Genomic DNA, 57360 nt, shown 5'->3' with positions numbered 1-57360 from the left:
CGACCACCTCGCCGAGCAGGCCGCGGAACTCCTCGCGCCCGAGCCGGGCCGCGGCGTCGTCGCCGACCCAGAACAGCGTGCGCGGGGAGGAGCAGGCGGCCTGGTCGAACCAGTACGAGTCGTTGTAGAACCCGACCACGGCGTCGCGCCGCTGCTCGGGTGTCGCGGCCTGCCACCCGGCCACCGAGATCGCGGCGAACGACGCGCGGTCGGGGAAGGTGAGGTCGCGGGCGCTCGCCGCGAGCGGGTGCTTGCGCAGCTCGGTCACGGACCGGTCGCCGCCCCAGATCACCCGCAGCTCGCACGCGGCCGACAGGGCGGCGGTCACGGCGTCGTCCCGGCCGTAGGTGACCATGCGCTGGGTCTGCGCGATGATCGGGTCCGCGTCCGCGAGCGCCTCGTTGAGCGCCTCGACCACGGTCTCCGCGGCACCGGCCGAGCGCGACGAGATGCGCACCACGTTGGGGTTGCCCGCCAGCGCGGACAACGCCCACGAGTAGACGAAGATGGTGTCCACGTTGGCCGGTGGCACGTGGAACACGAGGCCGCGCGGGAACCTCAGCGCGTCGGCCCCGGTGTCCATCGTGGACAGTGCCTTGGCGATCTCGCCCCGGCGCAGGAAGAACCCGAGCGAGGCGAGCTCCGGGTAGCGCCGGGCGGTCGCGGGCGCGAGCAGCTTGCGCGCGAACTTCACCAGGAAGTCGACGACCCGCTCGTCACCGACCTTCAGCCTGCCGTTCGCCGGCTCGCCGGACAGCTCGGCCACGAGGCTGTCGACCTCGACGTCCGGCCCGGCCGGGAAACGCTGCTGGACCTTGCTCACGCCGCTCCTCCGCTGAACGTGTCCGAACAACCGCGGGCCTCGGCGCGCGGCAGCCTGCCGAGCACGGAGAAGCGCTTGCCCGGCCAGTCGCCGTCGTCGATCCCGTGCACCACGCCGAGGTCCTCGGTGAGCAGCACGTGGCCGGGGTACGAGCGCGGCACGGTGCTGACCACCTCGATCACGCCCGGCACGCCGACCGGCTGCTCGGCCCACGTCTCCGGGTCCCGGACCACCACGTCGGCGAAGTCGGGGCAGTACAGGGAGTTCCCCGACGGGCCCTCGACGAACACGGTGCCGAGCTGCTCGACCATGCCGTAGTAGTTGTGGATCCGGGTCAGCCCGGTGTCGTTCGCGAACGCGCGGCGGAACTCGGCGTTGTCGACCGAGCGGTCGATCAGCTTCTTCCAGCCGCCGGAGTGGACCAGGATCCCGTTGGACAGGTCGAGCCGGTGCTCGCGCGCGACCTCGTAGAGGTACTGCCACACCATGAAGGTGAAGCCGAAGATGAGGAACGGCTCGTCGCCGTGCGCCGCGAGGAAGCCCTTGACGGCCTCGACGTCCGGCTGGTCGTCCTCGTCCAGCGCGTAGACGTGCTTGCGGCCGAAGTTCGCCATGCCCAGCACGCCCGCGCCGCGCGCGGAGAACGAGCGGCGGTTCTTGATGATGCCGATGGTGTCCACCATGAGCATCGGCAGCCGCTTGTCGCCCAGCACGGCCTGGAGCGTGCGGCCGAGGTAGCGGGGCTGGTCGGCCGCGGCTTCCTTGTCCAGGTAGATCCGGGACACCTCGGCGCCGGTCGTGCCCGACGACGTCAGGACCTTGAAGACCTCGTCGTCCGGCACGCTCTTGAGCACGTGGTGCTTGAACATGCGCACGGGCAGCCACGGCACCTGCTCGACGGAGTCGAACCCGGCACCGCGGGCGTGGCCCAGCGAGCCGAGGATCCGGTCGTACGGCTCGCAGTGCGCCCGGTGGTGCTCGGTCAGCTCCGTCAGCGCGGGCAGCAGGGCCGCCTCGCGCTCGGCCTGGCCCAGCCCGAAAACACCCTCAACGATCGCTGTCACGCCCGTCCCTCCAGGGAGCGGTAGTCGACCTTGCCGCTGGCCAGCAGGGGCAGGGCGTCGACCTCCCGCACGTCGAATCCTGACACGTGCATGTGCAGCTTCTCCGCGAGTTCGCGGGCGACCGCCTTGCGCGTGTCGGCACCGCGGTCCTCCAGCCAGACGACCACCTTGTCGCCCGCGGGCACCGCGGCCACCGCACCCGTGTCCAACCCCGCCCCCCGCACGATCTGTTCCAGGTCGTCGAGGTTGACGCGGTTGCCGAACACCTTGCCGATGCGCTTGAGCCTGCCGGTGATGAAGAGGTAGCCGTCCTCGTCGAGCCTGCCGAGGTCCCCGGTCTCCAGCACGCCGCCGCGCGAGTCGCCGTCGGCCAGCTCGGCCTCCGACTCCGCGTAGCCCATCATCACGTTCGGCCCGCGGTAGAGCACCTCGCCCACGACGCCGGGTTCGGTCGTCTCCGCCCCGGCCCCGGTGCGGATCGTGAACGCGCCACCGGGGAGCGCGGGGCCCGCGGAGCCGAGCTTCTCGGCCAGCTTCTCGGCGGGCACGGTGGCCATCCTGGGCGCGGCCTCGGTCTGGCCGTACATGACGAACATCCGCCCACCCGCCGCGACCATCTTGTCGTTGAACTCGGTGACGAGGTCGTCGCGCAGCTTGCCGCCCGCCTGCGTGATCGTGCGCAGGCTGGGGTACTTGGCGGGGTCGAAGCGCAGGCGCTTGAGCATCTCGTAGTGGTACGGGACGCCGGCCAGCGACGTGATCTTGTGGTCGGCGACGGCCTGCCAGAACGGCCTGCCCATCACGCCGGTGGCCTCGACGACCACGGTCGCGCCGCGCAGCAGGTGGCTGTTCAGGACGGACAGGCCGTAGCTGTAGTGCAGCGGCAGGCTCGTCGGCGCGACCTCGTCGGCACCGATGCCGAGCACCTCGGCGATGGCCTCGGCGTTGCTCAGCACGGCCGTCCTGGACAGCCGGACGAACTTCGGGTTGCCGGTGGAGCCGCTCGTGGGCAGCAGCACGGCGAGGTCCGGGTGCGGCACGACGCCGTCCGCGGCCTCGCGCACCCAGGCCGGTCCGCCCACCTCGGCGGGCCGGTAGCCGTCGGGTGCGACCCCGTCGGCGCCGAGCACGGCGGCCGGGCGGAAGGCCGCGACCAGCGCCAGCAGCACGTCCCGGTCCTGGCCCGCGTCCAGCAGCGCGACGGGCCGGTCCGAGGTGAACGCGGCGAGGTAGCGCAGCACGCTCGGCACGTCGACGGCCGTGCGCGCGAACACCACGCCGACGGGCAGCGCCGCCAGCTCGGCGGCCAGCGCGTCGACCCGTGACCGCAGGTCAGCGCCCGCCAGCTCCGTGCCGTCCGCCGCGTCGACCAGCCGAGCGCCGTCGCCGAGCAGGCTCACAGCACGAGCCCCCCGTCGACGCCGAGCACCTGACCGGTCACGAACGACGCGTCGTCGCTGACCAGGAAGCGGATCACCCGCGCGACCTCGTCGGCCTCGCCGAGCCTGCTCAGCGCGGTGTCCCTGGTGATCCGTTCGAGCACGTCGTCGGACTGGCCCGCGGTGAGGTCGGTCTTGATCACGCCGGGAGCGACCGCGTTGACCCTGATGCCGTAGCGGCCCAGCTCCTTCGCCGACGACCGGGCGATGCTCGCGACAGCGGCCTTGGTGGCCGCGTAGACCAGCTGCCCGGCGTTGCCGCGCTCGCCCACGATCGACGCGAGCAGCACGATCGACCCGGTCTTCTTGCGCATCATGGCGCGCGCCGCGGCCTGCACGGTCGCGATGGTGCCGCTGACGTTCGTGCTGAGCATGCGGTCGACGTGGTCGTCGCCGATCATCCCGATCAGCGCGCCCTCCAGCACCCCCGCGCTGGCGACGAGCGCGTCGATCCGGCCGTGCTCCTTCGCGACGCCCCGGAACAGGTCCTTGACCGCTGCCGGGTCCGTGACGTCCAGCGCCAGGCCGCTGACCGCGGCCCCGTGCCGTTCGGCCAGCTCGCCCGCCCGCTGCTTCGCCGCGGTGTCGTCCCGACCGGTCAGCACGACGGTCGCGCCGGACGCGGCGAGCGCGTCCGCGGTGGCCAGCCCGATGCCCCTGGTGCCCCCGGTGACGACCGCCACCCGACCGGACAGGTCGATCCGCACGTCAGTCACCGGCACCCAGTACCCGCAGCATGTCGAGCGCGACCTTGAAGCTGCTCATGTCGATGACCTGGTCGGTGTCGAACTGGACGTCGAACTCGTCCTCGATCGCCGCGACGAGCGCCATGTGGCCGACCGAGTCCCACTCCTCGATCTCGCGGTACTTCAGGTTCTCGACGTCGACGTCCTCACCGAGCGCGAGCGCTTCGACGAAGGTGCTGCGCAGCCGTTGCTGCAAGTCCATCTGAGTTCTCCCGTGTCCTGGCCTGCGACGTCCAGCGCGGGTGCTGGCGCCCGCGAGTCGGCGGCCCAGAGTACGAGGGTAGCCGGTGGTCGGCAGCCTCCGAGCCACGGTGGGGAGGGGGCGGGCGGGATGAGACCGGTTACAGCTGCCCACCCCAGGGCATTTCCTGCGGGTGAACGCGGGTAGCCTGCCACGGTGCTCGCTGCGCTCATGTGCTAGCAGCTCCCTGACCTGCTGCTGAGCCAGACCGGACCGGTCTGTCTCGACGCGGCCCCGCCCGATGGGAAGACGGAGAATGATCCCAATCACCGTTGTCGACGTGCGCGACGCGGAGCCGTACGTGCTCGAAGTGCTCCGCTCGGGAGTCATCGCCCAGGGCCCGATGGTGAAGCGGTTCGAGGACACCTTCGCCGAGATCGCGGGCGTGAAGCACGCGGTCGCCGTGAACAACGGCACCACGGCGCTGGTGGCCGCGATCCAGGCCCTGGACCTGCGACCGGGTGATGAGGTCGTGACCTCGCCGTTCACCTTCATCGCGACCCTCAACGCGATCCTGGAGGCGGGTGCCACCGCGCGCTTCGCGGACATCCGCGAGGACGACTTCTGCGTGGACCCGGACGCGATGGCGGAGGCCGTCGGGCCCCGGACCAAGGTCCTCATGCCGGTCCACCTCTACGGGCAGACCGCCGACATGGGCAAGATCGCGCCGATCGCCGAGGAGCGCGGTCTCGCGCTGGTCGAGGACGCGGCGCAGGCGCACGGCGCGAAGTTCGACGGGCGTCCGGCGGGCAGCTTCGGGCTCGGCTGCTTCTCGTTCTACGCGACGAAGAACATCACCACCGGTGAGGGCGGCATCATCACGACCGATGACGACGCCGTCAACGAGAAGCTGCGGATCCTGCGCAACCAGGGCATGCGGCAGCGCTACGAGTACGTGATGGCGGGCCACAACTACCGCCTCACCGACCTCCAGGCGGCGGTCGCCATCCCGCAGCTCGCGAAGATCGACCAGATCACCGCGAAGCGCAAGGAGAACGCCGCGACCCTCTCCGAGGGCCTCGCGGGCGTGCCCGGCCTGGTCACGCCGACCGAGCTGCCCGGTCGTTCGCACGTGTGGCACCAGTACACCGTGCTGCTCACCGAGGACGCGGCGCTCACCCGCGACGAGTTCTCGGCCAAGCTGACCGAGCGCGGCATCGGCAACGGGATCTACTACCCGAAGCTCGTCACCGACTACGCCTGCTACCAGGACAACCCGAACGTCATCGCGTCCGAGACGCCGGTGGCCAAGCGCGTCACGGAGCAGTGCCTGTCGATCCCCGTGCACGCGGGTCTGACCGACGACGAGCTCGCCACCGTCGTCGGCACCGTCCGGGAGGTGTTGGGCGCGTGACCGCACGTCCTCGGATCCTGCTCGTCGGCACCGGCACGATGGGCTCGCTGCACGCCCGCGTGCTGTCCCAGTCCGACCGCTGCGACCTGGTCCGCGTGGCCGAGCCGCGCGAGGAGGTCGGGCGTTCGGTGGCCGACCGCTTCGACGCGACCTGGTCGCCGGAGATCGGCGACCTGTCCGACGTCGACGCGGTCGTGCTCGCCTCGGCCACCGAGTTCCACCACGGCCTGGCGCTCGAGGTGCTGGCGCAGGACAAGCCGCTGCTGGTCGAGAAGCCGGTGTGCGACGGCCTGGCCGCGAGCGAGGAGGTCGTGCGGATCTCCGCCGAGCGCGGCATCCCCCTGATGTGCGGCCTGCTGGAGCGCTACAACCCGGCCGTGCTGACCGCGTTGTCGCTGGTCGACAGCCCGGTGCACGTGGCGGCCACGCGGCACTCGCCGTACGCCCCCCGCATCCGCACCGGTGTCTCGTGGGACCTGCTGGTGCACGACGTCGACCTGGCGATCCGCACGTTCGGCGGGATCGACCCGGTCAGCGTGCAGGGCAGCTTCGGCTACTTCCACCCGACGTCGGTCGACGACGCCGAGGACATCGCCGAGACCGTGCTGCGGTTCGACGGCGGCGGCCTGGCGACGGTGTCCGCGAGCCGGATCGGCCAGCGCAAGGTCCGCTCGCTGGTGATCACCGAGCTGGACCGGCTGATCGAGGCCGACCTGCTGCGCCGCGACGTGACCATCTACCGGCACGTGTCGAACGACGCCGCGACGCCGGACGGCAGGGGCTACCGCCAGCAGTCGATCATCGAGATCCCCGAGCTGGTGTCGGCGCGCGAGCCGCTCGCCGCCCAGCTCGACCGGTTCCTCGACATCCTGGCCGGGACGGTCGACGCCGACGAGGAGCGCAACGCGATCCTGCCGTCCCACCGCGTGGTGGCACAGGTGTTCGAGAACCGGAAGGCCGTCCCCGCGGGGGTCTGACCTGCGAGTTCCACAGGGGGTGTGCTCCGGGGGCGGAGCACACCCCCTTCGTCCATCTCGGTGATCCATGTCACATGGAACCTCCTTGGCGCGATGAACCAAGCGCACAGGGGAGGTGCGAAGTGACCTATGACCAGAACCAACGCTTCATCCGGTTGGTGCCGGGGGGCAACGGCGTCGTCTACGCGATCCAGGCGGACGGAGTCCTGCTGTGGTACCGCCACGCGGGCTGGCAGACCGGCGCCGCGTCGTGGAGCAACGGCGCGGGACTCGCGATCGGGACCGGCTGGCAGCAGTTCAAGACCGTGCTCGCCGCCGACGACGGCCAGCTCTTCGCGATCGGCGAGGACGGCTCCATGCGCTGGTACAAGTACCAGCTGACCGACCCGAACACCGGTTCCGGGACCTGGCACCCGGCGAGCGGGTCGGTGATCCGCACCGGGCTCCAGGCGTACCCGCGGATCTTCGGCGGGTGGAACGGCGTCCTCTACGCCATCGACACCAGCGGGGACCTGCACTGGTTCCGCTACCTGGCGGGCAACGGCACCAACGGGGCGGGTGCCTGGCACGGCAACTGCGGCTCGGTGATCAGCACCGGGTGGAAGCTGTTCTACGCGGTGTTCGCCGACCCGAACGGCGTGATCTACGGCATCGCGCGGGGTGGGAACCTCCTGCACTGGTGGCGCTACCTGGCGGGTGACGGCACCAACGCCGCGGGCGCGTGGACCAACGGCGGCAAGCCGTGGGTGATCGGCAGCGGGTTCTCCGACGACGCCAACAAGTCCTGGTTCGCCAACACCACGGGCACGGTCTACCTGGTGTGGATGGACACGGCGACCACTCCGGGCTACGACGACAAGCTGAACTGGTTCCGGCTGCTCAACTCGGAGACCATCAGCGGCGACTGGACGGGAGCCTGGGTCAACGGGGGCGCCCCCCTCCAGGTCGGTGCCGGGTTCTCCGTCGAGCCGACGGCCGCGCTCCAGGGGTACGCGAACGACCTGAGCCCGCGCCCCGGCTACCCGCAGGGCTTCCCGGTCTCCAGCACGTTCACCACGGTCCAGGCGACCGTCGAGCGGCTGGCCGTGAGCGGGCAGCCGCCGGGCAGCGTCGTGTGGGGACCGGTCAGCCAACCCGGCCGCCTCCAACCGCTCCCCGGCGGCTACCGGGCGACCGGCTGCGGCTGGACCCCGGACTTCTCGCTCACCATCCCGGCGTCCTGGCCGTCCGGGGTGTACGTGTGCAGGCTGCGCGGGCTGCTGAACGGCGTGCCGCACCTCCGGTACGACATCCCGTTCGCGGTCAAGCCCACCGCGCCGTCGTCGCCGATCGCGGTCCTGCTGCCGACCAACACCTACAACGCCTACAACACCTGGGCGGGCCACAACACGTACACCACCGTGGGCCAGGTCGGGGTGCAGCGGACGTTCGCCTCGCTGCGGCCGAACGACAGCGTGTGGACCGACGACCGGGCGAGCCTCTGCCACACGTTCTACTCGGACCTGCTGCTGCTGCGCTGGCTGGTCGCCAACGGGTTCTCGTTCGACTGCTACCAGGACGGCGACCTGGACGCCGACGGCACCTGGCTCGGGCACTACGACGCGCTGGTGCTCGGCAGCCACGCGGAGTACTGGTCGCAGACGATGAAGGACCGGGTGAACGCCTACCTCGGCAGCGGCGGGCACGTGATCGCCACCGGCGGGAACACGATGTTCGAGAAGGTCTCCTGGTCCGCGGACGGCGACTCGGTGGTCTTCCGCTCGACGAACGGGCTGCGCGAGCCGATGTGGTTCGCCAACCTGGGGCAGCCGACCTCGGCCGTGCTCGGGCTCGACTGGGACGGATCGGAGTTCATGACCTTCGGCCCGTACCGGGTGGTGGACGCCGCGCACCCGTTCCTCGCGGGCTGCGGGCTGACCGTGGGCGGCACCTTCGGCGCGCAGTCGTACAACATCGCGGCCAGCGGGTGGGAGGTCGACCGCAGGCCGGTGCCACCCCGCCCCGGCACCCAGCTCATCGCGGTCGGGCAGAACAGCGGTGGGGACAACGGCGCCGAGATGGTCAAGCTGGACCGGCCGGGCGGTGGCTGGGTGTTCAACACCGGCTCCATCGCGTTCAACGGGTCGCTGGCGCTGGACGCCACGTGCTCGCTCGTCCTGAAGAACGCGCTCAACGCCGCGATCACGTAGCGCGGTGACCACGCGGGTGCCCTCCGGTGCGCGTCGCGCCGGAGGGCACCCGCGTGACGGGTCAGGGCTTGTCGAACTCGCCCGCGGGCGCTCCCCAGACGACGGTCTCGCCGCGCTCCTCGGCCAGCTCGCGGCGGCGCTTGTTCTCCGCGCGCACCCGCTCGGCCTCGCCGCGGATGTACTCGTCGTCGTAGCGCTGGAACACCCTGGCCGGGTTGCCCGCGACCAGGCTGCGCTCCGGCACGTCCTTCGCCACGACCGACAGCGGCTGCACGGTGGCGAAGTCGCCGATCGTCACGCCGGGCATGATCACGCTGTTGCCGCCGATGAAGCAGCCCTTGCCGATGCGGACCGGCTTGCGCTCGATCAGGTCGGTGCCCGAGTGGTTCTCCAGCATCATGTTCGCGAGCCAGCTGGAGTGCGTGAAGACCAGGCAGTTGAGCCCGATGCTGGTGTGCTCGCCGATCTCCATGCCGCCGCTGGCGTCGAGCACGGCGCCCTCGCCGATCCAGCAGTGGTCGCCGATCTTCAGCCGGTCGGGGCTGATCACCTTGGCCCGCTCGCGGATGCGGGTCGTCTCGGGCAGGCCGAACAGCTTCGCCCGCTCCTGGTCGTTCATGTACTGACCGACCAGCTCGGTCAGGATGTGCGGCCGGAGCCGGTTGCTGCGCTCGTCGTCGAAGAACATCAGTGCTTTCCTGCCGGGGTCGAAGCGGACATCAACTCGAACACGTCGAGGTGCTTGCGGGTCACCTTCTCCAGCGTGAACCCGTCGAGCACCACGGCGCGCTGCCTGGACGCGATCCGCCTCCGCTCCTCGGGATCGGCGAGCAACCGGTTCACCGCGCTGACGAGGTCGTCGGTGTGATCCGGCCGAACCAGCACCGCGTTGTCCCAGTTGCGCAGCTCGACACCGGGGAAGTTGGTCTCGCGCACGGCGCAGACGGTCGCCCTGCCCGCGGCCATCGCCTCCAGACTCGCTGTGCCACACCCTATGCCCTGGAGGTCGTGGGCGACGACGTCGGCGGCGGCCAGGTAGGAGGGCACGTCCGCCCTGGGCACGGCGCCCGTGCTGAGGAACGCGTGCGCGACCCCGAGCCGTTCCGCCCGGCGCAGGTACGCGTCGTAGTACTGGTGGCCGACGACCAGGACCTTGGTGTCGGGGTGTTCGGCGAGCACGCCCGGCATCGCGTCGACCAGGGCCGTCCGGTCGCGCAGCGGGATCACGTGCCCGAGCGAGACGACCAGCGGCCCGGTCCCGATGCCCAGCTCGGCCCGCACGTCCCTGGTCGGCGGCTGCGAGCACCAGTCGGGGTCGACCGCGACCGGGATGTGCTCGAAACGGTCCTCGTCGGCGCCGTACCGCGCCGCGCAGTAGGTGGCCGCGAGTTCGTCCATGATCACGAAGCGGGGGTTGGACAACCGGAGCACGGGTCGCACGAGGAACCGGTCGAGCGCGCGGAACAGCAGCGAGTAGAACCGGTTCCGGCTCTCCAGCCTCGTGTGGACCGACAGCAGCACCGGCACCCCGCGCCTGCGGGCGTACCAGCCGGTCAGCCAGCTCAGGTCGAGGAACTGGCCGTGCTGGTGGATGACGTCCGGCTCGAACTCGTCGAGGATGCGGAACACCCGGCGCAGGTTGCCCGGCCTCGCGGTGAAGGTGATGTCGAAGTCGATCGACAGGCCGAGCTGGGGCATCCCGAACGCGGGCAGCCGGTGCACCCGGTAGCCGCGCACGTCCTCTTCGGCGGGTGCGTCGTGGTACGCGGCGGTGAGCACCACCACCTCGTGCCCGAGCCGGACGAACCTCTCGGCGAGCGCTGAAGCCAGGTGCGCGCTGCCCCCGACCCTCGGCGGGAAGAAGTTGTTCACTACCGCGATGCGCACCCGACGACCCCCTCGGCCGTTCGCGGACGACGCGGCCCCGGATCGGGGCCGCGTCCGCAGGTCCGGTGGATCAGCTGGTGGCGCTGAGCTTGACGAGCTCGTTCATGCCGTCCTCGACCGAGATGGTGGGCTCCCAGCCGAGCACCTCCTTGGCACGGGTGATGTCCGCCGCGCGGCGGGACACGAGCACGTCGCGCGGGTTGAACGTCGGCTCGACGTCCACGCCGACGGCGTTGATCAGGATCTTGGCCAGGTCGGCGACCGTGGTGTCGATCCCGGTGCCGATGTTGACCGGCACGTTGGCCTTCTCCGACTCCAGCGCGGCGACGACCGAGCGGGCGATGTCCGTCACGTGGATGAAGTCCATCGACTGCTCGCCCTTGCCGTCGATGACCGGCGGCAGGCCCTGGCGGAGGCGGTTCACGAAGTGGTTGATCACCGAGGTGTAGTACGCGGTGGTCTTCTGGCCGGGGCCGTAGACGTTGAAGAAGCGCAGGCCGACCCAGGACAGGCCCTTCGTGCGCTCGTAGAAGCCCAGCAGGTCCTCACCGGAGCGCTTGGCGATGCAGTACGGCGTGAGCGGCGACAGCTCGTCGTCCTCGTGCATCGGCAGCTTCTTCGGGTCGCCGTAGACCGAGGCGGACGAGGCGTACACCAGCCTGCGCACGCCCTGGTCGGCGGCGGCGGCGAACACGTTGTGGTTGCCGACCATGTTGATGTCGACGCTCTCGTACGGGTCCGAGACGCTCTTGTTGATGGAGACCGCGGCGAGGTGGATGACGCTCTCGCAGCCCTTCATCGCGTTCTGCACCGCGCCGCCGTAGCGGACGTCCTGGTCGATCAGCTCGACGTTGCCGGTCGCGACCAGCTCGGCGACCTTGTCGCGGTCACCGCGGAACATGTTGTCGAAGATGCGGACCTTGTAGTCGCGTTCGAGCAGCATCGGCACGACGTGCATACCGATGAAGCCGGCTCCACCGGTGACGAAGACCGTGCGCTGGGACGAGGACATGCGGGGGGACTCCTGTGTTTCGAGGCTCTCGGGTACGTGCTGGGTGAGGTGGGTCAGCGGACTTCGCCGAGCACCTCGCGGAGCGTCTTGGCGACTCGCTCCACCTGGTCGTCGGTCAGGTTGGCGTGCATCGGGATCGCCAGGTGCCTGCGGAACAGGTCCGCCGACACCGGGCACGGCGTGGTCTGGCCGTAGACCGGCTGGACGTGCGAGGCGTAGGTGCCGAAGTTGCACTGCACCCCGCGCTCGCGCAGCCGGATGGCGACCTCTCCGCGGTCGACGTCCGGGTCGAGGGTCACCACGTAGGACTGCCACGGGTGGACCCGGTCGGGGAGCTCGACCGGCAGGGTCACGCCGTCGACGCCGTCGAGCAGCTCCTGGTAGCCCCTGGCCGCGCGGGCGCGGTTCGCGAGCAGCGTCGGGAGCCGGTCGAGCTGGGCGAGCATGATGCCCGCCATGACGTCCGACATGCGGTAGTTGTAGCCGGCGACGTCGAACGACGGCACGGGCAGCTCGCGCGCGCCCTCACGGCTCAGCGCGGGCTCGATGCCGTAGGTGTGCAGCTTGCGGGCCTTGGCGGCCCACTCCGCGTTGTTCGTGGTCAGGGCACCGCCCTCACCGGCGGTGATGCCCTTGCGGCCGTGGAAGCTGAAGGTGGCCACGTCGGCGAGCCCACCCGCGGGCCTGCCCTTGTAGCTCGCGCCGGACGAGCAGGCGCCGTCCTCGATGAGGAACAGGCCGTGCTTGTCGGCGATGGCGCGCAGCTCGTCGTAGTCGGCGGGCTGGCCGAACACGTCGACGGCGAGGATGCCGACGGTCCTGGGCGTGATGGCCGCTTCGACGGCGGCCGGGTCGACGCTCCAGATGTCCGGGCGGACGTCGGCGAAGACGGGCTTCGCGCCGGTCCACATCACCGAGTGACCGGTGGCCGGGAACGTGTAGTCGCCCACGATGACCTCGTCACCGGGCTTGACCCCGACGACGTCGAGGGCCAGGTGGAGCGCCGCGCCGCAGTTGTTCGTGGCGAGCACGTGCTCGGCCCCGGCAACCTCGGCGAACCGCTCCTCGAACTTGGCGCAGGTCGGTCCGGCGCCGGAGAGCCAGCCCGTCTCGAAGACCGCGGCGACGGCCGCGAGCTCTTCCGCGCCGACAGTGGGTTGACCCAGAGCAATGGTGTCGGACATGCCTCTCCCAGTATTCGACCGCAGGTGAGTCTATAGGTGCCTGACCTGCACCCCCGGTCGCCCCCGTAACCTCGGTGTCACACGAACGAGAGGGCGAGACGTGCAGCACATCGTGGTGATCGGTGGCGGGATCGTCGGACTGGCGACGGCCAACGAGCTCGCCAACCGCGGCAAGCAGGTCACCGTTCTGGAGAAGGAGCCGCACTGGGCGGCCCACCAGACCGGCCACAACAGCAACGTGGTGCACGCGGGGCTCTACTACAAGCCCGGCTCCCTCAAGGCGAGGATGTCGGTGGCGGGCAACGCGTCGATCATCGAGTTCGCCCGCGACAACGGTGTCCCGTACGAGGTGTGCGGCAAGCTCGTCGTGGCCACGAGCGAGGACGAGCTGCCGAGGCTGGCCGCGCTCGCCGAGCGGGCCGAGGCCAACGGCGTGCCCGCCAAGATGATCTCGGCGGAGGAGGCCCGCGAGCACGAGCCCGAGGTCGCCACCGTGGCCGCGCTGCGCGTCGAGAGCACCGGCATCATCGACTTCCCGGCGATCTGCGCCGCGCTGGTCCGGCGGCTCACCGAGCACGGCGCCGACCTGCGGCTCGACAGCCCGGCGCTGGCGATCCGCCGGGCGAGCACCGGCGGCGGCGTCGAGGTCGCGACCCCGCGGGGCGTCGTGCGGGCCGACGCGCTGGTGAACTGCGCGGGCCTGCACAGCGACCGGGTGGCGAAGCTCGCGGGCCTCTCGCCCTCCGCGACGATCGTGCCGTTCCGCGGCGAGTACTTCGAGCTGCGCCCCGAGCGCCGCCACCTGGTCCGCGGCCTGATCTACCCGGTGCCGGACCCCGCGCTGCCGTTCCTCGGCGTGCACCTCACCCGCATGCTCGACGGCAGCGTCCACGCCGGACCGAACGCCGTGCTCGCGCTGCGCCGCGAGGGGTACCGCTGGCGCGACGTCTCCCCGAGCGACCTGCTCGACGTGGCGAGGTTCCCCGGCACCTGGAAGCTGGCGCGCAAGTTCGCCAAGACCGGTCTGGAGGAGGTGCTCCGCTCCTTCTCGCGCAAGCGGTTCGCGGCGAGCCTGGCCAGGCTGGTGCCCGCCGTGGGCGAGGACGACCTGGTGAAGGCCGAGGCGGGCGTCCGCGCGCAGGCCATGCTCCGGGACGGTTCGCTGGTGGACGACTTCCTGGTCGAGACCTCCCCGCGCCAGGTGCACGTGCTCAACGCGCCGTCGCCCGCGGCGACGGGGTCGCTGGAGATCGCCAAGCACGTGAGCGGGCTCGTCGTCGAGCAGCTCGGGTGAGACGCGGAGGGGCCCCGGTCCGCACCGGGGCCCCTCCGTCGTCCGTCGTCGCTAGCGGGGGGTGGCGGGCACCAGGACCTCGCGGCCGCCGAGGTACGGGCGCAGCGCCTCGGGCACCCGCACCGAGCCGTCGGCCTGCTGGTGGTTCTCCAGGATCGCCGCGATCCAGCGGGTGGTGGCGAGGGTGCCGTTCAGCGTCGCGGCGATCTGCGACTTGCCGTTCTCGTCGCGGTACCGGACGTTGAGGCGCCGGGCCTGGAACGTGGTGCAGTTCGAGGTCGACGTCAGCTCGCGGTAGGCCTCCTGCGTGGGCAGCCAGGCCTCGCAGTCGAACTTGCGGGCCGCGCTCGTGCCGAGGTCGCCCGCCGCCGTGTCGATGACCCGGTAGGGGACCTCGATGCGGCCGAGCATCTGCTCCTCCCAGCCCAGCAGGCGCGCGTGCTCGGCCTCGGCGTCCTCGGGACGCACGTAGGAGAACATCTCGACCTTGTTGAACTGGTGCACGCGGATGATGCCGCGGGTGTCCTTGCCGTAGCTGCCCGCTTCGCGGCGGTAGCACGACGACCAGCCCGCGTAGCGGCGCTCGCCGTCGAGGATCTCGTCGGCGTGGTAGCCCGCGAGCGGCACCTCCGACGTGCCGACCAGGTACAGGTCGTCGTCGCGGAGCCGGTACACCTCGCTGGCGTGCTCACCGAGGAAGCCGGTGCCCGCCATGATCTCCGGCCGCACCAGGGTGGGCGTGATCATGAGCGTGAAGCCGTTCTCGGTGGCCAGCGTCGCGGCCATGTTCAGCAGCGCCAGTTCGAGCTGGGCGCCGACCCCGGTGAGGAAGTAGAAGCGCGAGCCGGAGACCTTGGCGCCGCGCTCGGTGTCGATCGCGCCGAGCCTCACGCCCAGGTCGAGGTGGTCGAGCGGGGTGAAGTCGAACGCACGGGGCTCGCCGACGTGCTTGAGCACGACGTAGTCGTCCTCGCCGCCCGCGGGGGCGTCGGGGTGCACGACGTTGGGGATGGCGCGGTGCAGCTCGGTCAGCTCGGCCTCGGCGGCGTGCTGCTCGGCTTCCGCGGCCTTGACCTCGGCGGCCATCTCCTTGCCCTTGGCCAGCAGCGCGTCGCGCTCCTCGCCGCGGGCCCTGCCGACCTGCTTGCCGAACAGCTTCTGCTCGGCCCGCAGCGCGTCGGCCCTGGAGATGGCGGCACGGCGGCGCTCGTCCGCGGACAGCAGCGCGTCGACCACGGACTCGTCCTCACCGCGCGCTCGTTGCGACGCACGGACGGCTTCGGGGTTCTCGCGCACTGCCTTCAGGTCGATCACGAGGGGTAAGGGTAGTCCGTCACCCCTCGCGATCGCGCCCGGATATCTCCTAGCTGATGGCGACGGCCACCACGAGACCCAGCGCGACGTGCGCGCTGGCCACGACGACGCTCGCCGGGGCGAACTTCTCGGACTCGATGAGCCTGCCGATGTCCAGGCGCGTGACCCACTCCAGCAGGCGCACGGCGAGGACCTGGACGATGATCCCGACGAAGCCGAAGATCAACGAGTAGAGCAGGCCCTCGGTGAGCTTGCCCTCGGAACTGTAGATCGCGACCACGATGATCAGCGCCATGCTGAACAGGCCCGCGGCGGTCACGATGACCGCGTTCGGCTTGCCCGTGCGGACCAGACCGCTGAGCTGGCCCGGCGTCGTGAAGTCGATGGCGTAGAAACCCACGACCATCAGGAGCAGACCGACGACGGCGTACAGCGCGATCGCGCCGATGCCCCGACCGATCGTCGAACCGAATCCGGGGTCCAACGCGAGTTGGATGATCACTGGCCCTCCATGTGCTGATGCTTCATTCGACAATCCGGTGGGGGACGAAGGCCGCGCCGTCGTCGGTCACGAGACCGACCGTTTCGCGGATGCCCAGACCCGCGGCCTGGTCCCCGACGACCCACGCGCCCAGTGCGGGCCGGTAGCCGTCGAACTCGGGCAGGGGGTCGAACAGCTGGTAGACGAAGCCCTCCTTGCCGTAGACCCCGCCGGTCTGGGTCTCGTAGCCGGGAGCGACGATCTGGATGTTCGACCCCTCGCGACCCAGCCGGGGCTTGCGCACGTACTCCGTGAGCAGCCCGGGGTCGTCGAGGTAGGCGGGCAGCAGGTTCGGGTGGCCGGGGTACATCTCCCACAGCACCGCGAGCAGCGCCTTGTTCGACAGCAGCATCTTCCACAGCGGTTCGACCCACAGCGTGCCGGGCAGGCTCTCCACCGCGAAGCGGCCGAACCGCTCGTCGACCACCCACTCCCACGGGTAGAGCTTCACCACGGTGTTCATCCGCTCCTCCTCGAGGTCGACGAACCTCTTGAGCAGCGTGTCCCAGCCGATGTCCTCGATGGAGAGGCCGACGGTGTTCATGCCCGCCTCGGCCGCGGTCTCCTGGAGGTAGGCCAGCGTGATGTGGTCCTCACCGGACGTGTCCGCCGACGACCAGGTGAAGTGCAGCTCGTTGGACGGCAGTCGCGCCCCGATCTCACCCCAGCGTTCGACGAGCTTCTCGTGGATCGAGTTCCACTGGTCGTCGTCCGGGAACACCTCGGTCTTCCAGTACCACTGGAGCACCGCCGCCTCCAGCAGGGACGTGGGGGTGTCCGCGTTGTACTCCAGCATCTTGGCCGGGCCGGACCCGTCGTAGCGCAGGTCGAACCGCCCGTAGACGTGCGGGTCGCGCCGCTTCCACGACTCCGCGATGGCGGGCCAGATCCACTCCTGGATGCCGAAGTCGCGGTAGCGCTCGGTGAGCACGACGTTGTCCACGGCCTCCAGGCACATGCTGTGCAGCAGTTCCACGTCGGCTTCGAGCGAGAGGATGTCGCTCATCTCGAAGACGTAGTGCGCCGACTCGTCCCAGTAGGGGCGCTCGACGCCGTTCACGCCCCTGGCGGGCGCGCCGAACACGAGGCCCTGTTCCGAGACCGTCCGCTGCCAGTTCGGCCGCGGCGGGGACGTCCCTCGGCGCAACTCAGCTACCCCCGCTCTTGCTGCTGCCGCTGGACACGCCGAACCCGCCGCGCTGCACCGTCGTCCCCGACCGGGTCGAGATGTTCGCCTTCGGGGGCTTGACCGTGGTCCCGCCGGAGATCTTCTGCCCCACCGTGCCCGTGCCGCCGTAGTTGTACCGGTACTGGCTGTAGCCACCGCCGACGATCGGCATGTAGATGAAGCCACCGGACGTGTACCCGCCGTGCGAGCGCGCGTAGTTCTCGTCGCAGTTGTTGTCGTCGGCGACCACGACGTCGTCGCTGGTCACACAGGTGGCGGTCACGTTGTCCGGGCTCAGCGCCGCGTACCCGACCGCGACCAGCGCGACCACGCCGACCGTCACGCCGCCGCCGATGAGCAGCCGCTTGCGGAGCTTCTTCTTGCGCGCGTGCTCCGCCTCGCGGGCCTCGTCCGCCGCGACCAGCTCCTGCTGCGCGCGTTCACGGGCGCGCTGCTCGGCCAGCGACGGCGGACGGGGTTTGGTCGACCCGTCCTGCTGCCTGATCCGGCCGCGCGCGTTGCCCGGTTGCTGCGGCGGTTGCTGGCTCGCGGGCACGTACGGCGGCGGTGCGGAACCGCCCGCGGGCGCGCCGGAAGCCGGCCCGCCGCTCGGCGGTGTCGGTGCGTCGTGTCCGGACTCGGGTGTCCCAGAGGTCCCGGACCTGTCGTTCTCAGTCATCAGCCACTCCCGGCGGGGACGGTACAGAGACCAGCCGCTGAACGGGTGACGAGTGTCCTAATAGCAACACTCGTCACCCGCCTCTACGACTGCTCGGACGGCACAGGCATCATGGAGTAGATGTCGGTGAACGCTCAGCGGTTTCGTCGTGGTGGCCACATTCGCGGTACGCGGGTGGTCATGATCGGCGCGTCCGTGGGGGGTTTCCTCCTCCTCGGGCTGAGCGCTTTCACATCCTGGCCGGTCAGCGGTAGTGGAGTCGTGGGGACGGAGTCCACGAAGCCGACCGTGAACCCAGCTTACGAGTCGGAAGCCGCGGACTGCCTGAACTGGGCGAAACCCGACCTGTCGGACGTCAAGAAGGTCGACTGCGGCAACCAGCACCTGTTCGAGGTCACCGGCAAGGTCGACATCTCCGCCGAGTACGCCAAGGACGCGAAGTACCCGGCGGCGGCCGACTGGCAGAAGATCAGCCTCGACCACTGCACGAAGCCGTCGCTGGACTACCTGTCCGGGAGGTTCGACCCGTTCGGGAAGTACACCGTCGGGCCGCTCAACCCCGGTGAGCAGGAGTGGAACGCCGGTTTCCGCACGCTGCGCTGCGGTCTCCAGGTCGTGGGACCGGCCGGTGGGCTGCTGCCGTCGTTCGGCACGGCGAAGAAGCAGGACCAGTCGGACGTGTACGACCCCGGCGTCTGCCTCGGCCTGAACGGCAAGTCCGTCGGCGACCCCGTCGACTGCGCCCAGCCCCACACGTTCGAGATCATCGGCGTGGTGGACCTCGCCGCGGCGATCGGCCAGGACTTCCCGGCGCCGGAGAAGCAGGACGAGGTGCTGCCCGCCACCTGCGACACGATGGCGGCCGAGTACTCCGGCGGCGCCGACCTCAAGGCCAAGGGCCTGGTCGTGACCTGGGACAACAGGCTGCCGGAGAGCTGGGCGGCCGGGTCGACGCGGGTCAACTGCAAGATCGGCGCCGTGCCCGCGGACGCCTCGGGGCTGACCGCGTTCGCCGGTTCCGTGCGCAACCCGAACGCACCGCCCCTCACCACCTCGAACCCGCCGCAGACCACGGCCGTCAGCCAGGCCGAGGCCACCGGCGCGCCGCTGCACTCGGAGACCGGGTCGGCGTCGAACTCGCCGTCGTCCGGCCAGAACCCGAGCGGGACGCCGAGCAGCTCGACCACGCAGACGACGACGTCCGAGACGTCGTGACGGTCGAGATGACCCGCGACCGGTTCGAGGAGCTGGTCGGGGACGCGCTGGACCTCATCCCGCCCGACTTCGCGGCGGCGATGGACAACGTCGTGGTGCTGATCGAGGACCGGAACCCGGAGGAGCCGACGCTGCTCGGGCTCTACCACGGCGTCGCGCTCACCGAGCGGACGTCGGACTACGGCGGGGTGCTGCCGGACCGGATCTTCATCTACCGCGACGCGCTCCTCGACTTCTGCGAGGACGAGGACGACGTGGTGAACGAGGTGGCCGTCACGGTGGTCCACGAGATCGCCCACCACTTCGGCATCGACGACGCCCGCCTGCACGAACTGGGCTGGGGCTAGGCCCCGACAGGCCTCCGACAGCTATTCCCAGCGGGCCGTTTGGCACGACAACGCCATTTGCTCGCGACTCGCGGGATCACTTGACGGTGATTTTCCACAATGAACGATAATACTGCCCCGTCAGATCACGTACCGATCACACCCGGAGACCGTGACCATGGAGCCGCAGTTTCGTCAGACGACGATCGACCCCTCCGGGCGATTCCTGCACGCGGAGAACGACAGACTCCGGACCAGGGGTCCGGCGACGCGGGTGGTGCTGCCCGGCGGGGTCTCCGCGTGGTCGGTGACGAGGCACGAGGTCGTGAAGCGGCTCTGCGAGGACCCCAGGGTGTCGCGCGACCCGCTGCGCCACTGGCCCGCCTACGCGGGCCTGCCCGCCGACTGGCCGCTGCGCTCGTTCATCTCGACGGTGAACGCGTTCACGACCTACGGCGGCGACCACAAGCGGCTCCGCACGATGATGAGCAGCGCGTTCACCCCGCGCCGCGTCGAGGCCGTGCGGGGGCGCGTGCACGCCACCGTGGGCAGGCTGGTGCGGGAGATGGGGCGCGCCAGGCCGGGTGAGGTGCTGGACCTGCGCCGCGCGTTCACCGACGTCGTGCCCGCCGAGGCCCTGTGCGACCTGATGGGCATGCCCGACTCGTTCCGGGGCCGGGCCGCGCACAGCATCCAGGCGATCAACCGCCCCACCACCGACGACCGGGACTTCATGGACCTCACCACGTGCCTCGGCGCCCTGGTCGCGACGAAGTACATGGTCAAGGGCGACGACCTGACCAGCGACCTCATCACCGCCCGCTACGGTGACGACCAGCTGACCGAGGACGAGGTCAACGCGGCGCTGATCCTGATGATCGGCGCGGGCAGCGGCACCACGGCGAACCTGCTGTGCAAGGCCGTCACCGCGCTGCTCACCCACCCCGACCAGCTCAAACTGGTCAAGGCGGGCGACGCGACCTGGATCGACGTGATCGAGGAGACGCTGCGCGCCGAGGGCCCGGTGCAGCACCTCCCGCTGCGCTTCGCCGTCGAGGACGTCGACCTCGGGTTCGACACCGTGATCAGAGCTGGCGAACCGATCATGCTGGCGTTCGGCGCGGCGGGCCGCGACCCCGTGGCGCACGGCCGCACCGCCGACGAGTTCGACCTGACCCGGACCGACAGGGACCACCTCGCATTCGGCCACGGGGTGCACCACTGCATCGGTGCACCACTAGCCCGAATGGAGGCATCAATCGCCCTGCCCGCACTCTTCGCGCATTTTCCGGACATGGAACTCGCCGTGCCCGCCGCGGAACTCCAACCATTGCCGACGTACATCTACAACGGCCTCGTCGAATTGCCGGTGCGGTTGCGGAAATAGTGAGCCGCGCTAACAGTTCTAGTCGACGACGATGTCCACGCCCGACCACGCGGTGCAGCGCCACCCGGCGCCGTCCCGTTCCAGGACGACTCGACCGGTGTTGGGCAGCAGACCTCCCGCGGCCAGGCTCGCCGTGACGTTCGGCGCGAGCGCCTGCCCCGCCAGCCGGATGGCGCCGCCGTGGCTGACCAGCACGACCGTCCCCCCGGTGACGCCCTCGGTGATCCGCTCGATGGCGGCCAGGCAGCGGTCGACCACCTGACGACCGTTCTCCCCGCCCGGCAGCGTCAGGTCGAGCCGCCCGTCCGCCCACTCCGAGGCGGTCTTGACGAAGACCCCGTAGGCCTCGCGGTCCGACCGGCCCTCGAGGTCGCCGCAGAAGATCTCCTGCACGCCCTCCACGACCCGCACGGCCATCCCGTGCCTCGCGGCGACGGGCGCCGCGGTCTGCTGCGCCCGCACCGCCGTGCTGGCGCAGACGGCCACCACGGGCTCGTCGGCCAGCGCGTCGGCGAGCACGTTCGCCTGCTCGTGACCGAGGTCGGTCAGCGGCGGTCCCGGCGGCAGCGAGTCGAGGACCATCCTCACGTTGGACGCGGTCTCACCGTGCCGCACCAGGACCAGCTTCACGCGCCCGCCCCTCGTCGCACCGCGGCGACCCAGTCGACGGCCGCGGTGAAGTCCTCGTTGGTGGCGGCGACCAGCTCGCCGCTCACCGTCGGCTCGGCCTGCGGGTACGACCCGAGGAACCGGACCTGCCTGCAGTGCCGGTGCAGCGCCGCCAGGGCGTCGCCCACCCTCGGCTCGGCGACGTGGCCGAGCAGGTCGACGTAGAACCGGTACTCACCGAGCCTGCCCTTGGTGGGGCGGGACTCGATCCTGGTCAGGTTGATCCCGCGCAGCGCCAGCTCCACGAGCAGCTCCGACAGCGCGCCCACCCGGTCGGCGGTCGTCACGACCAGGGACGTGCGGTCCGCGCCGGTCGGCTCCGGGACCGCGCCGGGGCGGCGCAGGTACAGGAACCGGGTCTTCGCGTCCGCCACGTCGGCCACACCGGTCGCGAGTTCGCGCAGCGGGTAGTGGTTGACGGCGACCGGGGCGCTCACGGCCGCGTCGAACTCGCCGTGCTGGACGGCGACGGCCGCCGCGGCCGTGGACGTCGTCGACACGACCTTGGCGTCGGGGAGGTTCGCCTCCAGCCAGTGCCGCACCTGCGCGAGCGCGTGCGGGTGGCTCGCGACGGTGCGCACGGCCGCGGGCTCGGTGTCGGGGCGGACCAGGACGCTGAAGCGCACCGGCAGCACCGTCTCGGCCACCGCGACCAGCGGTTCGCCCTCGGCGAGCGCGTCCATCGTCGCGGGCACGGCGCCCTCGACGGAGTTCTCCACCGGTACGCAGGCGGCGTCCACCTCGCCGCTCCGGACGGCGGCGAGCGCCTGCGGCACGGTCTCGAACGGCACGAGCTCGTCCCGTCCGGGTTGGACGAAGCCGATGGCGGCCTGCTCGGTGAACGTCCCTTGTGGCCCGAAATAAGCGATGCGCGGCACGGCTCAACAATACGAGGGTGACCTGCCGCGACCGTCGTTGAGTCGAGGATCACCAGAGCGACCGGTGCCCAACCCGGTTCCGAAGTGGGTGCCGCAACTGGAATGCTTGTCCGCGTGTCCCCCGATGCGGAGGGTGAGATCAACACTCCGGCAGCTCCCCAAATCGTGTTGTGCGCCGTCGACGAGCCCTTGGCCACGGCCTGGCTCGCGGTGGCGGAAGGTCGAGCGGGGATCCGGGTGCACCGGGGCTCCGTGCTCGACATCATCGCCGAGGCTGTGGTCAGCCCGGCCAACTCCTACGGCTGGATGCGCGGCGGCATCGACGCCGTCTACGCGCGGGCGTTCCCCGACGTGGAGGCGCAGGTGCGCAGCGCCGTGCTCGCGCTGCACGGCGGCGAACTGCCCGTCGGCGAGGCGATGCTGGTGTCCACCGGCGAACCCGAGCCGCACTGGCTGATCAGCGCCCCCACCGTCCGCCACCCCGGCGAGCGGCTGCCCGAGGACACGGTGCACCCGTACCTCGCGGCGAGGGCCGTCCTGCGCCTGTGGCAGGAGGGGAGGTTGGAGGACGGCAGGCCGGTGCGCGACGTCGTGCGCACCATCGCCATGCCGGGTCTCGGCACCGGCGTCGGCGGCGTGGCGCCGGAGACGTGCGCGCGGCAGGTCGCCGCAGCCTGGGACGAGGTCTTCAGCCCGTTACCGAGACGTTAGCCACAGGTTGTGCACAACCTGTGGACAACCTTGGGGAAAGGTTGTGCACAACTAGCGGATCGACACCCGTCTTTCCAGGTCGAGCTCGTCGGTGATGGGGATGCCGTAGTCCCCCACAACCGGTATCTCCGGTTTGAGGCGGCGCGATTCGCGCACCGCGTCCGGCCGCAGCGCCGCCAACTTGAACCCGCGCCGCTGGTAGAAGCGCATCGCGTCCAGGTTGTCGTTCGTCGTCGTCAGCCGGATGCGCGTGCACCCGAGTTCCCGCGCGCGCACGACCGCCGCGTCGACCAGGGAGCTGCCCACCCCCCGGCCCCTGCGGAGCGCGTCGATGGTGACGATCTCCATCACCGGGCCGCTGGTCGTGTAGGTCAGCAGGCCGAGCACGCGGTCCTGCTGCTCCACGAGAAAACCGGGAAGGCTGGCGGGGAAGAACACCTCCCCGTGCGCGACCGCCGTGTGGGCGCGTTGAAGTTCCAGCACCAGACGACCGACCACTATCCGGTCGGCTTCCTCGATGGGGCGAACGACCATCCTTGAACTGTGTCAACACGAGGGGCACTCGTGAACCGGCATTCGCCGTACGGTTGTTTCGTGCCGGTGCGCGTGTTGCTAGTGGACGACCACGAGGTGGTGCGCAGGGGACTGCGCGAAATGCTGGACGACGAGGACGACATCCAGGTCGTCGCGGAGGCGGGTGGGGTCGCCGAGGCGGTCGCCAGAGCTTCTTTCGCGATGCCCGACGTGGCCGTGGTCGACGTCCAGCTCCCCGACGGCAACGGCGTGGAGCTGTGCAAGCGCCTGCGCGCCCTCCCCGACGGGCCGCGCTGCCTGGTGCTCACCGCGTTCGACGACGAGGAGGCCCTGGTGGGGGCCATCATGGCGGGCGCGTCCGGCTACCTGCTGAAACAGGTCAGGGGCCAGGACCTGGTGACCGCCGTCCGCGAGGTGGCGGCGGGCCGCTCCCTGCTCGACCCGGTCACCACGGCCCGCGTCCTGGACCGCATGCGCCGCCCGGCCGAGCCCGACGTGCTCGCGTCGTTGACCGACCAGGAGCGGCGCGTGCTGGACCTCATCGGCGAGGGCATGACCAACCGGCAGATCGCCGAGCGGCTGTTCGTGGCGGAGAAGACCGTGAAGAACTACGTCACGTCCGTGCTCGCGAAACTGGGAATGGAACGCCGCACCCAGGCCGCCGCGTGGGTGGCGAGGCGGTCGCGCTAGGTCTGGTCGCCCCGCCGTCGACCTCACCGCTGGAGGCGGTCACCCCGCGGCCGTCGAAGGCGGAGCGCTGTTGACCACCGGTCACAGCGGCACCTGCCACGTGATCGTCGTCCCGGTCCGCGGTGACGACGTCACGTCGGACCGCCCGCCCGCCGCGACCGCCCGCTCCTCCAGGTGCCTCAGCCCGCGCCTGGCGACGCCGCGCGGGATGCCGCAGCCGTCGTCGACGACCCGCAGCAGCAGCCGGTCGGGTTCGCGGTGCAGGTCGACCCGCACCGAGTGCGCGCCGGAGTGCCGGACGACGTTGGACAGGGCTTCGCGCAGGGCCGCGCGGGCGTGGTCGGCGAGCGGGGCGGGCACGTCGCCGGGGTCGCCCCGCACGTCCAGCTCGGGCGCGAAGCCCAGCAGCTCGCCCGCTGTCCGCACCTCGGCGCGCACCGAGTCCACCAGGTCCCTGTCGGCGGCCTTGCCGGGCTCGGTGCTGCGCAGGGCGCGCACGGTGGCCCTGACCTCGGCGATCGTCTCGTCAAGCTGGTCGACGGCCTCGACGAGCCGGGCGGACTCCCGCGCGTCGAGCTGCTTGCCCAGCCGCCGTCCGAGCAGGTCGAGCTGCACACCGGTCGCGTACAGCCGCTGGATGATCACGTCGTGCAGGTCGCGGGCGATCCGCTCCCGCTCCTGGTAGACGGCGACCCGCTGCCGGGCGGTCGACCCCTCCGCGAGCACGACGGCGAGCCCGGCCTGCGCGGCGAACGCGGCCAGCAGGTCCACGGTGCCCGGTTCGAACGGCGGCGCCCCGCGCTTGCGGTACACCGCCAGCGCGCCGATCTCGCGTTCACGGGTGCCGAACGGCGCGACGGCGAACGGGCCGTACCCGCGCAGCGACTTGGGCACGAACGGGGCCGTGCGCGGGTCGGTGGTGACGTCGTCTGCGACCACCGGCACCCCGCCGCGGGCCGCGCGGGCGGCGGCGGACCGCGCGGACAGCACCGAGCCGACGGGGTCGCCGTCGAAGCCGAAGCCGTGGGACGCCTCCACGACCAGCCGCCCGTCCTCCGCGGTCAGCATCGCGAGCCCGAGGTCGGCCTCGGCGAGCGCGGCGGCGGAGCGCACGACGAGCGGCAGCACCGCGTCGGGGTCGTCGCCCTCCAGCGCGGCCGTCGTGATCTCGGTCGACGCGGCGAGCACCTGCCTGGGGTCCACGGGGCTCAACGGTAGGCCCGCTCCCGAACCCGCCCGTCGGCGACGTCCAGCACCAGGTCGGCCCGCGCGGCCTCCTCGGGCCGGTGGGTGATGTGGACGACGGTCCGACCGCGCAGCGCGACCTCCAGCCGGTCGAGCAGCGCTCGCGCGGTCGGCTCGTCCAGGTGCGCGGTGGGTTCGTCGAGCAGCACCAGGTCGGCGTCGTGCAGCAGCGTCCTGGCGAGCGCGACCCGCTGGGCCTCACCGCCGGACAGCGTGCCGTTGCCGATCAGCACGTCGAGCCGGTCCACCCACTCCGGCAGGCCCGCGAGCAGCAGGGCCTCGCGCAGCCGGTCGTCGTCGGCGTGCGGGTCGGCCATCCGCAGGTTCTCGCGCAGCGTCGTGGACACGAGCTGTGGTTCCTGCGGGCACCAGGCGATCCTCGGTGCCGCCGCGGGCGCGCCGAGGAAGCCCAGCAGGAACGCGAACAGCGTCGACTTGCCCGCGCCCGACGGTCCGACGACGGCCGTCCAGCCCACGGGCAGGTCGAGGTCGACGTCGGTGAGCACCGGTTCGGCGCCCGGCCAGCCGATGCCGTCCGGCCGTTCCGGCAGGACGTCGCCGTCGATCACCTCGGCCAGCCGCCGGTGGGCCTGGCGCAGCGCGGCCCGCTGCTGGGCGGCGGCGGGCAGCCCGGCGAGCGTCTCGGCCAGCGCGAGCGGCACGAGACCGAGCACCGGGACCAGCAGCGGGTCGACGGTGCCGAGCGCGAGGGCCGTGCACACCAGCGAGGCGAGACCGGTGGTCAGCTGGAGGACGGCGGTGGCCGCTCCGGCGCCCAGCGCCTGCCTGCGGGTCTGCCGGACGAGTTCGGCGTCGTGGCGCGCCACCTCGGCGCGCTTGCGCTCGTGCGCGCCGAACGCGATGAGGTCGGGTGCCGCGTCGAGCAGGGTGAACACGTCCGCGCCGAGCCGTCGGCGGCCGGTGGCGAGCGCGGTGGTGGCCCGTCGTTCGACCGCGATGGCCACGGCGGGCGCGGCCAGTCCGCCGACGAGCAGCGCGACCGCCAGCGCGAGGCCCGCCGCGGGGAGGATGAGGCTGAACAGCACCACCACGCCCGCGCTGACGCCCACCGCCACGATCGGGGGCAGCAGCACGCGCGGCACGAGGTCGCGGACCGTGTCGGTGTCGTCCACGAGGCGTTGGAGGGTGTCTCGCCGCATCCGCGCGGGGCCGAGCCGGACGAGCGCTTCCCACAGCCGCACCCGCAGGTCGCCCGCGAGCCGGAACGCGGCCTCGTGCGACACGAGCCGTTCGAGGTAGCGCAGCACACCCTTGGCCAGGGCGAACGTCCGCACGCCGACCACGAGGACCGACAGGGTGAGGATCGGCGGCTGTTCGGCGGCGCGGGCGATCAGGTACGCGGCGAACGCGCTCAGCGCCACGCCGCTGCCCAGTGCGGCGATGCCGAGCAGCGCTCCCGCGAACGCCCGCGCGGTCAGCAGCCGACCCGGTGCCCGGCCGCCGTCCGCCCGCTCCTCGTCGGCGGGGGCGGTCGTCCGGGCGCGCGGTTCGTCCGCCGCCTCCACCACCCGGTGCGTCGCGAGCAGCACCGCGACGCCGTCGGCGGCGACCCGCCGCACGGCCGCCATCACCAGGGCGGCCGTCGGCGGGTCCAGGTGGGCGGTCGGTTCGTCGAGCAGCAGCACCCGCGCCCCGGCGCGGACCTTCAGCAGGGCCCTGGCGACGGCCACCCGCTGCCGCTCACCTGTGGACAGGTCGGCAACACGCCGGTCACACAGGTGCTCGGCGGCGACGTCGGCCAGTTCGGCGGGTTCCGGTCGGCGGCCGGTGGCCAGTTCCAGCTCGTCGGCGACCGTGACCCCGGCGAACGCGGGCCGCTGCGGCACCCACGCGACGGCACGCCTCCACGCGGTCTTGTCCACAGTGGACAGCTCTTTTCCGCAGACCAGGACCTGTCCCGAGTCCGGTTCCACGAATCCGAGCAGCACGGCCAGCGTCGTCGACTTGCCCGCGCCGCTGGGCGCGTCGAGCCGGTGGACCTCGCCCGCGCGCACCGTGAAGCCGGCACCGTCGGGCGCGTCCCGGTCGCGTCGGCGAACGCGCAGGTCGCGGACGTCCAGGACGACGTCACCCGTTTGGCCGCAGGTTGTCCACAGGTTGACCGGTTGTCCACAGGCAAGATCCACATCCGCGTCTCGACCGGGTGAGGGCGGTAGGCTGGTGCTGGGACGCCCCCCTGGGACGGGTGGGGGTTGTTCTTGACGTGTGTGCGGGCTTTGAGCTGGGGTTTCGGTGATCTCGGCTACTCGGCGGACGGCTTCCAGGCCGTCTTCGCTGGCGTGGTGGGCCGCCCCCGCCGCCCGCAGCGGCAGGTAGCACTCCGGGGCGAGGATCAGCACCACCAGACCGGTGACCAGCGTCAGTTCGCCCGAGACGAGTCGCAGGCCGATGCCGACGGCGATCAGCGCGACCGAGAGCGACGCGGCGATCTCCAGCACCAGCGCGGACAGGAACGCCACCCGCAGCGTGCCCATCGTGGCCCCGCGGTGGCGGTCACCGACCTCGCGGACCGCCTTCGCCTGAGCCGCGGCCCGCTTGAACGCGGTCAGCACCGGGAGGGCCCGGACGAGTTCGAGCAGGTAGCCGGAGAGGCGTTCGGTGACGTCGGCCGCGTGCGCCACCCGCCGCTGGGTGAACAGCCCGATGAGGATCGCGAAGACCGGGATCAGCGGGATGGTGAGGGCGATCAGCAGCGCCGACGTGGGGTCGGTGATCAGGATCCACGCGCCGACCAGCGGTGGGACGACGACGGTCGTGACCAGCGCGGGCAGGTACTTGGTGAAGTAGGCGTCGAGCGCGTCGAGGCCCTTGGTGGCGAGCACCGCGAGTTCGGCGGGTCCGCGGGCCGCGATCCACGACGGTCCGAGCGCGAGCGAGCGGTCGAGCAGCGCGGCCCGCAGTTCCTCCTTCGCGCCCGCGGCGGCGCGGGCCGCGACCGATTCCGTCACCCACGCCAGGACGGCGCGGGCGACGACCGCGGTCGCCAGCGGGAACCACGTCGAGCCGCCGGTCAGGACGGTCGCGAGCGCCACGGCCTGCACGACCGTGGCGACGGCGGTGGCCACGGCGAGCGCGGCGCACCAGACCAGCGCCCACCTGGCCGAGCGGGACAGCGCGGGCAGCGCGCCGAGCGGCCCCTTCACGACGACGGGACGTGCACGGGCGGGATGTGGCGGGTGCCGATGCGCTTGCGGAACACCCAGTAGGTCCACCCCTGGTAGATCAGCACGGCCGGGGTGCCGAACGCGGCGACCCAGGTGATGACCGTGAGCGTGTAGGGGCTGGAGGCGGCGCCCGCGACGGTCAGGGAGTAGGCCGGGTCCAGCGTGGAGGGCAGGACGTTCGGGTAGAGGGCGCCGAACAGGGCGGTCACGGCGGCGACGATGGTCAGCCCCATCAGCGCGAACGACTGGCCCTCGCGGCCGAGGGCGAGCCTGGCCATCGCCGCGAACGCCGCGAGCGCGACCAGGATCGCGGCGGCCCAGGTCCACACCGAGCCGGAGCGCACCTGCACGACGAGGAGCAGCACCAGCAGCGGCAGGAGGGCGAGCGGCGCGAGCCGCAGGGCGAGGGCGCGGGCTCGCAGCCGGATGTCGCCCTCGGTCTTCAGCGCGGTGAAGACCGCGCCGTGCACCAGGGCGTACCCGGTGATCGCGGCGGCGCCGAGGAGGGTGTCCCAGCGCAGCGACGCGAACGGCGAGCCCACCCGGTTGCCCTCGGCGTCGATCGGCAGGCCGAGCACGGTGGACGCGATCAGCAGGCCGACGGTCAGCGGCGCGAGCCAGGAGCAGACGACGATCACCCCGTCCCACCGGGCGCGCCAGCGGACCGAGTCGACCTTGCCGCGGTACTCGAAGGCGACTCCCCGGCCGATCAGCGCCAGCAGGAACACCAGCACGGGCAGGTACACCGTGCTGATGAGCGACGCGTACCAGCCGGGGAACGCCGCGAACGTGGCACCGATCGCGACGATCAACCACACCTCGTTGCCGTCCCAGACCGGCCCGATGGTGTTGATCATGACGCGGCGTTCCCGCTCGTCGCGTCCCAGGACGGGGAGGAGCATGCCGACGCCGAAGTCGAAGCCCTCCAGGAAGAAGTAGCCCAGCCAGAGCAGGGCGATCACGCAGAACCAGAGCGTTTCCACGGTGGTCCCCTCTCTCAGTAGGCGAAGGCGAGCGCGTCGGTCTTCTCGGCGGCCGGTGGTGGTTCGGGCGGCAGCACGCCCGCCACGCCCGCTCGCACGTAGCGCCTGATCAGGAAGACCTCGACGCACGCCAGGACGCCGTAGACCAGCGTGAGCGTGATCAGCGAGGTGAGGACCTCGCCCACCGTGGACGACGAGACCGCTCGGGCGGTGAACATCCAGACCCCGTCCACACCGGACGGGTTGGGCACGACCACGAACGGCTGGCGGCCCATCTCCGTGAAGATCCAGCCCGCGCTGTTGGCGAGGAACGGGGTGGCGGTGCTCGCCAGCGCGGCGATCGGGAACCACCGGCCGCTCGGCACGCGGCCCCGGCGGGTGAGCCACAGCGCGAGCAGGCCCGCGCCGGTCGAGATCGCGCCGAAGCCGATCATCAGGCGGAAGCCCCAGTACGTCACGGGCAGCACCGGCACGTAGTCGATCGGCTTGCCGGACAGCTCGCCGAGCTGCGGGTCGACCGGGTAGTTCGTGCCGTACTTCTCCTGGTACATCGGGACGAGCTCGTCGAGTCCCTTGACCTCGCTGGTGAAGTCGTTGTGCGCCAGGAAGGACAGCAGTGCGGGGACGGTGATGTTCTTGACGCTCTCGCAGTCCGCGCGGGTCACGTCGCCGATCGCGAACACCGAGAAGCTCGCGGGTCGTTCGGTGTGGCACAGGGCTTCGGCGGCGGCCATCTTCATCGGCTGCTGCTCGAACATCAGCTTGCCCTGGAGGTCGCCGCTGATGGCGACGCCCGCGAACGCGACGACGCCGACCCACGTGCCGAGCTTCAACGACGAGCGCCACACCGGTTCCTCGGCCGACTTCCGCCACAGGTGCCATGCGGAGATGCCGACCAGGAACGTGGCGGCGACCATGAAGGCGCCGAAGATCGTGTGCGGGAACGCGGCGAGCACGGTGTTGTTGGTCAGCACCGCCCAGATCGAGGTGAGCCGGGCGCGGCCGTCGACGAGTTCGACGCCGACGGGGTGCTGCATCCACGAGTTGGCGGCGAGGATGAAGTAGGCGGACGCGATGGTGGCCAGCGAGAACGCCCACACGCACGCGAGGTGGACCTTCTTGGGCAGCCGGTCCCAGCCGAAGATCCACAGGCCGAGGAAGGTCGACTCGACGAAGAACGCGACCAGGCCCTCCATCGCCAGCGGGGCGCCGAACACGTCGCCGACGAACCGCGAGTACGCGCTCCACGTGAGACCGAACTGGAACTCCTGCACGATGCCGGTCACCACGCCCATGGCGAAGTTGATCAGCAGCAGCTTCCCCCAGAACTTGGTCATCGCGTAGTAGCGCCGGTCGCCCGTGCGCACCCAGGCGGTCTGCACGCAGGCCACCAGCAGCGACAGGCCGATCGTCAGCGGCACCATCAAGAAGTGGTAGACGGTGGTGATGCCGAACTGCCACCGCGCGAGATCCAGTACTTCCACGCTTCGAACGTAGGTCCGCCGCACCACGTCTGAGCAGGTGCGACGGTCCCTCGTTCGGGTAGGACCTAGGTCCCGCCGGGGCCGGGACTGTGCCGCGGTCGACACTGCCGCAGACACGTGCGGGCTGTAGCATGGGTGGTGCCAGAGGGGAGTAGTTCCCGCTGCCACCAGCGCCAGTCAACGGCTGTGGCGCGGCGAGGTGATCGACATACTGATCCGCCAGTGCGGGGATCCGGTCCCTCACCCACCGCGTGTGGGCGAACGAGACCTCCGGCCGGGTAGTGCAACACACCCGGTCGGGGTCTGTCGCGCCTCCGTCCGGGTCCAATGCGGACTGGAGTCTCGTGGCCACCTCATTCATCGCCCTGGCGACCACCTTCGCCATCATCTTCCTGGCAGAACTGCCGGACAAGACGATGGTGGCGACCCTCGTGCTGACGACGCGCTACCGCGCCTGGCCGGTGTTCGTCGGCGTGGTCTCCGCGTTCGCCGTGCAGTGCGTCGTGGCGGTCGCGTTCGGCAGCGCCATCACCCTGCTGCCGGACCAGGTCGTCGCCGCCGTCGTCGCGGTCCTGTTCGGTGTCGGCGCGTTCATGCTGCTCCGCGAGGGCTTCTCCACGGCGGACGACGACGAGTCCGACGCCGCGCGCTCCGGCGCCACCGCCACCCCGTTCCTGCGGTCCGCGCTCACGTCGTTCGGCGTGCTGTTCGCGGCCGAGTGGGGTGACGCCTCGCAGTTGGCGACCGCGGGCCTGACCGCCCGCTACGGCACGCCGGTCGCCGTGGGCATCGGCGCGTGGCTGGCGCTGACGGCCGTGGCCGGGATCGCGGTGCTCGTGGGCCGGAAGATCGCGGGCCGCATCCCCACCCACCTGATCCAGCGAGTGGCGGGATTCGTGTTCGCCGCCTTCACCCTCGTCGCACTGTGGGCGGCGATCTTCGGGTAGGCCTACTTCAGCGCCGCCGCGACGTCCTGCGCGGCCTGGAGCACCCTGGGCCCGATCGACTCCCCGTCCAGCTTCTCCAGGGCCACCACGCCCACGCTGGCCCGCAGTCCGGGCACGCCCCGCACCGGTGACGCGACCCCGTACGCGCCGGGCTGGAGTTCGCCGGTCGACTGCACCCACTGCTTCACGTCCGGGGGCAGGCCGATGGCCTTGCCCGCGGCACCGCGGTGCACCGGGTGCCTGCTGCCGACCCGGTAGGCGACGTGGAACGCCGTCCACGACGGTTCGACCACGGCGACCGCCTGGGCCTCGCTGCCGTCGGCGACGGTGAGGTGTGCCGTCGCGCCGACCTGGTCGGCCAGTTCCCGCAGGGCGGGCTGCGCCGCCATCCGCAGCTGCGGCAGCACGTTCGCGGCCAGCCTCAGCACGCCGAGCCCCAACCGCACCTTCGACCCCTCGCGCCGGACCAGGCCCCTGGCCTGGAGCGGGACGAGCAGCCGGTAGACCGCCGCCCGGCTCGCGCCGATCGCGGCGGCCAGCTCGCTGATGCTCGGCGCGTCGGTCTCCGCGTCGGCGACCGCCTGGAGCAGGGCGAGACCCCGTTCCAGGGTCAGCGAGCTCTCCTTCGACGCCGCCACGGGCACGGGGAGCCGTCCGCGCGGGTCGGAGTGCGGTCGGACCAAGGTGCCCTACTTCCCGTCGGCGGGCTCGATCGTGCCGACCACTTCGGCCAGGCCGACGAGCGAGCCGTCCTCACCGGGGGCGGTGGCGGTGATGCGCACCGTGTCGCCGTCCTCCAGGAAGGTCCGCTCGACGCCGTCGGACAGCGCCACCGGGTGCTTGCCGCCCCAGCTGAGTTCGAGGAACGAGCCGCGCTCGTCGCGTTCGGGCCCGGAGACCGTGCCGGACGCGATGAGGTCGCCCGGTCGCACCGTAGCGCCGTTCACCGACAGGTGCGCGAGCTGCTGCGCGAACGTCCACGACTGCTCGCGGAACGGCGGCCTGGACACGACGGTGCCGTTCCACTCGACCTCGATGCTCAGGTCGAGCCCCCACGGCTGGTCCTCGACGAGGTAGTCGTGGATCGGGTTGGGCAGCGGCGGCGGGGTGATCCGGGCGACCGCGAACGCCTCCAGCGGGGTGATCCACGCGGAGACGGAGGTGGCGAACGACTTGCCGAGGAACGGTCCGAGCGGCTGGTACTCCCACGCCTGCACGTCGCGGGCGGACCAGTCGTTGAGCAGCACCACGCCGAACACGTGCTCGACCGCCCGCGACGTGGACAGCCGGGACGCGACCGGGCCGCCGCAGACGAAGCCGACCTCGGCCTCGACGTCGAGCCGCCCGCTGGGCCCGAACTCGGGGTGCGGCTTGCCGTGGCGCTGGCCGTGCGGGCGCACGACGTTCGTGCCGGACACGACGACCGTGCCCGCGCGGCCGTGGTAGCCGATCGGCAGGTGCGTCCAGTTCGGCGGCAGCGCGGCGTTGTCCGGTCGGAAGATCTTGCCGACGTTCTCCGCGTGGTGCCGCGACGAGTAGAAGTCGACGTAGTCGGCGACGGTGAAGGGCAGGACGGCGCCCTCGACCGGCACGAGCGACGCGCCGCGCGGGGCGGCGGTCAGGGCCACCGCCTCCACGAGCCGGGCGCGCAGTTCGCTCCACGCGGGCCGTCCGGCCCGCAGCAGCGGGTCGAGCGTGTCGGCGGAGACCAGGTCGGCCAGGCGGTCGCCGAGGTAGCCCGCGAGCGGGCGCAGCGGCAGGGCGTGGTCGCCCACGCGCACCGCGACGCCCGCGTCGACGACGCCGTAGGGCAGCGTCTGCGGGCCGAACGGCTCGTCGGCGGTGAACGCCGGGTCGTCGATCCAGGTCACAGCAGGTCCAGCGCGTCGAGGTCGGCGATCGGGTCGGCGAGGGAGCACGACCCGTAGGACGCGAAGACGCCGCGGACGGCGTGCGCCGCCGGGTCGGCCAGCTTGCTCGCCTCGGCCGCGAGCGCCGCACCGTCGGTGCTGGCCAGCGCGCCCCGGACGTCGCCGCCCGAGAGCGACCGCGCGGTCGCGACGAGCAGGTTGAGGAACCCGTGGTGGGTGACGCCGGTGACCTCGTCGGTCTGCCGCACGGCGTGGTGCAGACCGGCGGTGGCCTTGAAGGCGACCCCGCTGTGGGTGACCACGGCGAGGAAGTCGGCGACCTCGTCGACGCTGGGGAAGTTCTCCTTGCTGACGCCGCCGCAGCGCAGCTTGGGCCAGCTCCCGTGCTCGATGACGCGGCGCACGCCGTCGAGCCACTCGGCGCCCCCGCGCCTCGGCTCGACCACGCGGATCACGTCCTCGGGCACGAACTCCGACACGCGTTCGAGCCACACCTCGTCCACGTCGGACGGCGCGGGCATCTCGACCATGCGCAGGGCGAGCAGTTCGCTGCGGGATTCGACGATCGACACGGCCTTGGGGACACCGCCGAGGCCGGTGTCGATGACCAACGAGAGGGCGATCGGCTTGACCGGCTTGACCTTGATCAACTCAGTGATCAACTCGGCCAATCGTGACGCTGGACACAGGAACAGGCCGATCGCACCTGCCCACTCCCCGACGCGCGCGTCGAGGTGCCCGCGCACCGCGTCGGGCATCGACGCGTTGCCCGGGGGGAACAACGCGGCATCGTCGACAAGCCTTGCCAGCAGGGGCGGAGTACCGCGTGGACCTGGCGCACGGAGTTCGAAGGCGCTTGACACGGCTGACACGCTAGTGGCGTATCGGTCAATGAACAAAGATGTCCGACTATCGAACGCCCGGAGTGATCATGGCGTACTACCGCCAAGTCGGTGAGATCCCCCGAAAGCGCCACACCCAGTTCCGCGATCCGGAGGGTGGTCTCTACGCGGAGGAGCTCATGGGCGTGGAGGGTTTCTCGTCCGACTCCGCACTGCTCTACCACCGTTTCCTGCCGACCGCGATCGTGGACGCGCAGACCGTGGCGGAGACCCGAGGGGCGACCACGCCGAACCTGCCGCTGAAGCCGCGCCACTTCAGGACGCAGGACCTGTCCTGGCCGGAGGGCGCGGACGCCGTGACCGGCAGGCGCACGCTGTTCGGCAACCCCGACGTGGTGATCTCGTTCGTGGTCGCGTCCGCGCCGAGCCCGCTCTACCGCAACGCCGCGGGTGACGAGCTGCTCTACGTGCGCAGCGGCAGCGGCACGGTCGAGACCGTCTACGGCGCGATCACCGTCGGTGACGGCGACTACGTCGTGATCCCCACGTCGTGCACCTACCGGGTGGTCCCGGACGAGCCGATGGACGTCCTGGTCCTGGAGGCCACCGGGCACGTCGGCCCCCCGAAGCGGTACCTGTCGGGCAAGGGCCAGTTCCTGGAGCACTCGCCGTACTGCGAGCGCGACCTGCGCGGCCCGGTGGAGCCGCTGCTGGTCGACGGCGAGGACGTGGACGTGCTGGTGCGGCACCGCGCGGGCCTGACCCGGTTCACCTACGCCAACCACCCGTTCGACGTCGTCGGCTGGGACGGCTGCCTGTACCCGTGGGCGTTCAACGTCCGCGACTTCGAGCCGATCACCGGCCGCGTGCACCAGCCGCCGCCCGTGCACCAGACGTTCGAGGGGCCGAACTTCGTGGTCTGCTCGTTCGTGCCGCGCAAGGTCGACTACCACCCGCTGTCCGTGCCGGTGCCCTACAACCACGCCAACGTGGACTCCGACGAGCTGATGTTCTACGTCGGCGGGAACTACGAGGCCCGCAAGGGTTCCGGCATCGGGATCGGGTCGCTGTCGCTGCACCCGTCGGGCTGCTCGCACGGCCCGCAGCCGGGCGCGGTGGAGGCGTCGCTGGGCGTCGACCACTTCGACGAGACCGCGGTCATGGTCGACACGTTCCGCCCGCTGGAACTGGGCGAGGCGGCGCTGGGGACCGAGGACCCGAAGTACGCGTGGTCGTGGGCTCGCAGGGGTCCTGACCTGGACTGACCAGTTTTTGTCGGTGGTCGCCGATAGCTTCTTGACCATGGACGCACAGGCAGTGCTGGAGCTGGCACCGGACGGCCAGGTGGCGAGCGGCGCCACCCGGCTGGCCGGGGTCGCGGGGTGGACGGGCCTCGGCCGCACCCCCGCGGTGCTGTGGGGGTTGTGCCCCGGCAGCGGCAAGAACCCGTACCGCGTGTGCGTCGACCTCGGCGACCGGGCGAGCAGGTGCTCGTGCCCGTCGCGGAAGTTCCCCTGCAAGCACGCGGTGGCCGTGCAGCTGCTGCACGCCCGCGGCGAGGTGGCGGTCGCGGCCGAGGAGGCCGTGCCGGACTGGGTGTCCGACTGGGTGTCGAAGCGGCACGCGGTCGCGGCGCCCGTCGACGCGTCGCCGGAGGCGGAGGAGCGCCGGGCCCGCGCCAAGGAGAAGACGGCGCTCAAGCGCGAGGAGGCGGTGCGCGGCGGTGTCGCGGCGCTGCGCGACTGGCTGAGCGACCTCGCGGGTTCCGGCATCGCCGGTCTGCCGGGCCGGGACGCGGCCTGGTGGCACTCGATCACCGCCCGGATGGTCGACGCGAAGGCCCCCGGTCTGGCGGCGGCGGTCGGCGAGCTGCGCGAGGTCGTGGCCGCGGGAGGCCCGCAGTGGGCCGTGGACGCCGCGGATCGCCTCGGGGGTCTGCACCTGCTGGCGCGGCTCTCCGAGACCGCTGAGGGGCCGCTGGGCGACGTCGTGCGGGCCCGGCTGGGCTTCACCGTCCCCGAGGAGCAGGTGCGCGCCGCGCCGGGCTGGTCGGACCGCTGGGTCGCGCTGCTGCGGCTGGAGACGGACGACGGGCCGTTCCGCACGGTCCGCCAGTGGGTCTGGGGGCGCGACCGGGCCGAGTGGGTCGTCGGCGTCAAGCACCTCGGCGGCGGTGGGAAGCCGGTGCCGCCGCTGCCCCACGGCGCCGAGGTGACGGGCACGCTGCACCCGTACCCCGGTGTCCCCCCGCACCGCGTGGTCGTCGGCGAGCTGGTCGGCGAGCGGCGGGCTCAGGCGATCCCGGTGGCGTCGACGTGGCGGGAGGCCGTGGCGGGCCTGGAACCCGCGCTCCGCGCCGACCCGTGGCAGCGCCTGCACCCGCTCGGCTGCGGTGCCGTGCGCGCGAGCGGCGACCTCCGCTTCCTGGTCGACGCGGGCCGCCGCGGGTTGCCCGTGCGAGGCGACGCGGCGCTCGACCGCGCGCTGGCCGTCACCGGCGGCGAACCCTTCGACGCCTGGGGCCTCTGGGACGGCCACGGCCTGCGGCTCGGCGCGGTCGCCGAGCCGGGCGGGGCTCCCGAGGTCGTCGCGTGACCACCCCTTCCACTCCCGCCGGAGGCACCCCCGTGAACGACCTGCCCTTGCTGGCCGCGGCCCTGCGCGAGCTGCTCGCCGCCCAGTCCCGTCCGCGCTGCGTGCCCGTTCGCGCCACGGGCCGCACGCTGGTCGGCCGCAGGCGCCGGGTGGTGCCGGTGACCGCGCTGGGGCGTGCGGTGTGAGCGTGCGGGTCGAGTGGGAGGACGCGGTGCGGCGGCTGCTGGTCGGTGCGCACCGCGGCGGTGGCGGTCCGGAGGCGCTGCTGGACGACTGCGCGGCGGGTGGGCCCGCCGCGTTCGGAGCGGCGCTGCCGGTGGCCGTGGAGGTGGCCGAGCTGGAGGCCGCGCCGAGCACGGCCGAGCGGATCGTCGGTGAGGCGGCGCGGGAGGTGTTCACCCACATCGCGGCGGTGGACGACCAGGTGCTGCTGACCGAGTGGTGCGGCAAGGCCCGTGCGGCGGGTGAGGTGGCCGAGCACCGGTCGCTGCCGGAGCTGCTGGTGCTGGGCACGACGCATCCGGGCTTGCGGGCGGCGGTGGCCGCGGTGCTGGGGTCGCGCGGCCGGTGGCTGGCGGGGACGCGGCCTGGGTGGGCGTGGGCGACCGGTTCCGGGGTGTCGGCCGAGCTGGTCCCCCTGGGCGAGGTGCTCGACCTGCCGAGCGCGCGGCGGCTGGCCGCGCTGCGTCGGGCGCGGCGGGTCGACCCGGTGGGCACGCGGGCGTTCCTGGTCGAGCAGTTCGCGGCGCAGCGGCGGGCGGTGGACCGGCAGGCGCTGGTGACCGCGGTGGAGACGGGGCTCGGCCCCGAGGACGAGGAGCTGCTGGAAGCGGCGCTGGACGACCGGGCGATCGGCGTGCACGACGAGGCGGTGCGGCTGCTGCGGATGCTGCCGGGGTCGGCGTTGGCGGCGCGGGCAGCCGAACGGCTGGACCGCGGCCTGCACCTGGTGGAGGACGGCTTCGACGTGCGGGCCGACGAGCTGTGGGCCGAGGCGCTGCCGGGCCGGGACGAGGCGCGCGACCTCCAGCGCGACGGGTCCGAGGTCGGCGTCGCGGGCAGGTTGCGGGCCGCGGCGGCGAGCGTGCCCGCGGCGTACTGGACGGCTCGGCTCGCGACGGACGACGAGGGTGCGGCGGAGGTGCTGAGCGGTGGCCCGTGGGCCGCGGCGCTGCTGCGCGGGGTGGCGCAGCGGCTGGCGGTGGCGGTCGACGCGAGCCCGTGGGCGGTGGCGGCGACGCGGACGCTGACGGGCATGGAGCAGTTGGAGATGCTGGCGTCGCTGCCCGCGGAGCTGTCCGCCCGCACGGTGATCGCGGTGTCGCACCAGTGGAACTACGACCTGCTGGACCACGCGTGCTCGCAGCTGCCCGCGCCGTGGTCGGCGGAGTCGACGGCGGCGCTGCTCGGCCGGTACGCCGCGATGCGCGACCCGAGGTGGCGGGCCGGGCGCCCGCCCGCCGTGCTGCTGGCCCGCGGCGACGCGGAGGTGCTCGGCGCGAACTGGGCGCTCATCACCCAGCGGTGGCCGGAGCACTCGGTCGAACTCGAGGTGCTGCGGCTCCGCATGAAACTCAGCCAGGCTTTCGACCGGAAGGAACCCGTCCAGTGACGACCGAAACCGTGCTGCGGCCCGCCGCGGAACAGCAGTACGCCGCCGAGCTGGCGGCGTTGGCCGCGGCGGACGACCGGCCCCGCCCGCCGCGCTGGCTCATGTCGCCGCAGGCCGTGGTGACGTACGTGCTGGGCGGCACGCTGCCCGACGGCACGGTGATCACGCCGAAGTACGTGGGCAGCAGGCGGCTGGTGGAGGTGGCCGTCGGCACGCTCGTGACGGACCGGGCGCTGCTGCTGGTCGGTGTGCCCGGCACGGCGAAGTCGTGGCTGTCCGAGCACCTGGCGGCCGCGGTGAGCGGCGACTCGACGCTCGTCGTGCAGGGCACGGCGGGCACCAGCGAGGAGTCCGTCCGGTACGGCTGGAACTACGCGCGGCTGATCTCCGAGGGGCCGAGCGAGGTCGCGCTGGTGCCGAGTCCGGTGCTGCGGGCGATGCGGACCGGCGCGGTGGCGCGGGTCGAGGAGCTGAGCCGGATGCCCGCCGAGGTGCAGGACTCGTTCATCACGATCCTGTCCGAGAAGGCGCTGCCGGTGCCGGAGCTGAACCTGCACGTGCAGGCCGTGCCGGGCTTCACCGTGATCGCGACGGCCAACGACCGCGACCGCGGCGTGAACCAGATGTCGTCGGCGCTGGCCCGCCGGTTCAACACCGTCGTGCTGCCGCCGCCCGCGACCGAGGACGACGAGGTGCGGATCGTGACGGCTCGGGCTGCCCAGCTCGGCCGGTCGCTGCAACTGCCCGCCGAGCCGCCCGCGCTGGACGAGGTGCGCCGCGTGGTGCGGATCTTCCGCGAGCTGCGCAACGGGTCCACCGTGGATGGTCGGACGCAGTTGAAGAAGCCGAGCGGCAGCCTGTCGACGGCCGAGGCGATCTCGGTGATCGCGGGTGGGATGGCCCAGGCCGGGCACTTCGGCGACGGCTCGCTGGGCGCGGACGAGCTGGCGTCGGGCCTGCTCGGCGCGGTGGTCAAGGACAGGGTGTCCGACAGCGCGGTGTGGCAGGAGTACCTGGAGGCCGTGATCAAGGAGCGCGTCGAGTGGCGCGACCTGTACCGGGCCTGCCAGGACCTGGACACGTCCGGCTACACGGTGAGCGGCGCCTGATGGCTCCGCGCGACCAGGTGCTGCCGGATCGGGTGGTGCTGCTCGGCATCCGGCACCACGGCCCCGGTTCGGCCCGCATGGTCGAGGCCGCGCTGGCGGCCGTGCGGCCCGCGGTCGTGCTGATCGAGGGGCCGCCGGAGGGCGACGCGCTGCTGGAGCACCTGCCGTCGCTGGTCCCGCCGGTGGCGCTGCTGCTGCACGACGAGGCGGAGCCGTCGTCGGCCGCGTTCTGGCCGTTCGCGGAGTTCTCGCCGGAGTGGCGGGCGCTGACGTGGGCGCACGGCAACGGCGTGCCCGCGCGGTTCTTCGACCTGCCCGCCGCCGCGTCGCTGGGTGAGGAGCCGTCCGAGCCGAGGGCCGTGGTCGACCCGCTGGGCGTGCTGGCGGAGGCGGCCGGGTTCGACGATCCGGAGCGCTGGTGGGAGGACGTGGTCGAGCACTCGGCCACCGCCGATCCGCGCGACCTGGCGGGCGCCGTCGCGGAGGCGATGACGGCGCTGCGCGAGGAGTTCGCCGACGAGGTGGACGACCGGACGCTGCGCCGCGAGGCGTCGATGCGGCAGTCGCTGCGCAGGGCGTTGAAGGAGACCGAGGGGCCGATCGCGGTGGTGTGCGGGGCGTGGCACGTGCCCGCCCTGCGGGTGCTGCCGCCCGCGACGGCCGACGCGGCGCTGCTGAAGGGCCTGCCGAAGCGCAGGGTGTCGGGCACGTGGGTGCCGTGGAGCCACGGGCGGCTCGCGGCGTCGTCGGGCTACGGCGCGGGCATCGACTCCCCCGGCTGGTACGCGCACCTGTGGGAGTGCGCCGACCGGGGCGACGCGGTGCCGCGCTGGTTCGCGCGGGCGGCGTCGGTGCTGCGGGCGGACGACCTGCCCGCGTCGACGGCGAGCGCGGTCGAGGCGGTGCGGCTGGCCGACACGCTCGCCGCGCTGCGCGGCAGGCCGTCGCCGGGGCTGTCGGAGGTGAGCGAGGCCGCGTTGGCCGTGCTGTGCGGCGGCGACGAGGTCCCGCTGAGGCTGGTGCACGAGAAGCTGGTGATCGGCGAGCGGCTGGGTGAGGTCGGCGCGGGCGTGCCGACCTCACCGCTGGCCGCGGACGTGGCCCGGTTGCAGCGGAAGCTGAGGTTCCCGCCGAGCCTGGAGGGCAGGGAGGTCCGGCTCGACCTGCGCAAGGACACCGACCGGGAGCGGTCGAAGCTGTTGCGCAGGCTGGAGGTCCTCGGTGTGCCGTGGGGCCGTCCGGACGCGGCGCGCGGGCTGGGCACGTTCACCGAGGTGTGGCGGGTCCGCTGGGACCCCGGCTTCGCCGTGGCGCTCGGCAGCGCCGCGCGGCACGGCACGACGGTGGAGGCCGCGGCGGAACGCGTGCTGTGCGGGCGGGCGCGTGCCGCGGACCGGGTGGCGCCCGCCGCCGAGGTGCTGTCGGTCGCGGTGGGGTGCGAACTGCCGATCGCGGTCCTCGCGGCGAGGTCGGCGCTGGACCGCTGCGCGGCGGCGGCGACGGACGCCGTGGAACTGCTGGGCGCGCTGCCGGACCTGGCGACGACCGTCCGGTACGGCTCGGTCCGCGGCACGGACCCCGAACTGCTGCGGGTCGCGCTGCACGGCCTGCTGGCCCGCGGCGCGGTCGGTCTTCCGCTGGCGTGCAAGGGCGTGGACGACGAGACCGCCGAGCGCGCGCTGGTCGCGGTGAACGGCGCGGACGACGCGACCCGGCTGGCGGCGGACGAGGAGCACCGGGCGACGTGGCGGCGAGCGCTGCGGTCGCTGGTGGGGATGCCGGACGCGCACGGCCTGCCGACCGGGCGGGCGACGCGCCTGCTGTGGGAGGCGGGCGAGCTGGACACCGCGGCCGTGGCGACCAGGCTGCACCGCGCGACGTCGTGGAACGGCGGCACAGCGAGCGGCGCGACCGCGTTCGTCTCGGGCTTCCTGCGCGGTTCGGCATCGCTGCTGGCTGCGGACGCACGACTGTTCGACCTGGTGGACGAGTGGCTGTCCGGCCTGGCACCCGCGGACTTCGACGACGCGCTCCCGTTGCTGCGCAAGGCGATCACCGACTTCAGCCCGGCCGAACGCAGGCTGCTGGGCGAACGCGTACTGGGCTCGTCGACGTCGTCGGGCCCGACCCGGGACGAGTGGGACGAGGCCGCGGCACAACGACTCTCGGACCACGTCCGAGCGCTGCTGGCGGGAGCGCGCACATGACGGCGCACCGACCGGCGCACGGTGGGCGAGCGGGACCGGACGACCGGGACGACGAGCGCGCGACGACGGCGACAGGGCCCACCGGCCGCCTCCTCCGCCGCCGTGCCGGACGAACGGGCCGACGCCGTGCCGGAACGACCGCGGGATCACCTGCCGGTGGCCGTGGCGGTGGTGCTGGTCGCGGCACGTCGGAGGGGTGGAGCCCGATGACCGGAGCGACGACGGCTGTCGGGCTCACCGACATCCTCCGGCGCCGCGCCGAACGGATGGGACCAAGCCGTAGCGGAACGGTTGTCGGGTCACGTGCGGGCGGGAACGCGAACGTGACGGCGGGACCGGCCGGAGCACGTCGAAGGGGTGCCGAATGAGCGGGACGACGGACGTGGAACGGGTGCGGCGGTGGCGGTTGCTGCTGGGCTCGGCCGCCGAGGGCATGGGTGAGCTGGGTGAGGACGACCAGCGGCGGGACTCGGCGTTGACCGGTCTGTACGGCGGTGGCGCGGGGGCGCGGACCGTTGGTGACGCGCCGGACGGCGGCAAGCGCGGCGCGGGGCTCGGTTCCAGTGCGCCGGTGCTGCACCGTTGGCTGGGTGATGTTCGCAAGTACTTCCCCGCGTCCGTGGTGCAGGTGATGCAGAAGGACGCGGTGGAGAAGCTGGGGCTGCGTCAACTGCTGCTGGAGCCGGAACTGCTGTCCAGCGTGGAGCCGGACGTCAGTCTCGTCGGCACGCTGGTGTCGCTGTCGTCCGCGATCCCCGCCCGCACCCGCGAGACCGCGAGAGCGGTGGTGCGCAAGGTGGTCGAGGACATCGAGCGCAGGCTGGCCGACCGGTTGACGGCCGCGGTGCACGGCGCCGTCGACCACTCGCAGCGCACCCGCAGGCCCCGGCCCGCCGACGTGGACTGGCCGACCACGATCAGGGCGAACCTCCGGCACTACCAACCGGATCAGCGCACGCTCGTCGTCGAGACCCTGTCCGGCCGCAAGCGCCGCAGCCGGTCGGCCGCGCTGCGGGACGTGATCCTGCTAGTGGACCAGTCGGGCTCGATGGCCGACTCGGTCGTCTACTCGGCGGTCATGGGCGCGTCGCTGGCGTCGTTGAAGTCGATCGACACGAAGCTGGTCGTCTTCGACACCGAGGTCGTCGACCTGACCGAAGCCCTCGACGACCCGGTGGACCTGCTGTTCTCCACGCAACTGGGCGGTGGCACGGACATCAACCGCGCCGTGGCCTACGGGCAGTCGCTCGTGCGCAGGCCGACCGACACCGTCATGGTGCTGATCAGCGACCTGTACGAGGGCGGCGTGGCCCGCGAACTCCAGCGCAGGGTGCGGGAACTGGTGGCCAGCGGCGTCACCGTCGTCGTCCTGCTCGCCCTGGCCGACAGCGGCACCCCGGCCTACGACCACGAACTGGCGGCACAGCTCTCCGAACTGGGCGCGCCTGCCTTCGCCTGCACCCCGGACCGCTTCCCCGACCTCCTGGCCACCGCGCTCCGGAGGGAGGACGTCGCCACCTGGGCCGAACAGTCGGGCATCCCGGTCGGCCGCTAGCCCGCCGCGGCGGGACGGACGGCGGCGAGACGGGCACCAGCGCGGTCACGCCGACGCGGTGCACGACCGACCCGCCGCACAGGCAGGCAACGGCACGGGTCAGCGCGCGAACGCACCGAGAAGCCCAGCCCTGCCACGGCGAACCGGGCGACCAGCGGCTCGGGTCAGCGGTCGCCCCGAGCCGACCAGCAACCCGATCAACCCCACCGCGCCACACAGGCATCGGCGATCACACCGCGCGGACCAGCAACCCGATCGGCCACGCCACAAGCATCGGCGATCACACCGCGCGGACGTATCAGCCTAATCGGCTCTGCCGCGCCGCACAGGCATCGGCGATCACACCGCGCCGACGAGCAGCCCGACCGGCCCTGCCACGCCGCACAGGCCACGCATTGGTGCGGGTCGGCGCTCGCGTCACGTCAGCGAGATGCCCGACGAACCCCGCCGCCCCGCGCGGGGGGCGGGCCACGCAGGTGGCGTGGGTCAGCGTGCGGGCACCCTTGGCGTGAATCGGTAAGCGCACACCTGAGGCGTGAGCCGGTAGGCGGGTACCTGGGGCGTGGGTCAGCGGGCGGACACGCCCACGAGGTGCTCGACCAGGCGGTCCTGCTGCACCGCGGTGGTCGCGTCCAGCCTGAGCGCGGTCTTGCCGACCTCGATCACGAGCTGCTTCACGCCGGTGCGGGTGAGCCAGGCCTGGACGCGTTCGGCCAGCGCCTTGGCCACGTCCGGCTCGGTGATGGCCTGCGAGACGACCTTCGCCTCCTCCAGGGAGGGGCCGTGGCCGCTGACCGGCGGTTGGCCGGTGCGCAGGCGGGTCGCGTCGACGTGGAGTTCGAGCAGGTCGTCGAGGAGCGCGTGCAGGGCTTCGTCGAGCTGGGTGTCGTTCAGCGAATCGTCGACGACGCGAAAAACGATCTCGTTCACTACTGGCCCTTCGCCGGTGCTTGCGGTCTACCGGATCACGATACGGCCGAGGATCAGGTACAGGTGCTTCTCGGTGATCACGGCGGTGCGACCTCGGTCGTCCGGACCCGCCATCCACAGGCGGCCGGTGGCGCGCACGTGCTCGCGGACGCGCTCGGGCATCTCGGAGACGCGCAGGTAGCTGCGGTCGGAGCCCGCGAGTTCGAGGTAGGCCTGGCGGCCGATGCGGGCGCGGCCGGGGACGAAGCGGGCGTCGACGGCGCGCCACGGGTAGTCGCGGACCAGGCGCCTGACCTTGGGGCGGTCGACGAGGTGGCGCAGGCCGGGGACGGCCAGTTCGACGCACAGGGGGAAGAGGATCAGGACCCACGTGGAGTCGAGCGCCATCCACAGCGCGACGACGAGGAGAGCCGTGCCGAACGCCATGGAGAGGTAGCCCGCGGCCCGGTGGTCCGCGCGCGCCAGGCAGCGGTTGGTCCACTCGTCGCTGATCGCTTCCGCCGTGCTCATCACCTCTACAGATACCCCATGGAGATGATCAGCCAAACACCCGCGTCAGCACCTCGGCGTGGAAGAGCTTCGGAACCCCGCGGAACGCGACCACCGTGCGGCCCTCCTGGTCGGGGTCGACGAGCCACGCCCGGCGGTGCCTGCGGACCCGGCCGCGCAGCAGCGGACCGATCCCGTGGACGGCGAGGACGACGGGAGGGGAGCCCGCGACGACGAGGTGGCGGCCCTCCCAGCGGACCTGGACCTGGTTCCACGGCTCGTCCCCGAGGATCATCCCAACGGGTGGACGTCTGCGGAGGGTGAAGCCGAAGACGGCGGTGGACACGACCAGCAGCAACACCGGCAGGACGGACGCCGTGCCCACCCGGTGGACCAGCAGCAGCTGCCCGACGAACGCCAGCACGCCGATGAACGTCCAGGTCAGCGCTCGTCGACTTGCGCGCTCCAGGCAACGCCGGGTCCACTTGTCGTATCGGGCCGCACCTTCGGTGGACGGCTTGTTCGGCACACCCACAGGCCACCTCCGCCTGACGACGAAGAGGTTACGACGGGTGAAGGGCTTCCGTCTCCAGGCAACTCCAAGTTAGGCTCACCTAACCTAAGGAGGTGAACGGTGACCGAGCACCGACGTCCACCTGCCCCGCACGCGGCTGAGCGCGCCCGCACGATCGCCGCCCGCGGCGGCCGTGCCGCCGTGCTGCCCTCCGCCGGAGACGCGGGCGACGGCGTGCGGATCAGCCCGCTGCTGCACCACGTGCACCCGAACGGCACCGCGATGCTGCTGGTGCCCGACGACCACCCGCTGGTCGCGTCGACGTGGCAGGCCCCTCGCGCCGAGGTGACCGCGATGCTGGAGGTCGCCGACCACGCGCCCGTCCAGCTGCGCGAACCGGTCCGCGGCCTGCTGTGGATCACCGGCTGGCTCAGGGCGCTGGACGGCCGGGAGGCGCGCGACGAGGTGCTCGCGGTCGCCGACCAGAAGGCCGATCCCCGGCTGCTGGACGCCGGTCACGGTGCCACGGTGCTGCGGCTGAGCCCGGCGTCGATGGTGATCGCCGACGCCGAGGGCACGAGTTCGCTGCGGCCCGAGCAGTTCGCCGCGGCGGAGCCGGACCCGTTCTGCGCCCACGAGGACCACTGGCTGCGGCACCTCGAACTGTCGCACCGGGACGTGGTCTCGATGCTCGCGAAGCACCTGCCGGAGGAGCTGCGCGGCGGGCACGTCCGCCCGCTGGGCCTCGACCGGTTCGGCCTGCGGCTGCGGGTCGAGGCGGCGGACACCGACCACGACGTGCGGATCGCGTTCTCCCGCCCGGTCGCGTCGTCCAAGGAGCTGTCGGTGGAGCTGCGCCGCCTCGTCGGCTGCCCGTTCCTCGCCCAAACCGGGACGGCCTGACCAGCGACGACAGCAAGAAAACGCGGACACGGCTAGCTTGCACAGGTGAACTGGCTGTCACCCCAACGCCCCGCGTTCCCCGAAGTGCTCCCGAAGGAGCAGCACCGCGGCTACCAGATCGAACTGCTGGTCGTCTTCAGCGTCACCCTCGGCCTGTCCGGGCTGCGGAGCCTGGTCCGGCTGCTGGACAGCCTGCTGCAACCCGTGCCGCTGAACCAGCAGTCGGTCGCGCTCAACGTGCCGCAGGCCCGGTTCGACCTGCTGGACCTCGTCGCGCAGCTGCTCAGCGTCCTCCAGCTGGCCGCGTGGGGCGGGCTCGGCCTCTACCTGCTGTGGCGGGGCGGCATCAAGCTCGGCATGATCGGACTGGACCGCACCCGGATCGGTCCGGACGCGCTCGGCAGCCTCGGGCTCGCCGCGGTCATCGGCATCCCCGGTCTGGCGTTCTACCTGCTCGCCTACAACCTGGGCCTCAACCTCGCCGTGCAGCCGTCGGTGCTGGACGAGGCGTGGTGGCGGACCCTCGTGCTGATCCTCGCCGCCGCGGGCAACGCGTGGGCCGAGGAGGCGCTGGTCGTCGGCTACCTGCTGACCCGGTTCCGGCAGTTCGGCTGGTCGGAGAACAAGGCGCTGCTGGTGAGTTCGGTGCTGCGCGGCTCGTACCACCTCTACCAGGGGTTCGGCGGCTTCATCGGCAACGTGGTCATGGGGCTGGTGTTCGGCCGCGTGTGGCAGCGGACGAACAGGCTGTGGGTCCTGGTCCTGGCGCACACGATCCTCGACGTGGTGGCCTTCGTCGGCTACACGGCGCTGCGCGGCCACGTGTCCTGGCTGCCGTGACCGTCCGCAACGATTCGGCTGTCCAAACCTCATATTGCTGAATGTTTCACTGCATAGAGGCGTTCTTACGATCGACTTCACGCGGTACAGCCCACTCGAAGCAGATTATTTCGCCGTCCAGGCGCTACTCTCGGATTCGTGACTGCGCACATCGCTGAGACGGAAGCCGTCGACGGTGCCCCGCACCCCGCCCCCAGGGTGGAGAGCGAGGTCGGGCCGTTGCGCACGGTGCTGCTGCACCGACCGGGGAACGAGCTCAAGAGGCTCACGCCGCGCAACAACGACCAACTGCTGTTCGACGGCGTGCCGTGGCTGGCCCGCGCGCAGGAGGAGCACGACGCGTTCGCCGAGGTGCTGACCTCGCGCGGCGCCGAGGTGCTGCTGCTGTCGGACCTGCTGGAGGAGGCGCTGACCGACCAGCGCGCGCGGATCGCGGGCATCCACAGCGCGGTCAACGAGCGGCGCCTGGGCATCGACCTGGCGGACGCGCTGCGCTCGCACCTGTCGACGCTGGCCCCGGAGCCGCTGGCGCAGGCGCTGATGACCGGCATGACGTTCGAGGAGCTGCCCGCCGCCGAGGGCGCGTCGCTGGTGCGCAAGATGCACCACCCGATCGACTTCGCGGTCGACCCGCTGCCGAACCTGCTGTTCACCCGCGACTCGTCGGTGTGGGTGGGCGACCGGGTCGCGATCACGTCGCTGGCGCTGCCCGCGCGCGACCGCGAGACGGCGCTGACGGACCTGATCTACGCCTACCACTCGCGCTTCCGCAGGACCGGCCGCGCGTACGGCGCGCACTCGGCGCCCGTCGAGGGCGGCGACGTGCTGCTGCTGGCGCCCGGCGTGCTCGCGATCGGCGTCGGCGAGCGCACCACCCCGGCGGGCGCGGAGTCGTTCGCCCGCTCGGCGCTGGCCGACGGCCTGGCGCACACCGTGCTGGCGGTGCCGATCGTCCAGGAGCGCGCCACCATGCACCTCGACACCGTGTGCACCATGGTCGACCGCGACGCCGTGGTCATGTACCCGGCGGTGCGCAACACCCTGTCCGCCTACCCGGTCCGCTCCGACGGCAGCGGTGGCGTGGTCGTGGACGGCCCGGTGCCGTTCCTGGAGGCCGCGGCCGAGGCGATGGGCATCGACCGGCTGCGGGTGATCGACACCGGTCTCGACCCCGTGACCGCGGAACGCGAGCAGTGGGACGACGGCAACAACACGCTCGCCGTCGCGCCCGGACTGGTCGTCGCCTACGAGCGGAACGTGGAGACCAACGCCCGGCTGGAGGACGCCGGCGTCGAGGTGCTGCGGATCAGCGGGTCCGAACTCGGGTCCGGCCGCGGCGGCCCGCGCTGCATGTCGTGCCCGATCGACCGGGCGGCCCTGGTCTGAGATCGTCGCCACAGCGCACGGCGTGGATCACCGGCCGACACCTGGTCCACGCCGTGCGCAAGCGTTTGTCAGCGGCGATCCGTAGGTTTGCCTAAGCTTTGTTTGGATTACCTCTCCAAACACATATTAGCCTTACCTGCAATGCATTCTACCCCTCATTGGGCTACCGTCGCGGCATGGCTCTCAACGTGAAGAAAATCGGCAGCAAGTCCAACAGGTTCCACGACCTGCTCCAGGCGCAGATCGGCAACGAGTTCACCGCGTCGCAGCAGTACATCGCCGTCGCGGTCTGGTTCGACAACGCGGACCTGCCGCGCCTCGCGTCGCACTTCTACAAGCAGGCGCTCGAAGAGCGCAACCACGCCATGATGATCGTGCAGTACCTGATGGACAACGGCCTCCCGGTGAGCATCCCCGGCGTGGGCGACGTCCGCAACGACTTCTCCGCCGCCCGCGAGCCCGTCGCGCTCGCGCTCCAGCAGGAGAAGGACGTCACCGAGCAGATCGTGGTGCTGGCGAAGACCGCCCGCGACGAGGGCGACTACATCGGCGAGCAGTTCCTCCAGTGGTTCCTCAAGGAGCAGGTCGAGGAGGTCGCGTCGATGAGCACGCTGCTCACCGTCATCGACCGCGCCGACGGCAACCTGTTCCACGTGGAGAACTTCCTGGTGCGCGAGACCGTCGGCGAGGAGTCCGACTCCGGTGCTCCCCGCGCCGCCGGTGGCGCCGTCTGACGTCCTGCCTGCTCACCTGAGCGCCTGCGAACGGCGTCCGACCCGACACCGGGACGGGCGCCGTTCGGGCATCGGCACCACGGCGACCGCACTGTCGGAAAATAGCCGACTCAATTTTCGAGAAAGCATTCCGCGGTGTCGAGCTGCATTCGAATCATCGTGACCCGGTCGGCGTCCTGGAATGACCCGCCAGTTCCCTGGACGTGGAACACGTAGTTCCACGCGAGCGCTCCCCCGGTGTGGACGACGAATCCCGCGAGCACCGCGGTGGCCGACGGGTACCGCGCTTTCACCTCCGCCACGGTCGAGCCCACGCCGATGCCCATCGAGGTCTTGGCGGTGCTGGGGATGGTGATCCGCACGACGCCCGCCGAGGGGCTGACGACCACCGCTCCCACCATGTCCGGGTGGCCCTGGCTGGAGTACTGGTGGCACCCGAGGGAGTCGTCCCCGGTCCTGGTGATGAAGCCGGTCGCGACCGCGTCCGCCTCCGCCATGCCGAGCTTGAGCACCCCGAAGCCGACCGAGCCGGACGAGGGGGGCTGCTCCACGGTGACGGTCTTCGTCACCTCGGACGTGGGGGGACCCGCGGGTGGCATGGACGCCGGGCCCCCGAGGCCCGCCAGCGCGATGCCGCCCGCCACCAGCGCGGCCACCGCGAACGCGCTGCCCGCGCTCGCGAGCGCCACGCGCCTGCGCCGCACCCGGCGCGCGCCGGTCACCACGGCGTGGTCCGCACCCGGTTTGACCGGGATCTCCAACCTCTGGTCCTGGAACAGCCTGCGCAGTTCGTCGTCGAGGTCCACGGTCAGTCCCTCCCTTCCACGAGCCAACCGAGTTTCGTCCGCAACGCAGCCATCGCCTTGCTGTTCTGGCTCTTCACCGTGCCCTTCGTGACGCCGAGCGAGTCGGCGATCTCCGCCTCGGACAGACCCTCGTAGAACCGCAGCACGACGACGGCGCGCTGCCTCGGCGGCAGTTCGCGCATGGCCTGCCACAGCGGCTCGTGCTCCAGCCGGTCGCTCTCGGCCCGCGCGGGCGAGTCGGGGAAGTCGGCGACGAGGTTCTCCCTGCGGAGCCGACGCCACCGGCTGACGTGCCCGTTGGCCATCGCGCGCCGCACGTAGGCGAGCGGGTCGGGGCCCTTGCCGAGCACGGAGTGCCAGCGCGAGCCGACCTTCTCCAGCACCGACTGGACGAGGTCGGCCGCGTCGTGCGGGTTGCCGGTCAGCGCGTGGCCGTACCGGAGCAGACCTGGCAACGACATCCGGACGAACTCGGCGAAGTCCTCCACCACGGCCCTCTCCCCGCCGAGTTCGGCCGTCCCTCCGACGCCGTTCCCCGCTGCACCGACGTGCACTGGTGCGAACACCGCACGCCCCCCTCCTCGACAGCCCCCACGACTGCCGCTGGGAGGCACACGTCCGGAGCACCGCACCGGTTGCCGGTACCGGGGTGGGGCGGAGATCACGCTCGGGTTCGCGGGTGGCACGCAACCTGCACGCCCGTCGAACGTCGTCGGTTGCCCCGGAGCGTCAGATCGTCGTGGGCGGCCGGAACCGGCCGTCGTCCCCCGGCGCGTAGTCGAGGACGCGGACGACCGAGCCCACCGGGATCGGGGCGTACACGTGGGGGAACCACACGCCGGTCGGGTGCTCGGGCTCGCCGGGCTCCCACTTCACCGGCAACCCGGTCGGGTCGACGACGAGCAGCAGCAGGTCCGTGCGGCCCGAGCAGAGGAGGTTCGCGGGCAGGTGGACGCTGCCGGGGTCGGCGCAGTGCACGAAGCCGACGGTGGCGAGCGAGTCCGGTCGGACCTCGCCGCGCTCGCGGTCGGCGGCCCACTCGTCGGTGCCGCTGATGCGCAGGATCACTTATCCACACCCCCTGTGGACAACGTTGTGGACAACCTCGGGGAGCGCCGGGCGCTCCCCGAGGTGCCGCTAGCGAAGGGTGATCTGACGGCCGCGCAGACCCTCGCGGGCCCGCCGCTCGGCGTCGGTGATCGGCTCGTCCTCGACGCTGGCCAGCGCTTCCAGCAACCGCTTGCCCAACGCCTCGGCGGGACCGGCCCACTCGGAGGCGTGCAGCTCGCGGTCCAGGTCCCACACCGGCACGACCAGGCCGTGCGCGCGGAACGAGCCCGCGTAGCGGGAGCCCTCACCCAGGTCCAGCTCGCCGCGCACGTGCAGGCGCGCCATGGCGTTGAGCAGCTTCTCCTCGGCCTCCGGGCGGACCCAGCGCAGGTGCGCCTTGTCGCCCGCGTCGACCCAGTAGGCCGCCTTCACGCCGGGGGCGTCCACGCGCGCGGTCGGCAGGATCGCCGAGTTCGCCCGCTCCAGCGACAGCGCCACCTCGCCGGTGGGCTGGTTGTCCGGCGGCATCCACCACGCGAAGTCGTCGTGCAGCTCGGGGCTCAGCTCGGCGTCGACGTCCAGGACGTCCTGGAGCCTGCCGGGGTTCTCGCCGTTGTCGGGGCCGACGACGGACAGCGCCTCGCCGGTCTCCGCCTTCTCGGCCCACTGGACGGCGCGGGCCAGGTCGCGGCTGATGTCGCCGGACCTGATCTGCACCTGGAGGCCGACGAACGCCGTGCCGTCGCCGCGGACCAGACCGGCCGCGGCCATCGGCAGCACCGTGGCGAGGGTGATCTCGCGGTCGCCCTTGGCGAGCGGCAGCTTCACCGTCGCCGAGGGCACGAACTCGCGCAGCGCGATGAGTTCGCACTCCGAGGCCAGTCCCTCGAACGGACGGGACACCATCACGTCGCCGGGGCCGCCTTCGGAGCCGTGGCAGGCCTTGTACCTCTTGCCGGAGCCGCACGGGCACGGCTGGCGGGGGTTGATCCCGTCAGCTGGCTTCGCAGCGTTCTTCACGGCCGTCCGCTTGGCCACCTGTGGCCCTCCTCGCGCTCGCAGTCAGTGCGCAAAGTTATCCGACCGCGACCCGCTCATCCGAGTTGGGCAGCGGTTGCACGCGCCCCGGACAGGTGTTCACGAGTCCTGATCGGGGAGTTCGTGGCCAGGAACCGCACCCCGAGGTCGCGGCAGAACTCGACGTCCTCCGCGGAGTCGACCGTCCAGACGTACGTGTCGTGCCCCTGCTCCCGGCTGCGCTCGACGTAACCGGGGTCCAGGCGCAGCAGCTCCACGTCCGGGCCGGTGTGGTCGGCCCACGGCGGCAGCCAGCCGTCGCGGCCCTGCTCCCCCATCTTCTCGATGAGCTGCACGGTGGGCAGGCGCGGCGCCTGTTCGCGCAGCTTGCGCACGGCCAGCGTGGAGAACGACATCAGCACCACGCGCGCCTCGTCCTTCGTCTCGGGCTTGGACAGCCCGAACCGGCGCAGGGCCGCGCCCACCGCGGCCTCGATCCGACCGGGGAAGCGAGCGGGGTGCTTGGACTCGACGAACAGCGTCAGGTCCGGCCGCGAGGCGACGAGGAGTTCGAGCAGCGCGTCGAACGTGAGCACGGGCTGGTGCTCGCCGTCCCGCCAACTGCCGAAGTCCAGCTCGGACAGCTCGGCCAACGTCATCCTGCTGACCAGGCCGGTGCCCGAGGAGGTGCGGTCGACGGCGTCGTCGTGGACGCAGACCAGGTGTCCGTCGGCGGTGAGCCGGACGTCGCACTCCAGGCCGTCAGCCCCCTGGGTGATCGCTAGTTCGAAGGCCGCGAACGTCAGTTCGGCCCGGTGGGCTGAAGCGCCGCGGTGCGCGACGACGAGAGGTGGCACGAGCGAAAACTGTCCGTGACCTGCGGCTCCCGGTCAACTCGCCCCAGGTGAACCACTGGATAACTATTTGAGCCGACAAGCACACCTCGTGGACTTGGACAGGTGCCACGACATAGCGTTCCGGGCGTGACCAGTGTCGTATTCGACCAGCGGGACCCGGCGTTCATCGCCGACCCCTACCCCGTCTTCGCCGCTCTGCGCGAACGGGGCGAGGTGCACTGGCACGACGACCTCGGCATCGCGGTCACCGCGTCGCACTCCGCCGCGTCGGCCGTGCTGCGCCACCGCTCGCTGGGGCGGGTGTGGTCGGACGTGAAGCCGGTCGAGGCGTTCACCTCGTTCAACCTCCTGCACCGCAACTCGCTGCTGGAGAACGAGCCGCCGACCCACGGCAGGCTGCGGCGGCTGGTCGCCGCCGCGTTCGGGCGCGGTCACGTCGAACGGCTGAGACCGTGGATCGCCGACCTGGCGGACCGGTTGGTCGACGAGCTGTGCGCGAAGATCGCCGACCAGGGTTCGGCGGACCTGCTGGCCCACGTGGCCGCCCCGCTGCCGGTCGAGGTGATCGCCGAACTGCTCGGCGTGCCCGGCTCGGAGCGTGCGCTGCTCCAGCCGTGGTCCAACGCGATCGTGAAGATGTACGAGTTCGACCTGCCGCGGGAGCAGAGGGCCGCCGCCGAGCGCGCCTCCACCGAGTTCGTCGCCTACCTGCGCGACCTGGTCGCCCTGCGCCGCGAGAACCCCGGTGCCGACCTGGTGAGCGACCTGGTCGCGGTGACCGACACCGACGGCGGCAAGCTCACCGAGGACGAGCTGGTCGCCACCGCCGTCCTGCTGCTCATGGCGGGCCACGAGGCCACGGTGAACGTCATCGGCAACGGCGTCCTGGCGCTGATGCGCCACCCCGACCAGTGGCGGCGGCTGCTCGCCGATCCCGCGCTGCTGCCGACCGCGACCGAGGAGCTGATCCGCTTCGACTCGCCGTTGCAGCTCTTCGAGCGCACGGCGACCGCCGACGTGGAGATCGCCGGGTACGAGTTGCGGGCGGGCGACAAGATCGCCGCGCTGCTCGGTGCCGCGGCCCGCGACCCGCTGGTGTTCAGCGCGCCCGACACCCTCGACATCGGCCGCTTCCCCAACCAGCACCTGGGTTTCGGCGCGGGCATCCACTACTGCCTCGGCGCGCCCCTGGCCCGCATCGAGGTCGAGGCCGCGCTGGGCGCGCTGGCGCGCAAGCTGCCCGGCGCCGAGTTGGCGGCGCAGCCGCGCAGGCGCGCGGAGTTCGTCATCCGCGGCCTGCACGAACTGCCTCTCACGGGTACCGGCGCGGGAGCTTGAGGCCCCTGTCGGCGAGCACGGCGCGGAGGCGGTCCGGGTAGTCGGTGATCAGCCCGTCCACGCCGTCGTCGATCAGCTTGTTCATGGTCGCCGGGTCGTTGACGGTCCACGGGACCACCCTGAGGTGCGCGCGGTGGGCTTCGTCGACGAGCGCCCTCGTGGTGAACGGGACGTAGTCCGGGTCGCCGACACCGCCGCCCTGCGGGTTGCCGTGGACCGGTGACAGGGCGACGGCGCCGAAGCTCTTCACCGCTCGGACGGGGCTGCCGCCGAAGTCGGCCAGGTCCAGCCCGCCGAGCCACGGGGAACCGGGGCGCAGGAACTCCGGCTGGGTGAGGGCGACCAGCCCGATGCGGGGTTCCACCTGGCGCATCCGCATCAGCGCGCCCCAGTCGAAGCTCTGCACGGTGGTGTTGCGCAGGAAGCCGGACCGGCGGATCTCGCGGGCGGCGACCTGGACGAACTGCTCGCGCGGCGCGGTCTCGTGCGGCGCGGCGGCCTCGACCTTGGTCTCGACGTTGAACCGGATGCCGTGGGCGTGGTGCCTGCGGGCGAGGTCGAACACCTCCCGCAGCGTCGGCATCCTGGCTCCCGGCGACAGCTCCTGGTCCGGGTACTGCTCCCAGCGCCGCGACCCGCAGTCGAGGGTGCGGACCTGGGCGAACGTCAGGTCCTTCACGTACTTGCCCGCGTACGGGAACGCCGGGTCGCCCGGTGTGGCCGGGGCGGTGTCGACGCACTTGGCCGGGTTGGTCCTCCGGTCGTGCGTCACGACCTCGCGGCCGTCGGAGGTGATCTGGATGTCCAGTTCGAGCGTGGTCACCCCGACTCGCAAGGCCTTCTCGAACGCGGCCAGGGTGCTCTCGACGGTGAGCCCGATCCCGCCCCGGTGGGCTTGGAGGTCGAACTCGCGTCCGTGGGCGTCAGCGACGCCGGGGACCAGCACACCGATCACGACAGCCACCACGAGTGCCCGCATGGCTCCACCGTGGCAGATCGAGGTGGCCGCCCGGTATCCGCGAGTTGGACGCTGGACGTGCTCCCTGGTACCCGCGGCTAGCGGGCGGAACCGGCGTAGCGCTGGGCGCGCAGCGGCGGTTCCGGGGCGTCCTTGACGCCGACCACGCGCATGAACCGCACCGCCGACGGGTCGACCGGGAGCAGCAGGGTGGTGATGCGGCGGACGACCAGGGTGGTCGTGATCGCCACGGCGGCGGCGAGCAGGTCGGCGAACGCGTGCAGCAGCACGCCGTCGGCCAGCGCCTGCACGCTGGAGCGGAAGGTCCAGGCCAGGGTGAACGCGACGAACAGGCCGGTGGCTGCCCACAGGCCCCACCAGACCCTGAGCAGCCTGGACGGGGTGGGGCGGCGGTCGGCGGGCTCGCGCAGGGCGGCGTGCTCCAGTTCCGCCGCGACCGATCCGGGGACCACGAGGTTCACGCCGGGCACGACCAGGCCGATGAGGACCTGGAGGTCGGAGCGGGACGGGGCGTACCCCGCGGCGTCCGCGGCGGCGTCGCGCGCGCGGCGCAGCCACAGCAGGGTGAGCACGAGGGCCAGGGCCGACGCGACCCACGAGATCACGGCCGACGAGACGACCATGGCGTCGGACAGGCCGACGGTGGTCGGCGACAGTGCCCCGTACCGGCTGAGCGCGAGCAGCACGTACCGCCACACCTCGCTGCCCGCCGCCCAGATCGCCGTCACGGCCGCGAGGCCGAGCGCGTTCGTGGCCGCGCGGGCGCGGGTGCGGACCTGGTCGACGGAGACCGGGACCGACGCGTCGCCCATGACCGACGTCGGCCAGCGCCACGCGAGCAGCGGGAAACCCCACCTCGGCGGCACCGGGTAGGACGGCGGCCCCTGGTAGCGCGGGGTGAACCGCCGCGACCGACGCTGGTAGGCGCCGGGCGGCGGGGTCGCCACCCAGTCCACGCGCATCGGCTGCAACGGCTGCATGATCAGATGACCTCGGGCTCCGCGCCCGCGACGCCGCCCACGAGCGGACGGCCCTGGGCGGACCAGTGCTGCATGCCGCCGTCGACGTTCACCGCGTCCCAGCCGTTCGCGTTCAGGTACTGGGTGACGCGGGCGGACCGGCCGCCCGAACGGCAGATCACGTACAGCTCGCTGTCGGCGGGCAGCTCTTCGAGCCTGCTCGCCAGCTCGCTCATCGGGATGTGCAGCGCGTCGGGCGCGTGCCCGGCTTCCCACTCGTCGGCTTCGCGCACGTCGAGCAGCACCTTGCCCTCGGGCAGCTCGACGGGGACCTCGGACACTTCGACGTTCGGCACGGTCACGTCCGCAATGGTGCCACGTCGTCAGGTCGGACGAGCGTGAGGAACCGCCTCGGCGCACCGGGGGCGGGCGGTTCGGGCGGGTTCGACCGGCCGTGCCGCGACGGCTTTTGAGTTTTCTTGAAGGTCGGCGGTCCACTGTTGCGTCCGGGGGGAGGGCACGGGCGCCGGAGGGGAGCGCCGGTGCCCGAGGTCGCGAAAAACCCCACCCGACGGGGTGTGGGGGGGGGGTTTTCGCGACC

56 protein-coding genes (1 of these 56 only partly in view) are annotated in these 57360 nt (G+C 72.0%); 22 read left to right on the top strand and 34 right to left on the bottom strand.

What is annotated here, in order from left to right; translation table 11 throughout:
* The 5 genes in view from AC156L_RS29270 to AC156L_RS29250 are tightly spaced (at most 7 nt apart) and all read right to left on the bottom strand, a layout consistent with a single transcriptional unit that may run on beyond the window.
* Window positions 1-823 carry the 5' portion of an acyl-CoA reductase gene (locus tag AC156L_RS29270; RefSeq protein ID WP_330877482.1) on the bottom strand. It extends 410 nt beyond the left edge of the window, so the window shows 823 of its 1233 coding nt (coding positions 1-823); its start codon is at window positions 821-823; its stop codon lies beyond the left edge, outside the window.
* Window positions 820-1878 (bottom strand): LuxE/PaaK family acyltransferase, encoded by a 1059-nt coding sequence (locus AC156L_RS29265; protein ID WP_330877573.1) that lies wholly within the window; start codon window positions 1876-1878, stop codon window positions 820-822. The genes AC156L_RS29270 and AC156L_RS29265 overlap by 4 nt, the downstream gene beginning before the upstream one ends.
* Window positions 1879-1883: 5 nt before the next feature.
* Window positions 1884-3287 (bottom strand): AMP-binding protein, encoded by a 1404-nt coding sequence (locus AC156L_RS29260; RefSeq protein WP_330877481.1) that lies wholly within the window; start codon window positions 3285-3287, stop codon window positions 1884-1886.
* Window positions 3284-4027 (bottom strand): SDR family NAD(P)-dependent oxidoreductase, encoded by a 744-nt coding sequence (locus tag AC156L_RS29255; RefSeq protein ID WP_330877572.1) that lies wholly within the window; start codon window positions 4025-4027, stop codon window positions 3284-3286. The genes AC156L_RS29260 and AC156L_RS29255 overlap by 4 nt, the downstream gene beginning before the upstream one ends.
* A gap of 7 nt (window positions 4028-4034) precedes the next feature.
* Window positions 4035-4274, bottom strand: coding sequence for an acyl carrier protein (locus AC156L_RS29250; RefSeq protein ID WP_330877480.1), 240 nt, complete (start codon window positions 4272-4274; stop codon window positions 4035-4037).
* A gap of 295 nt (window positions 4275-4569) precedes the next feature.
* Here AC156L_RS29250 and AC156L_RS29245 point away from each other — a divergent pair, with 295 nt between their 5' ends.
* The 3 genes from AC156L_RS29245 to AC156L_RS29235 all read left to right on the top strand — a co-directional run bounded on the left by AC156L_RS29245 (window position 4570) and on the right by AC156L_RS29235 (window position 8833).
* Complete coding sequence (locus tag AC156L_RS29245; RefSeq protein WP_330877479.1) at window positions 4570-5667, top strand: DegT/DnrJ/EryC1/StrS family aminotransferase; 1098 nt, start codon at window positions 4570-4572, stop codon at window positions 5665-5667.
* Entirely contained in the window at window positions 5664-6644 is a 981-nt protein-coding gene (locus AC156L_RS29240; RefSeq protein WP_330877478.1) for a Gfo/Idh/MocA family protein, read from the top strand. The genes AC156L_RS29245 and AC156L_RS29240 overlap by 4 nt, the downstream gene beginning before the upstream one ends.
* Window positions 6645-6766: 122 nt before the next feature.
* Window positions 6767-8833 carry a N,N-dimethylformamidase beta subunit family domain-containing protein gene (locus tag AC156L_RS29235; RefSeq protein ID WP_330877477.1) on the top strand — a complete coding sequence of 689 codons (2067 nt, stop codon included), beginning with the start codon at window positions 6767-6769 and terminating at the stop codon, window positions 8831-8833.
* 61 nt (window positions 8834-8894) lie between these two features.
* Here the strand turns inward: AC156L_RS29235 and AC156L_RS29230 are convergent, their stop codons facing one another.
* From AC156L_RS29230 to AC156L_RS29215, 4 genes are all read right to left on the bottom strand, one after another.
* Window positions 8895-9521, bottom strand: a complete 627-nt coding sequence (locus AC156L_RS29230) for an acyltransferase (RefSeq protein ID WP_330877476.1) — start codon at window positions 9519-9521, stop codon at window positions 8895-8897.
* The gene (locus tag AC156L_RS29225; protein ID WP_330877475.1) at window positions 9521-10720 is read right to left on the bottom strand and encodes a glycosyltransferase family 4 protein; all 1200 of its coding nucleotides are present in this window, start codon (window positions 10718-10720) and stop codon (window positions 9521-9523) included. The genes AC156L_RS29230 and AC156L_RS29225 overlap by 1 nt, the downstream gene beginning before the upstream one ends.
* Before the next feature lie 70 nt (window positions 10721-10790).
* Window positions 10791-11732: an NAD-dependent epimerase/dehydratase family protein gene (locus tag AC156L_RS29220; protein WP_330877474.1), complete on the bottom strand. Its 942-nt coding sequence runs from the start codon at window positions 11730-11732 to the stop codon at window positions 10791-10793.
* Between the two features lie 53 nt (window positions 11733-11785).
* Window positions 11786-12916, bottom strand: coding sequence for a DegT/DnrJ/EryC1/StrS family aminotransferase (locus AC156L_RS29215; protein ID WP_484407449.1), 1131 nt, complete (start codon window positions 12914-12916; stop codon window positions 11786-11788).
* Between the two features lie 100 nt (window positions 12917-13016).
* Between AC156L_RS29215 and lhgO the strand changes: the two genes are divergently transcribed.
* The gene (lhgO, locus tag AC156L_RS29210) at window positions 13017-14210 is read left to right on the top strand and encodes an L-2-hydroxyglutarate oxidase (RefSeq protein ID WP_330877472.1); all 1194 of its coding nucleotides are present in this window, start codon (window positions 13017-13019) and stop codon (window positions 14208-14210) included.
* Window positions 14211-14261: 51 nt separating this feature from the next.
* Here the strand turns inward: lhgO and serS are convergent, their stop codons facing one another.
* From serS to AC156L_RS29190, 4 genes are read right to left on the bottom strand one after another with little or no spacing between them, the layout of a single operon-like run.
* Complete coding sequence (gene serS / locus AC156L_RS29205) at window positions 14262-15524, bottom strand: serine--tRNA ligase (protein ID WP_330877471.1); 1263 nt, start codon at window positions 15522-15524, stop codon at window positions 14262-14264.
* 49 nt (window positions 15525-15573) lie between these two features.
* Window positions 15574-16026: a DUF350 domain-containing protein gene (locus AC156L_RS29200; RefSeq protein ID WP_330877470.1), complete on the bottom strand. Its 453-nt coding sequence runs from the start codon at window positions 16024-16026 to the stop codon at window positions 15574-15576.
* Between the two features lie 22 nt (window positions 16027-16048).
* A complete protein-coding gene (locus tag AC156L_RS29195; protein WP_330877469.1) occupies window positions 16049-17212 on the bottom strand; it encodes a glutathionylspermidine synthase family protein in 1164 nt (387 codons plus the stop codon).
* Window position 17213: 1 nt separating this feature from the next.
* Window positions 17214-17912, bottom strand: coding sequence for a hypothetical protein (locus tag AC156L_RS29190; protein ID WP_330877468.1), 699 nt, complete (start codon window positions 17910-17912; stop codon window positions 17214-17216).
* A gap of 288 nt (window positions 17913-18200) precedes the next feature.
* On the opposite strand from AC156L_RS29190, the gene AC156L_RS29185 reads away from it, so the two are divergent.
* The 3 genes from AC156L_RS29185 to AC156L_RS29175 all read left to right on the top strand — a co-directional run bounded on the left by AC156L_RS29185 (window position 18201) and on the right by AC156L_RS29175 (window position 20840).
* Window positions 18201-19127 carry a septum formation family protein gene (locus AC156L_RS29185; RefSeq protein ID WP_330877467.1) on the top strand — a complete coding sequence of 309 codons (927 nt, stop codon included), beginning with the start codon at window positions 18201-18203 and terminating at the stop codon, window positions 19125-19127.
* Window positions 19124-19474 (top strand): metallopeptidase family protein, encoded by a 351-nt coding sequence (locus tag AC156L_RS29180; protein ID WP_330877466.1) that lies wholly within the window; start codon window positions 19124-19126, stop codon window positions 19472-19474. Before AC156L_RS29185 ends, AC156L_RS29180 begins: the two co-directional genes overlap by 4 nt.
* 157 nt (window positions 19475-19631) lie before the next feature.
* Window positions 19632-20840, top strand: coding sequence for a cytochrome P450 family protein (locus tag AC156L_RS29175; RefSeq protein WP_330877465.1), 1209 nt, complete (start codon window positions 19632-19634; stop codon window positions 20838-20840).
* A gap of 18 nt (window positions 20841-20858) precedes the next feature.
* On the opposite strand, the gene AC156L_RS29170 is transcribed toward AC156L_RS29175, so the two are convergent.
* Window positions 20859-21470, bottom strand: a complete 612-nt coding sequence (locus AC156L_RS29170) for a histidine phosphatase family protein (RefSeq protein ID WP_330877464.1) — start codon at window positions 21468-21470, stop codon at window positions 20859-20861.
* Window positions 21467-22387 carry a prephenate dehydratase gene (pheA, locus tag AC156L_RS29165; RefSeq protein ID WP_330877463.1) on the bottom strand — a complete coding sequence of 307 codons (921 nt, stop codon included), beginning with the start codon at window positions 22385-22387 and terminating at the stop codon, window positions 21467-21469. Before pheA ends, AC156L_RS29170 begins: the two co-directional genes overlap by 4 nt.
* Before the next feature lie 102 nt (window positions 22388-22489).
* Between pheA and AC156L_RS29160 the strand changes: the two genes are divergently transcribed.
* Window positions 22490-23098 carry a macro domain-containing protein gene (locus AC156L_RS29160; protein ID WP_330877462.1) on the top strand — a complete coding sequence of 203 codons (609 nt, stop codon included), beginning with the start codon at window positions 22490-22492 and terminating at the stop codon, window positions 23096-23098.
* A gap of 51 nt (window positions 23099-23149) precedes the next feature.
* On the opposite strand, the gene AC156L_RS29155 is transcribed toward AC156L_RS29160, so the two are convergent.
* Window positions 23150-23632, bottom strand: a complete 483-nt coding sequence (locus AC156L_RS29155; RefSeq protein ID WP_330877461.1) for a GNAT family N-acetyltransferase — start codon at window positions 23630-23632, stop codon at window positions 23150-23152.
* Between the two features lie 60 nt (window positions 23633-23692).
* Here AC156L_RS29155 and AC156L_RS29150 point away from each other — a divergent pair, with 60 nt between their 5' ends.
* Window positions 23693-24322, top strand: coding sequence for a response regulator transcription factor (locus tag AC156L_RS29150; protein ID WP_330877460.1), 630 nt, complete (start codon window positions 23693-23695; stop codon window positions 24320-24322).
* Between the two features lie 81 nt (window positions 24323-24403).
* Here the strand turns inward: AC156L_RS29150 and AC156L_RS29145 are convergent, their stop codons facing one another.
* The 4 genes from AC156L_RS29145 to AC156L_RS29130 are packed head-to-tail and all read right to left on the bottom strand — an operon-like array spanning window position 24404 to window position 31219.
* Window positions 24404-25534: a GAF domain-containing sensor histidine kinase gene (locus tag AC156L_RS29145; RefSeq protein WP_330877459.1), complete on the bottom strand. Its 1131-nt coding sequence runs from the start codon at window positions 25532-25534 to the stop codon at window positions 24404-24406.
* Window positions 25531-28731 (bottom strand): thiol reductant ABC exporter subunit CydD, encoded by a 3201-nt coding sequence (gene cydD / locus AC156L_RS29140; protein ID WP_484407445.1) that lies wholly within the window; start codon window positions 28729-28731, stop codon window positions 25531-25533. The genes AC156L_RS29145 and cydD overlap by 4 nt, the downstream gene beginning before the upstream one ends.
* On the bottom strand, window positions 28728-29735 hold the full coding sequence (gene cydB / locus AC156L_RS29135; RefSeq protein WP_330877457.1) for a cytochrome d ubiquinol oxidase subunit II: 1008 nt from the start codon (window positions 29733-29735) through the stop codon (window positions 28728-28730). Before cydB ends, cydD begins: the two co-directional genes overlap by 4 nt.
* Window positions 29736-29749: 14 nt before the next feature.
* Window positions 29750-31219: a cytochrome ubiquinol oxidase subunit I gene (locus tag AC156L_RS29130; RefSeq protein ID WP_330877456.1), complete on the bottom strand. Its 1470-nt coding sequence runs from the start codon at window positions 31217-31219 to the stop codon at window positions 29750-29752.
* Between the two features lie 344 nt (window positions 31220-31563).
* Between AC156L_RS29130 and AC156L_RS29125 the strand changes: the two genes are divergently transcribed.
* Window positions 31564-32166, top strand: a complete 603-nt coding sequence (locus AC156L_RS29125) for a TMEM165/GDT1 family protein (RefSeq protein WP_330877455.1) — start codon at window positions 31564-31566, stop codon at window positions 32164-32166.
* 2 nt (window positions 32167-32168) lie between these two features.
* Here the strand turns inward: AC156L_RS29125 and AC156L_RS29120 are convergent, their stop codons facing one another.
* The 3 genes from AC156L_RS29120 to AC156L_RS29110 are packed head-to-tail and all read right to left on the bottom strand — an operon-like array spanning window position 32169 to window position 34900.
* Window positions 32169-32849, bottom strand: a complete 681-nt coding sequence (locus AC156L_RS29120) for an IclR family transcriptional regulator (protein ID WP_330877454.1) — start codon at window positions 32847-32849, stop codon at window positions 32169-32171.
* 6 nt (window positions 32850-32855) lie between these two features.
* Entirely contained in the window at window positions 32856-34037 is a 1182-nt protein-coding gene (locus AC156L_RS29115) for a fumarylacetoacetate hydrolase family protein (RefSeq protein WP_330877453.1), read from the bottom strand.
* Entirely contained in the window at window positions 34034-34900 is an 867-nt protein-coding gene (locus AC156L_RS29110) for a hypothetical protein (protein ID WP_330877452.1), read from the bottom strand. Before AC156L_RS29110 ends, AC156L_RS29115 begins: the two co-directional genes overlap by 4 nt.
* A gap of 68 nt (window positions 34901-34968) precedes the next feature.
* Between AC156L_RS29110 and AC156L_RS29105 the strand changes: the two genes are divergently transcribed.
* From AC156L_RS29105 to AC156L_RS29075, 7 genes are all read left to right on the top strand, one after another.
* Complete coding sequence (locus AC156L_RS29105; RefSeq protein WP_330877571.1) at window positions 34969-36144, top strand: homogentisate 1,2-dioxygenase; 1176 nt, start codon at window positions 34969-34971, stop codon at window positions 36142-36144.
* A gap of 37 nt (window positions 36145-36181) precedes the next feature.
* Window positions 36182-37474, top strand: coding sequence for an SWIM zinc finger family protein (locus AC156L_RS29100; RefSeq protein WP_330877451.1), 1293 nt, complete (start codon window positions 36182-36184; stop codon window positions 37472-37474).
* A 32-nt stretch (window positions 37475-37506) separates the two neighbouring features.
* Window positions 37507-37659, top strand: a complete 153-nt coding sequence (locus tag AC156L_RS29095) for a hypothetical protein (RefSeq protein WP_330877450.1) — start codon at window positions 37507-37509, stop codon at window positions 37657-37659.
* Entirely contained in the window at window positions 37656-39086 is a 1431-nt protein-coding gene (locus AC156L_RS29090) for a DUF5691 domain-containing protein (RefSeq protein WP_484407444.1), read from the top strand. Before AC156L_RS29095 ends, AC156L_RS29090 begins: the two co-directional genes overlap by 4 nt.
* Window positions 39083-40195, top strand: coding sequence for an ATP-binding protein (locus tag AC156L_RS29085; RefSeq protein ID WP_484407442.1), 1113 nt, complete (start codon window positions 39083-39085; stop codon window positions 40193-40195). Before AC156L_RS29090 ends, AC156L_RS29085 begins: the two co-directional genes overlap by 4 nt.
* Window positions 40195-42402 carry a DUF5682 family protein gene (locus tag AC156L_RS29080; protein ID WP_330877447.1) on the top strand — a complete coding sequence of 736 codons (2208 nt, stop codon included), beginning with the start codon at window positions 40195-40197 and terminating at the stop codon, window positions 42400-42402. The genes AC156L_RS29085 and AC156L_RS29080 overlap by 1 nt, the downstream gene beginning before the upstream one ends.
* Window positions 42403-42766: 364 nt before the next feature.
* Entirely contained in the window at window positions 42767-43957 is a 1191-nt protein-coding gene (locus AC156L_RS29075) for a VWA domain-containing protein (protein WP_330877446.1), read from the top strand.
* Window positions 43958-44524: 567 nt separating this feature from the next.
* Here the strand turns inward: AC156L_RS29075 and AC156L_RS29070 are convergent.
* From AC156L_RS29070 to AC156L_RS29060, 3 genes are read right to left on the bottom strand one after another with little or no spacing between them, the layout of a single operon-like run.
* The gene (locus AC156L_RS29070; RefSeq protein WP_330877445.1) at window positions 44525-44887 is read right to left on the bottom strand and encodes a hypothetical protein; all 363 of its coding nucleotides are present in this window, start codon (window positions 44885-44887) and stop codon (window positions 44525-44527) included.
* A 27-nt stretch (window positions 44888-44914) separates the two neighbouring features.
* Window positions 44915-45397 carry a hypothetical protein gene (locus AC156L_RS29065; protein WP_330877444.1) on the bottom strand — a complete coding sequence of 161 codons (483 nt, stop codon included), beginning with the start codon at window positions 45395-45397 and terminating at the stop codon, window positions 44915-44917.
* 28 nt (window positions 45398-45425) lie between these two features.
* Window positions 45426-45911, bottom strand: a complete 486-nt coding sequence (locus tag AC156L_RS29060) for a hypothetical protein (RefSeq protein ID WP_484407441.1) — start codon at window positions 45909-45911, stop codon at window positions 45426-45428.
* Between the two features lie 99 nt (window positions 45912-46010).
* On the opposite strand from AC156L_RS29060, the gene AC156L_RS29055 reads away from it, so the two are divergent.
* The 4 genes from AC156L_RS29055 (at window position 46011) to AC156L_RS29040 (ending at window position 49753) form a co-directional block, all read left to right on the top strand.
* Window positions 46011-46793, top strand: coding sequence for a DUF2470 domain-containing protein (locus AC156L_RS29055; RefSeq protein ID WP_330877442.1), 783 nt, complete (start codon window positions 46011-46013; stop codon window positions 46791-46793).
* A 45-nt stretch (window positions 46794-46838) separates the two neighbouring features.
* Window positions 46839-47633, top strand: coding sequence for a CPBP family intramembrane glutamic endopeptidase (locus AC156L_RS29050; RefSeq protein ID WP_330877441.1), 795 nt, complete (start codon window positions 46839-46841; stop codon window positions 47631-47633).
* A gap of 138 nt (window positions 47634-47771) precedes the next feature.
* Entirely contained in the window at window positions 47772-49019 is a 1248-nt protein-coding gene (locus tag AC156L_RS29045; protein WP_330877440.1) for an arginine deiminase, read from the top strand.
* A gap of 176 nt (window positions 49020-49195) precedes the next feature.
* Complete coding sequence (locus tag AC156L_RS29040) at window positions 49196-49753, top strand: ferritin (RefSeq protein WP_330877439.1); 558 nt, start codon at window positions 49196-49198, stop codon at window positions 49751-49753.
* Between the two features lie 110 nt (window positions 49754-49863).
* Here AC156L_RS29040 and AC156L_RS29035 read toward each other — a convergent pair whose 3' ends face one another.
* The 5 genes from AC156L_RS29035 to AC156L_RS29015 form a co-directional block, all read right to left on the bottom strand.
* Window positions 49864-50559: a hypothetical protein gene (locus AC156L_RS29035; RefSeq protein ID WP_330877438.1), complete on the bottom strand. Its 696-nt coding sequence runs from the start codon at window positions 50557-50559 to the stop codon at window positions 49864-49866.
* Window positions 50560-50561: 2 nt separating this feature from the next.
* Window positions 50562-51050: a SigE family RNA polymerase sigma factor gene (locus AC156L_RS29030; RefSeq protein ID WP_330877570.1), complete on the bottom strand. Its 489-nt coding sequence runs from the start codon at window positions 51048-51050 to the stop codon at window positions 50562-50564.
* Window positions 51051-51288: 238 nt separating this feature from the next.
* Window positions 51289-51627: a DUF952 domain-containing protein gene (locus tag AC156L_RS29025; protein WP_330877437.1), complete on the bottom strand. Its 339-nt coding sequence runs from the start codon at window positions 51625-51627 to the stop codon at window positions 51289-51291.
* 69 nt (window positions 51628-51696) lie between these two features.
* Window positions 51697-52647, bottom strand: coding sequence for a DUF5926 family protein (locus AC156L_RS29020; RefSeq protein ID WP_330877436.1), 951 nt, complete (start codon window positions 52645-52647; stop codon window positions 51697-51699).
* 56 nt (window positions 52648-52703) lie between these two features.
* Window positions 52704-53483, bottom strand: a complete 780-nt coding sequence (locus AC156L_RS29015) for a glycerophosphodiester phosphodiesterase (protein ID WP_330877435.1) — start codon at window positions 53481-53483, stop codon at window positions 52704-52706.
* Window positions 53484-53609: 126 nt separating this feature from the next.
* Between AC156L_RS29015 and AC156L_RS29010 the strand changes: the two genes are divergently transcribed.
* The gene (locus AC156L_RS29010; RefSeq protein ID WP_330877434.1) at window positions 53610-54821 is read left to right on the top strand and encodes a cytochrome P450; all 1212 of its coding nucleotides are present in this window, start codon (window positions 53610-53612) and stop codon (window positions 54819-54821) included.
* On the opposite strand, the gene AC156L_RS29005 is transcribed toward AC156L_RS29010, so the two are convergent.
* The 3 genes from AC156L_RS29005 to AC156L_RS28995 form a co-directional block, all read right to left on the bottom strand.
* A complete protein-coding gene (locus AC156L_RS29005) occupies window positions 54796-55800 on the bottom strand; it encodes a glycerophosphodiester phosphodiesterase family protein (protein WP_330877433.1) in 1005 nt (334 codons plus the stop codon). The two genes, AC156L_RS29010 and AC156L_RS29005, sit on opposite strands and share 26 nt — an antisense overlap.
* A 77-nt stretch (window positions 55801-55877) precedes the next feature.
* Window positions 55878-56780, bottom strand: coding sequence for a DUF4328 domain-containing protein (locus tag AC156L_RS29000; RefSeq protein ID WP_330877432.1), 903 nt, complete (start codon window positions 56778-56780; stop codon window positions 55878-55880).
* A gap of 2 nt (window positions 56781-56782) precedes the next feature.
* Window positions 56783-57130: a rhodanese-like domain-containing protein gene (locus tag AC156L_RS28995; protein ID WP_414719957.1), complete on the bottom strand. Its 348-nt coding sequence runs from the start codon at window positions 57128-57130 to the stop codon at window positions 56783-56785.
* Window positions 57131-57360 lie beyond the last annotated feature (230 nt).

This window comes from Umezawaea sp., assembly GCF_057122925.1.
This window is presented reverse-complemented; position numbering and strand designations above follow the sequence as displayed.

Bases quoted from the DNA above. Each gene is read 5' to 3' on its own strand.
- AC156L_RS29250 (WP_330877480.1), bottom strand. From the start codon at position 4,274: ATGGACTTGCAGCAACGGCTGCGCAGCACCTTCGTCGAAGCGCTCGCG.
- AC156L_RS29245 (WP_330877479.1), top strand. From the start codon at position 4,570: ATGATCCCAATCACCGTTGTCGACGTGCGCGACGCGGAGCCGTACGTG.
- AC156L_RS29230 (WP_330877476.1), bottom strand. From the start codon at position 9,521: ATGTTCTTCGACGACGAGCGCAGCAACCGGCTCCGGCCGCACATCCTG.
- AC156L_RS29220 (WP_330877474.1), bottom strand. From the start codon at position 11,732: ATGTCCTCGTCCCAGCGCACGGTCTTCGTCACCGGTGGAGCCGGCTTC.
- AC156L_RS29215 (WP_484407449.1), bottom strand. From the start codon at position 12,916: ATGTCCGACACCATTGCTCTGGGTCAACCCACTGTCGGCGCGGAAGAG.
- AC156L_RS29190 (WP_330877468.1), bottom strand. From the start codon at position 17,912: ATGACTGAGAACGACAGGTCCGGGACCTCTGGGACACCCGAGTCCGGA.
- AC156L_RS29175 (WP_330877465.1), top strand. From the start codon at position 19,632: ATGGAGCCGCAGTTTCGTCAGACGACGATCGACCCCTCCGGGCGATTC.
- AC156L_RS29160 (WP_330877462.1), top strand. From the start codon at position 22,490: ATGCTTGTCCGCGTGTCCCCCGATGCGGAGGGTGAGATCAACACTCCG.
- AC156L_RS29155 (WP_330877461.1), bottom strand. From the start codon at position 23,632: ATGGTCGTTCGCCCCATCGAGGAAGCCGACCGGATAGTGGTCGGTCGT.
- AC156L_RS29105 (WP_330877571.1), top strand. From the start codon at position 34,969: ATGGCGTACTACCGCCAAGTCGGTGAGATCCCCCGAAAGCGCCACACC.
- AC156L_RS29100 (WP_330877451.1), top strand. From the start codon at position 36,182: ATGGACGCACAGGCAGTGCTGGAGCTGGCACCGGACGGCCAGGTGGCG.
- AC156L_RS29080 (WP_330877447.1), top strand. From the start codon at position 40,195: ATGGCTCCGCGCGACCAGGTGCTGCCGGATCGGGTGGTGCTGCTCGGC.
- AC156L_RS29075 (WP_330877446.1), top strand. From the start codon at position 42,767: ATGAGCGGGACGACGGACGTGGAACGGGTGCGGCGGTGGCGGTTGCTG.
- AC156L_RS29065 (WP_330877444.1), bottom strand. From the start codon at position 45,397: ATGAGCACGGCGGAAGCGATCAGCGACGAGTGGACCAACCGCTGCCTG.
- AC156L_RS29040 (WP_330877439.1), top strand. From the start codon at position 49,196: ATGGCTCTCAACGTGAAGAAAATCGGCAGCAAGTCCAACAGGTTCCAC.
- AC156L_RS29005 (WP_330877433.1), bottom strand. From the start codon at position 55,800: ATGCGGGCACTCGTGGTGGCTGTCGTGATCGGTGTGCTGGTCCCCGGC.
- AC156L_RS29000 (WP_330877432.1), bottom strand. From the start codon at position 56,780: ATGCAGCCGTTGCAGCCGATGCGCGTGGACTGGGTGGCGACCCCGCCG.